We start from the raw sequence: 57,671 nt of genomic DNA, 5'->3' as shown, positions 1-57,671 counted from the left end.
GCAGACCAGCCTGCTGCGCCTGAACAATTCGGCGCTGGATCTGGCCGAGTTCGACATTACCGGGCCTGCCGCCCATCCGTTGCAGTTCTTTGTATTTGGCCCGCGTGACCTGTATCGGCCTGGCGAAACCGTGCTGCTCAATGGCCTGCTGCGTGATGCCGATGGCCGTGCGGTTAACGCGCAGCCGGTGAATGTTGAAGTGCGCCGCCCGGATGAACAGGTCAGCCGCAAGTTTGTTTGGCAGGCTGACGATGCCGGCCTTTATCAGTACCAGCTGCAACTCGCCGATGAAGCGCCAACCGGGCGCTGGCAGTTGTTGTTCGACCTGGGTGACGGCCGCCAGCAGTTGTATGAGTTTTCCGTTGAGGACTTCCTGCCCGAGCGTATGGCGCTGGAAATCAAGGGCAGTGAAGAGCCTTACCGCCCAGACGAAAACGCTCAGTTCGAGGTGACCGGGCGCTACCTGTATGGCGCGCCAGCCGCCGGCAATCGCCTCAGCGGCCAGCTTTATGTGCGGCCACTGCGTGAGGCGGTGGCCAGCCTGCCGGGTTACCAGTTCGGCTCGGTTACCGAAGAGGAACTGAGCGAAGACATCGAGCTGGATGAAACCAAGCTCGACGAACAGGGTAAGGCCAGCCTGGACATTGAAAGCCGCTGGAGCGATGCCAAGTCGCCGTTGCGTTTGATTCTTCAGGCCAGCCTGCAGGAGTCTGGCGGCCGGGCGATTACCCGGCGAGTAATTCAGCCTGTCTGGCCGGCAGAGCGCTTGCCGGGTGTGCGTGGGCTGTTTGACGGCGAAGAGGTGGATGCCGACAGCATGGCTGAGTTTGAAGTGCTGGTGGCGGATGCCGCGGGCAACAAACTAGAGGCCGACCAGCTCAGCGTACGGCTGATTCGTGAGCGCCGTGACTACTTCTGGAACTTCTCCGAGAGTGATGGCTGGAGCAACAACTACACCGAAAAATTCCTCACCCTCAACGAAGAACCTCTCAAGGTCGCTGCTGGCGGCACCGCCAAGATCAGCTTCCCGGTGGAGTGGGGCCCGTACCGCGTTGAAGTCATTGATGGGCAAACCGGCCTGCTCAGCAGCATGCGCTTCTGGGCTGGCTATCGCTGGCAGGACAACGCCGACGGCGGCGCGGTCCGCCCGGATCAAGTCAAGCTGGCGCTGGATAAACCCGCCTATACCGATGGCGAGACCGCGCAGATCACCGTTACCCCGCCAGCCGCAGGCAAGGGCTACCTGATGGTGGAATCCAGCGACGGGCCGTTGTGGTGGCAGGAAGTTGAAGTGCCGGCCGAGGGCAAGACCTTTGACATTCCGATTGCCAAGGATTGGGCGCGGCATGATCTGTACGTCAGCGCGCTGGTGATTCGCCCCGGCGAGCGCAAGAGCAATGCCACACCAAAACGTGCGGTCGGCTTGCTCCATCTGCCGTTGGATCGCGCGCCGCGCAAACTGGCGCTGAGCCTGACTAACGCCGAGAAAATGCGCCCCAACCAGCCGCTCAAGGTCAAGGTGCAGGCGCGCAATGCCGATGGCAGCATCCCGAAACAGGCGCAGGTGCTGGTGGCGGCGGTGGATGTTGGCATCCTCAATATCACCGAGTACGCCACGCCTGATCCGTTTGCCAGCTTCTTTGGCCGTAAGGCGTATGGTGCCGATCAGCTGGATATCTACGGGCAACTGATAGAGGCCGGGCAAGGTCGGGTCGCCAAGTTGGCCTTCGGCGGTGATGCCGCGCTGGCCGCTGGCGGTAAGCGGCCGGATACCAGTGTGCTGATCGTCGCCCTGCAGAGCCAACCGTTGCAGCTGAATGAGCAAGGTGAAGGCGAAGTTAGTCTGGATATTCCGGACTTCAACGGCGAGCTGCGGCTGATGGCGCAAGTCTGGACCGATGACGCTTACGGTATGAGCGAAGGCAAAACAGTGGTCGCTGCGCCGCTGATCGCCGAATTGTCGGCCCCGCGCTTCCTCGCCGGAGGTGATGAAACCACCCTGGCGCTGGACCTGAGTAACCTGTCTGGACGCGAGCAGAAGCTGGATGTGCAGCTGAGTGCCGATGGCCAGTTGCGTCTGGCGCAAACCCCGGCGGCGACTGCCCCGATCACCTTGGCCGATGGCCAGCGCACCATCTTGCGCATCCCGGTGACCGCCCTTGGTGGCTATGGCCAGGGCCGCTTTACGGTCAAGGTGAATGGCTTGAGCCTGCCCGGTGAAGAGCTGCCGCCGTTCAGCCGTGAGTGGACCCTGGGCATTCGCCCGGCCTACCCAGCGCAGCTGCAGCACTTCCGCGCCGTGCTCAAGGGTGACAGCTGGCTGTTGCCGGCCGATGCCCTGAGCCGCTTCGAAACTGCCGGCCTGGAAGCGCGTTTGGAGATTTCCAGCCGTCCGCCGCTGAACCTTGGCGAGCAGATTCGCGCGCTCAAGGCGTATCCATACGGCTGCCTGGAGCAGACCACCAGCGGCCTGTATCCATCGCTGTATGCCGATGCGGCCACGCTGAAGCGCCTGGGCGTGGAAGCCGAGCCGGATGAGCAGCGCAAACGCTCCATCGAACTGGGCATCGAGCGCTTGCTGAGCATGCAGCGTTACAACGGCAGCTTCGGCCTGTGGGGCGCGGACAGCGATGAGGAATACTGGCTGACCGCCTACGTCAGCGACTTCCTCCTGCGCGCTCGCGAGCAAGGCTTCGGCGTGCCGGAAGAGGCGCTGAAAAAGGCCAACGAACGCCTGTTGCGTTACCTGCAAGAGCGCCAACTGATCGAGGTCAACTACAGCGACAACGCCAACCACACCCGTTTCGCGGTGCAGGCGTATGCCGGTTACGTGCTGGCGCGCAGTCAGCAGGCTCCGCTGGGTGCTTTGCGCAGCCTGTACGAGCGGCGCAGTGATGCGGCGTCCGGTTTGCCACTGGTGCAGTTGGCCATCGCCCTGCAGAAAATGGGCGATCAACCACGTGCGGATGAGCTGCTGACTGCCGGCCTGGCCCGTGGTCGGCAGAGCAATAGCTGGTTGGGTGACTATGGCAGCCCGCTGCGCGATCAGGCGCTGATTCTGGCGCTGCTGGAAGAGCATGACCTGGCGAAAAATCGCCGTGAAGAACGCTTGTTCAACCTTGCCGATGAAGTGGCTGGGCAGCGCTGGCTATCGACTCAGGAGCGCAACTCGCTGTACTTGGCCGGGCGCAATCTGCTGAGCAAGCCCGAGCCGAACTGGAGCGCCGCCCTGCAAAGCGGCAGCCTGGCGTTTCAACTGAGCAATACTCAGTCGGGCCTCAAGCTCGATGGCAGTGATTTGACCGCACCGCTGAGCATCAGCAATTCGACCAGCAACCCGGCGGATACGCCGTTGTATCAGCAACTGACGCTCTCCGGTTACCCAAGCCAGGCTCCGGCGGCGGGTGGCGAGAACCTGTCCATCTACCGCGAGTATTTGGGCATGGATGGCCGGGCGTTGGATCTGAACAACCTGCAGAGCGGCGAGCTGGTGCTGGTGCACTTAGCTGTAGAGGCCCAGCAGCGCGTACCGGATGCTCTGGTGGTGGATCTGCTACCGGCTGGCCTGGAGTTGGAGAACCAGAACCTGGCGCAAAGCTCAGCCAGCCTGGAGGACGCCAGCAGCGCGGTGAAAGAGTGGCGTGAGGCGATGCAAAACGCCGCGATCAAGCACCAGGAGTTTCGCGGTGATCGCTACGTGGCAGCCGTGGATATAAACAGCTACGGCACCACCCACCTGCTGTACCTAGCCCGCGCCGTTACCCCCGGCAGCTACCGCGTGCCACCACCGCAAGTGGAGTCGATGTACCGGCCCAACTGGCAGGCACTGGGCAGAACGCCGGGGCGTTTGGTGGTTAAGGAGCGTTAGGCAGACCCTAGGCCCGCCAAACTGGCGGGCTTTTTTTTGGGTAGGCGTTGATGCGCCTGAGGCTGTGCTGGCAAGGTCGGCTTGTTCAGTTGAATACGGTGTAATACATTGCATTCAATTGTATGGAGGGCAACCCTATGAGCGTTACCACCGTTCGGCTACAACCTGAGTTGGAAGAAAGTCTTGGCGCTATGGCTGAGAAGCTTCATCGCAGCAAGAGCTGGCTGATTAATCAGGCCCTTAGAGAGTTTTTTGCGAGACAGGAACTGGAGCAGGGGCGTTGGCAGGAAACCCTGCAGGCCATGGAGGCCGTTGCCCAGGGCAAAGTTGTTTCTGCAGAAGCCGTCAATACCTGGCTGCAAAGCTGGGGTAGCGACAATGAGCTGTCGCCGCCGAAGCTGGGTCAATGAAGCTGGTCTACTCGGAGCAAGCGGTGGCAGATTTGGTTCGCCTGCGCGCATTTATTGCTGAGCAAGATCCTCTTGCTGCTGCACGTGTAGCAGCAGAGCTTATGGCGCGTATCGAGAATCTTCGTTTATTCCCCGCAATGGGGCGGGCAGTTGACTTAGCGCCGGAGCCGAAGGCGATTCGTGATGCCATTTTTGGCAGATACGTAATCCGTTATACGACTCATACCGAAACTGTTGTCATTCTTCGTCTTTGGCACCACTTCGAAGACCGAGAGCAAAATACCTGACTCGTCCTACCGTTCACGTATCAGCCAAGCATTAACGACTCGTTAGCCAATCAAGCCGCTCAACAACCACAACCCCAGCACCAGCCAGATCGTCCCGGCGATAATCGCGCGGCGGATAAAGGCGCGTACCGCCAGGTACAGCAGCCATAAGCCGACCACCAGCACCAGGATGCTGAGCAAGGACGGTGTAACCCCCAAGGCTTTCGACATGCCCGCGATAAAACTGCTGACGGCACCACCGAGCATGCCGAAGAAGCCGCCCAGGCCTTCGACGATAAAGCGGATTACTGATCCGACGGCTTCGCCAAGGGATTCAAAAAAACCTTCTACACCCATAGTTCTCGTTCCAATTGACTCTGCTTTGATGGCTGCTGCGCGCCAGTGTGCCAGTGATTGGGCACAATGGCAGCGCTGTCGGTTGCTCGCGTCGCTAATTGGCACCCACGCGAAGTAAGGAATGGACCCGCGCATGACTCGCGTTAAACAGCTCTATCTGTTGGCTCAGCCGGTTTGGCGTAACCGCGTGTGGCCGCAATTACGCCGCCCCTGGTTGGCGCTGCCACTTTGCCTGCTGGTGATGTTGGCGCTGGCTGATCGACTGTTCCCGCTGCCCTTGCCGGCGGATGACTTGGCGCGGGTGGTGTTGGCCGAGGATGGTACGCCGCTGTGGCGCTTTGCTGACCATGACGGCGTGTGGCGTTATCCGGTTCGCCCCGATCAGGTGTCGCCGTATTACCTGCAAGCCCTGCTGACCTACGAGGACCGCTGGTTCTATCAGCACCCCGGGGTTAACCCGTTGGCCTTGGCTCGCGCTGCTTGGCAAAACTTCAGCGGTGGGCGGGTGCTCTCGGGTGGCAGTACCTTGTCGATGCAAGTGGCGCGTCTGCTTGATCCGCACGCGCGCAGCTACCCCGGCAAGCTCAAGCAACTGTGGCGCACGTTGCAGTTGGAGTGGCATCTGTCCAAGGATGAAATTCTTACCCTGTACCTGAACCGCGCGCCCTTTGGCGGCACCTTGCAAGGTGTGGCAGCGGCCAGTTGGGCGTACTTGGGCAAGTCGCCGAGCCAACTGACCCGCGCCGAAGCCGCGTTGCTCGCGGTATTGCCGCAAGCGCCCAGCCGGCTACGGCCAGACCGACACCCCGAGCGTGCGCAGGCGGCGCGGGACAAAGTGTTGCAGCGCCTGGCGGATTTCGCCGTGTGGCCGCAAACCGCGATCAACGATGCGCTGCAAGAGCCGGTGCTGCTCGCCCCGCGCCAGGAGCCGCGCCTGGCCCCGTTGCTGGCGCGGCGGCTGAACACGGCGGGAAGTCCGCCGTTGATTCGCACCACCCTCGACGCCGCCTTGCAACGTCGACTGGAGGACTTACTGCTGGGCTGGCGCGCGCGTTTGCCGGAGCGCACCTCGGCGGCAATCATAGTGGTCGAGCAGCCGAGCATGGCCGTGCGCGCTTATCTGGGCTCGGTGGATATCGGCGATGCCAAGCGCTTTGGCCATGTCGACATGATCAGCGCGGTGCGCTCACCGGGGTCTACGCTCAAGCCGTTTCTCTATGGCATGGCACTGGATGATGGGCTGATTCATTCGGAATCGCTGTTGCAGGATGTACCGCGCCGTTACGGCGATTACCGCCCGGGCAATTTCTCCTCCGGTTTCAGCGGCGCTGTGTCCGCCAGCGAGGCCTTGGCCACCTCGCTCAACTTGCCGGCCGTGCAGTTGTTGGAAGCCTATGGGCCGAAGCGCTTTGCCGGCGAGCTGCGTAGCGCAGGCGTACCGCTGCTGCTGCCGCCGTTGGCCGAACCTAACCTGGCGCTGATTCTCGGTGGTGCCGGCAGCCGCTTGGAGGATTTGGTCAGCGGCTACAGCGCCTTTGCCCGTGGCGGTAAGGCGGCGCGGCTGCGCTATCAGCCACAAGATGCGCTGCATGAGCGGCGTTTGCTGTCGCCTGGCGCGGCGTGGATCGTGCGGCGCATCCTCAGTGGCCAAGCACGGCCGGACCGCGACCCGCGCGCGCAGCTGGTACAACGGCCCAGCCTGGCCTGGAAGACCGGCACCAGCTATGGCTTTCGCGATGCCTGGGCGATTGGCGTTGCGCCGCGCTACCTGATCGGCATCTGGATCGGTCGGCCGGATGGCACGCCGGTGCCGGGACAGTTCGGTTTAGCCTCGGCTGCGCCATTGCTGCTGCAGGTGCATGACCTGCTGGTCAATCGCGACAGCCAGCGTGGGATTGCCTTACCGATTGATCCACAGCCCGCCAGCGTGGGCGTGGCCGCGATCTGCTGGCCTTTAGGCCAGCCGTTGGATAACCGTGACCCTAACTGCCGCCGCCAGCGCTTTGCCTGGACCCTGGACGGCACCACGCCGCCGACCTTGCAAGCAGCGGATCAACCACTGGGTTTGGGCTTGCAGGAAACCATCTGGGTTAACGCCGCTGGGCTGCGCGTCGATGCCAGTTGTCCCGGTGCCAGCGCACAACGCCTGGCCCTGTGGCCCGCACCGCTGGAGCCCTGGTTGCCGCGCCGCGAAAGGCGTAGCTCGCGTATCCCGGAGGTTGATCCGCAGTGTCCGCCACAACATCTGGCAGCGGTGGCACCGCTGTCGATTGTCGGGGTGCGTGAGGGCGACCGCCTGCGTCGTCCGCTGGGGCATGCCGAGCCGCTGCGTTTGCGCCTGTCTGCGTTGGGCGGCAGTGGCCGGCGCTGGTGGTTTATCGACGGTCAGCCGGTTGCGGAAACCGCTAGTGACGCGCCGTTCAGCCAGAGTTTTACCCGCATCGGGGGTTACCAGCTCAGCGTGCTCGACGAAAGCGGGCAGACCGCCACGCTGAGCTTCAGCCTGCTGGATTGAGTGCACACCGGCACAAGACATATAGTTATCCATGGTCAATGCCGTTCGGGCGTTTTTTTGGGTTCGGCCCCGTAGGGGGCATTTAATCGTCCTGCGTCCGTGACCTACGGTCCGTTGCTGCGCGCTGCGGGCTTTTTCCGTCCTGTTGGCACTGCTCAGGCTGGTTGGCTCAGGTGCTGGCGTAGCGAGCGACAGGGCCGATGCATAGGTGGGGTAATTATGGTTTGTTGGGCCCGGCGCCTGTTGTGCATCTTGCTGCTTGGCTGCCCCCTGGCCATGGCTGCTGAGTTGCAGCTGTACACCGAAGAAAATCCACCGCTCAACTTTAGCCGCGACGGCCAGGTCGATGGGCTTGCCAGTGCGGTGGTGCGCGAGCTGTTACGGCGTACTGGCGACACCGCAAGTATTCGCGTGGTGCCCTGGGCGCGGGGTTACCGGAAGGCACTGGGTAAGGCCAATGTCGGCTTGTTTGTGGCTGTGCGCACCCCCGAACGTGAGCCGTTGTTTCACTGGGTCGGCCCGCTGCTCTCGACCACTACAAGTTTTTATGCCCGCCGTGGCAGCGGCCTGCGCATCGCCAATCTGGAAGATGCCAAGCGGGCTGCCGGCATTGCCGTGCCACGGGACTGGTATTCGCACCAGTTTCTGCGCAAGGAGGGGTTCACCAACCTGATTCTGCAGCCTAAGCCCCATCAGGTGCTGCGCATGACCTTGTATGGGCGGGTGCCTGTGATGGTTTATGAAGACCAGCTGCTGCCGAGCCTGGTAACCGAGCTGGGGGCCTCCATGGACGATCTCAAACACCTCTACACTTTTATGCAGACCAGCAGCTATATCGTGTTTTCCAAGGCCACCGACGTGCAGTTGGTGCGGCGCTGGCAGCAGGCTCTGAAACAGATGGCTGACGATGGCAGCCTAGCCCGCATTCAGCAGCAGTGGCTGCCGCAACCGGCTCTCGCTTCACCATAAGGACGGCGTGCACCGGCCAGAGAGTGACTAAGCTGTTAGGTGACGGTCGGCGCAGTCGTCCGCCGGCCCACAACGCAGGTATACGCCATGTCTAGGTACCGCAAGGTTGCTGCATTCTGGCTATGCGGGCTGTTATTCAGCACCTGGCTCGCGGCCAGCCAGTGGCTGGGGCCGCGCGAAGGTCCGCCGGCGCGCAGCGGGATGCAGGTTAGCTTTCTTGCTGCAGATTTTCGTAACGGTGGTGTTGTTGGTGTGTATCGCAGTTTTGAGCGGGCGGCAAAAATGCTTGGCTGGCAGGTGCATGCCGTGGACGGTCGGGGTGACCCGGTGGAAATCCAGCGGTTAGCGGCGCAGATACTGAAGGGCAATCCCGATGGTGTTGTGCTGGGCGGTTTCGATCCTCAGGTCTTGGGTGGGCTCGTCGACAACTTCAAAGCGCGCAAGATCGCCCTAGTCGGTTGGCATGCTGGGGATAATCCAGGGCCGTCCGATAAGCTGTTCAGTAATATCACCAGTGATCCGTTGCAGGTGGCTGACCTGGCGGTGGAGTACGCAATGCGTGACGGGCCGATTGGTGTGGTGATCTTTACCGACAGCCAGTTCGCCATTGCCACGAGCAAGACCGAGCGCATGGCTAAGCGCTTGCAGCAATGCACGCAGTGCCGCCTGCTGAGCATTGAGGATGTGCCGATATCGGCCGCCGGCAAGAACATGGACGAGCGTGTGCGTTCGTTGCAGCGACGCTTTGGCAGCGAGTGGACGCATACCTTGGCGATCAATGATGTGTACTTCGATCACATCAATGTGCCGCTCAATGCATTGGGGCGTAAGGATGTACGCAATATCTCCGCCGGTGATGGTTCGGCCAAAGCGCTCGGGCGCATTCTCTCCGGGTTGTCCCAACAGGTGGCCACGGTCGCCGAGCCGCTGGGGGTGCAGGGTTGGCAGCTGGTTGATGAGCTGAATCGGGCGTTTGCCGGTGCGCCAGCTAGCCAGTTTGTCTCGGCTCCGCTGCTGATTACCCCGGCGGTGCTGCAGGAGAGTGAGGACCTGAGCATCGAGTTGGACTTCAACCACGAGGATGCCTACCTGCGGTTATGGCGGCAGGCGGAGTGAGGCGTGTGGTTGGGCTGACTAAGCTGTCTGCCGTTAGGCTGGCTCGACGCTGCGCAGCGGTGAAAACCGTCGCTAGTGGCCCTACATTATCGGCCGTGAGTATTGCCGTAGTAGCCGTTTACCGGCTGCTACGGTCAATCCTCAGCGCAAAATCAGCAGCGCGCTATTGCTGGTGCGCAGCAGGGTGCTGGTAGTGCTGCCGACCAGAAACTGGCGAATCCGCGAGTGGCCGTAGGCGCCCATGGCCAGCAGATCGATGCCTTGTTCGAGCTGATAGTTGTGCAGTGTCGGCTCCACTTCACCGGCACGGATCGCCAGGTGCACTTCACTGGCCGAGTCTTGCACGACGCGAGCAGCCGCTTTGAGTTGTTCCTGAGCGTCACTGGTGTCTGCGCCGATCATCACCAAGTGGCAGGGCAGGCCTTTAAGCAGCGGGCTGGCGGCGATCATCTCCAGGCTTTTACGGGCGGTGGCGCTGCCGTCATAAGCGAGCATGTAGCTTTGCGGGGCTTTGAACTCACCGCAGCTGACCAGTATCGGCCGGTGCTGGGTGCGGATGACGTTTTCCAGGTGGCTGCCGAGCAGTTGGCTGAGGCTGTCGCTGGTTTTGCCCTGGCGGCCGATTACCAGCAGGCGAATATCGCTTTCCAGCTCGTGCAGGCATTCGACCAAGTCACCATGACGCTGGCGCAGTTGCGCCGGTTCGACACCATCGGCCTGCACTCGCTCACGTGCGGCTTCAAGCATCAGGCGGCCTTGCTCCATGGCCAGCGCGTGGCGTTGTTGATCAAGGTTGGCCAGTTCTTCAAGCAAGTGCTCGCGACTGCCCAGGCCAATAGCGCCGGACAGGTCCCCGTGGACGGGGTACTGAACCTCATCCAGTACGTGCAGCAGGGTCAGCGGTGTACTCAGGCGTTGGCTGGCCCAGGCCGCGTAGTCGCACACCGCGCGGGTCGATTGTGAACCATCAATGCATGCCATTACGTGAGTCATGGAGCGCTCCTCTTAGTGGCCCGACATCAGGTCGGTGGCGTTGTCCTTATCATGCACACCGAAGCGGTCGACGATAGTGGCGCTGGCTTCGTTAAGGCCCAGCACCTCGACTTCAGTGCCTTCGCGACGCAGTTTAATCACCACTTTGTCCAGCGCGGCCACGGCAGTGATGTCCCAGAAGTGCGCGCGGGACAGGTCGATGGTGACCTTGCGTACAGCCTCTTTGAAATCAACGGCGGCGATGAACTTGTTGGCCGAGCTGAAGAACACCTGACCGACCACCGTGTAGGTGCGATGGCTGCCATCGCTGCTGGCGTCGGAGTTGATATAGAGGAAGTGGCCGATTTTGTTGGCAAAGAACATCGCCGCCAGCAGCACACCGACGAACACGCCGTACGCCAGGTTGTGGGTATAGACGGTCACTGCGACGGTGGCGAGCATCACCAGGTTGGTCGATAGCGGGTAGTTTTTCAGGTTACGAATCGAATCCCAGCTGAAGGTGCCGATCGACACCATGATCATCACTGCCACCAGCGCAGCCATGGGGATCTGGCTGACCCAGTCACTGAGGAACACCACCATCAGCAGCAATACGCTACCGGCGACCAGGCAGGACAGGCGGCCACGCCCACCGGATTTCACGTTGATCACCGACTGACCGATCATCGCGCAACCGGCCATGCCACCGAGCAGGCCGGAGGCGATATTGGCCACGCCCTGGCCCTTGCATTCGCGGTTTTTGTCGCTGCTGGTGTCGGTCAGGTCATCGATGATGGTGGCGGTCATCATCGATTCCAGTAAGCCGACCACAGCTAATGCGGCGGCGTAGGGGAAGATAATGCCTAGGGTTTCCAGGTTCAACGGCACGTCCGGCCAGAGGAAGATTGGCAGGGTGTCTGGCAGCTCGCCCATATCGCCGACGGTGCGGATATCCAGGCCGAAGTAAATGGCCACGGCGGTCATCGACAGGATGCACACCAGCGGCGAGGGGATCAGTTGGCCGAGCTTTGGTACATAGGGGAACAGGTAAATGATGGCCAGGCCAGCGGCGCACATGGCGTAGACATGCCAGGTGACGTTGGTCAGCTCGGGCAGCTGCGCCATAAAAATCAGAATCGCCAGGGCGTTGACGAAGCCGGTGACCACCGAGCGCGAGACGAAGCGCATCAGGCTGCCGAGCTTGAGGTAACCAGCCGCTATTTGCAGCACGCCGGTCAGCAGCGTGGCAGCCAGCAGGTATTGCAGGCCATGCTCTTTAACCAGCGTCACCATCACCAGCGCCATGGCCCCGGTGGCCGCGCTGATCATGCCCGGGCGGCCTCCAACGAAGGCGATCACCACAGCGATACAGAAGGAGGCATACAGGCCGACTTTGGGGTCGACGCCAGCGATGATCGAGAAGGCGATGGCTTCTGGGATCAGCGCCAGCGCCACCACCAGGCCTGCGAGTACATCACCGCGAATGTTGAAGAACCAGGTGTTTTTCAGGCGTTGTAGCATGTTGGGTTCCAAAGGCTGGAGTCCGCGGACGCACGCAAGGGCAGCGCGGAAGAACTAATGAAAATGCAATGCTTCGAGCGTAGCGCAGCCTTGCCGGGCAGCGCACGTGGGCAATGGCGCGGTCGAGCCGGCCGGTGCAGAAGGGAGCGAAACGCTAAGGCGGCGTAGGCTGCCAGCGTGATGGTTGGGCCAGTGTCATTGCGACCTGTCTCTATCCATTCGGTGAAAAGGGCGGCAACCTTAACATAGCGAGCCCTGACCGGCACCCTTGTCAGCCGCAGGTTCTAGCCGCGCCGGATCAGCCAGATGCCGGCAATGATCAACAGCAGGCCGCCGACTTTGCCGATGGTAATGGGAGCTTCGCGAAAGCCAGCCCAGGCGAAGTGATCCAGGGTCAGCGCCATGCTTAGTTGTCCGGCGATTACCAGTGCCATAAATAACAGCGCGCCAACCTTTGGCCCGGCAAAGGCGGCGGTGGCGATAAACATCACCCCCAGTAGGCCGCCACTCCAGTGCCACCAGGTCAGGCCTTTTAACGCGCCGAGGCTGGGGAACTCGCGTTGAGCGAGTACCAGAAGCAGGAGTGCTAGGGTGCCGACGACAAAGGAGATCAGCGAGGCGGCCAGTACGCTGGACACCTGTTTCGCCAATTGACCGTTAATCCCTGCCTGCAGCGGCAGGCAGGCACCGGCAACAAATGGCAGGGCCAGTAACCACCAGATTGGTGCAGGCATGGGGCATCTCCGGTAGACGGGGCGGGCGATTATGCCGCAAAACCTGCCATAGCCGTCAGCCTTACCAGGGTAGCGTCTGGCCTTGGTAGTCGAGAAAGGTACAGCGATTACGGCCCATTTGGCTGCTGATAACTTGCAGCAGGCCGGCTGCGCTATCGGCAACTTCTAGCGGTGCGTCGGCACCGCCCATGGCTGTCCGCACCCAGCCCGGATGCAGGGCCAGCAAGCTCCAGGGCAGTTCGCGGTATTGGCTGCGCCAACTCAGCAGCAGGCTGTTCAGCGCCGTTTTGCTGGCCCCGTACAGCGGCATATCAAGGGCACGGTTGAGCTGCAGGCTGGCCATCTGTGAACTCATAAACGCGATCACTCCGCCGCTCTCAATACGCCCGGCCAACTGCTGGGCCAGGCTTATCGGGGCTATGGCGTTGGCGAAAAACAACTGGCCGATCTCGGCGACGTTGGCCTGGCGTGGGTCCTGGTGCTGTGGGCCGTAGACGCCGGCATTGAACAGCGCGCAGGTCAGCGTTTGCTGGCCTAAAGCCTGGTCGAGCAACTGGCCGGCCTCGCGTTGCTCCAGGTCGCACTCAATCAGTTGTAAGCGTTCGCCCTGTTGCTGCGCCAGCGCTTGCAGTTCGCTGCTGGCGGCGAGGTTGCGGCTTACGGCATAGACGCGCCAACCCGCTTGCACAAAGGCCTGGGTTAAACCCAGGCCGATGCCGCGTGATGCGCCGGTGATCAGGATATTGCGGCTTACGGCCACTGCATTTCCCCTTTGAGTACTTTGGCGCTCAGTTCAAGGCTGCTGTCATCGAGCAGAGCCGGGTATTTGGCTTTCATCGCTGCGATCAGTGCTTGGCTGTCCTTGGCTTTGTCTAGTTCGACTTCCAGGTCATTAAGATAGTTGCGGGTAAAGCGCAGGTCATCTAGGTTCAGCTTGGGCTGGCCCATAAAGTGCCCCGGTACCAGGGTTTTCGGCTGCAGCGCTTCCAGCTCATCTAGCGATTTCAGCCAGGTCTGACGGGCCTCTGGTGTTTGCGAGTCGGCAATCCAAGGGTGAATGTTCGCGTAGGTCAGTACACCACCGACTACTGCCTTGATGCTCGGGATCCACAGGCTGGTGTGCTCTGGGTCATGCCCGACCAACTCAATGTGCTGCCCTTCAAGCATCAGATGGTCGCCTTGCAGGGCCTGCGGCACCATGGTGCGGGCTGGCGCGCTGTCCTTGAGGATCGGCCCCCAGTAGGCCAGTTTGGGTTCGCGAGTTTTTTCGATGTGAGCGATGGTTTCTGGCGTGGCCAGGACCTTGGCCTTGGGGAAGGCGCGGGTCAGGGTATCCAGGCCGAAGTAGTAGTCTGGGTCGCCATGGCTGATAAAGATGGTGGTGAGGTTCTTGCCGCTGGCCTGGATGCGTTCAACCAGTTCCTGGGCTTCGCGGGTGGAGAACTGCGCATCGACCAGGATCACATCGTGCTCACCGCTGATCAGCGTCGAGGTCACTGGAAAAACAGCCTTCTCGCCTGGGTTGTAAACATCCAACGTAAGGGGTTGGGCGATGGCAGTTGTCGCGAGGGTGAGCAGGCTGGCGCTGGCAATCAGGCTGCGCAGGTGGCGGGTAATCGACATGACGATCTCCTGTTGAGTGAATACGGTGATCTTAGTTGCTTTAAATCGAGCAAAAAGCCCCTTAATCTGCACGTATTCGTTGCATTAAATGGGCTAATCATGGACCGGCTGACGGCAACACGGGTGTTTGTCGAAGTGGTGGAACGCGGTAGCCAGACCGCTGCCGCTGAGGCGTTGGAGATGTCGCGGGCGATGGTCTCGCGCTACCTAAGCGAGCTGGAGGCCTGGGTTGGCGCGCGCCTGTTGCATCGCACCACGCGCAAGCTGAGCCTGACCGGGGCCGGTGAACAGTTGTTGGGGCAATGCCGCGAGATGCTGGCGATGGCTGAGGCTATGCAGAGCGTCAGCCGCCACGAGGATGCCGCGCCGCGTGGCACCCTACGCATCGCCTGCAGCCAGTCTCTGGCCCAGGCCTGGCTGGTGCATGCGCTGGATGAATTTATCCGCCTGTACCCGCAGGTCAGTGTCGATCTGCTGGTCGGCAGCCAGGCGGTCAACCTGGTGGAGGCGCGCATCGACCTGGCCCTGCGCATCACCAATCAGCTCGACCCTAACCTGATTGCGCGTCAGCTGGCGGTGTGCCGCTCGGTGGTGTGCGCCACCCCGGCGTATCTGGCGCAGCACGGCACACCGCAGCGGCCCGAGGATTTAGCCCAACACAATTGCCTGAGTTACGCTTATTTCGGTCGCAGCATCTGGGAGTTCAGCCGCGCTGGCGAACCGTATGCCGTCGCGGTAAGCGGCAACCTCAGCGCTAATGAAACGATGGTGCTGTTGGAAGCCGCGCTGGCGGATACCGGCATTAGCCTGCAACCGCGCTATTCGGTCAGCGCGCAATTGCGCTCCGGGGCGCTGGTGCAGCTGTTGCCTGACTATGAACCGCAACAACTGGGTGTCCATGCCCTGTATGGCACGCGGCGGCAGATGCCGCCGGCGCTGCGGGCGTTGCTGGACTTTCTGATCGAGCGCCTGGCGGATAAGCCTGATTGGGATATGTAGCTGGGAATCAGAGTGCCTTGCTGAACTGAATCAGTGCGACCCGCTGGTCCTTTGGGTCACGCCTTTCGACCACGCCAGTTAGCGCATAGCCTAGTTTTGGGTAGAGCAGCAGGCCTGCACTGTTCGCGTTGAAACACGACACCTGCATGCGCTTGGCGTGGTAATGCTCGCGGGCCAGTTGTTCCATCACCGCCACTAGATAATGCGCTACGCCATGGCCGCGCGCCCACGGTGCAACCATCAGATTGCCGAGGGCGCAATAGTCGTCGTAGTGCCATTGGTAGAAGTTGGCAAAGCCGGCGACTCGGCCATCGAGCAGTACCACAGTGCTGTCGCGCCGCTCGGCCATGGCTGCGGCCAGTTGGCCGACGCTCAGTGGCCAGTCAGCCTTGGGGTAACAGAAAAACAGCTCGTCGGCGTTCTGTGGGAAACCGACAATTTCGGCCAGATCAGCTGCCGCAGCAGGGCGGTGGCTGAGACGTGGGGCAGGGTTCATGCAACATCCTTGTTAGGCCGTCGTGCACTTAGGCATGGCAGATTAATGTGGCGGGTATTGGCTTAGGACTTTGGCCACGGTGCTGCGGATTGACGCTTCGCGCTCGCTCGGGCTGGGTTGAGGATTGCGTAGCACCTGTTCGGCGCTGCCGCGCCAGACCAGTTTGCCATCCTTGCCGTCGAGCAGGTCGATCTGCAGGGTGCCAACCTGGTAGTCCAGGTTGCGCGTTTCAATGTAGCTCGGGCCGCCCCAGAAACCGCCGCCCCATTGATTGCCCCAGCCACCGCCAACCTGGGTGCTGATCTGTTGCTGGCGGTTGTCGACGATCATCCAGACTTGCACCTTGAGGTCGCCCGGGGTGTTCGCTGCGGCGGCGCGCAGGCCGCGTTGTTCAAGTTGCTCGCTGACGGCGCTGCGGATGCGCTGGCCGGTCAGGTCGCTGTTGAGGCGTGGGTCATCAGGTTTGTATTGCACGGCGGGTTCCTGCCAGCTCCAGCTACGGTAAGCCGCAAAATCCCGGCTGGGATCGAAGTCACGCTGCAGTTGTGTCGTCTGGCAGGCGCTTAACAGCAGTAGCAGGGGCAATAACAACAGTGATGCACGCATGGGGCTCTCCTCGAATTACGCAATCATTTCGGCGGATAGGCCGCCAAGGCCTGTTGTACGGCGTTGCGCAGCGCGCTCGCGCGTTCACTTTGGTTGCCGCTGCTGAGGGTTTCGGCGCTGGCGCTCCAGATCGGCTGACCGTTCTTGCCGTCGAACAGCTCAATGTGTACCACCATGACCTCTTCGGTATAGCTGCGCACCAGCGGCGCGCTGCCCCACATGCCGTACTCATCGCCATAACGGCTATGCCCGTACTGGCTGCCATAGGATTCGGTGACCTGGCGGATACGTTGTTCCAAGCGTAGTTCGGCGCTGACGCGCAGATCAGCCGCCGCGCCGGCGCGATAGGGGCGCAGGCCGCGTTGGTCGAGGGCGTTACTCAGGGCTTTCTGCACTTGCTCGGAGCTGGCCCAGGCCGTACCGGCAGGCAGGCGTTGCCAGCTCCAGGTGCGGTAGCTGGCGTAGTCGCGTGGTGCGGCCGGGTAGGCGCTGCGATCCAGTTGTTGCGCCGCTTGCGCAGGGGCGGGCGGCAGCGGGGTGCTGTCGGCGACATAAGGGTTGTGGCTCTGGCAGGCCGTGAGGGTCGCCAGTAGCAGTAGAACCCAGAGCTGTTTCATGCACGTCTCCTGCTACTCGAATAGGGGCATGGCAGGCCGTTGAGAAACGTAGGCGAGGCCGGCAAGACAAGGCAAAAACAGGCGAGAAACGCAGCGCAGCGAAGTAACAGCCAACGGCTGACCCGAAGGGTGAGCGCAGCGAATCAAGCGGAAGTTATTGTTGAGCATTACTCGTTTCACTCGCCCTCCGGGTCGCGCTGAAGCGCGTTAGCCACAAGTGGCTTTCTGAGCCTGTTTTTAACGCAGTATTGCCAACGCAGGTAGTTTTTCAACGCACCGTCAGCGTGGCCGGCAGATCCAGTGTAAATAGCGCCCCAGGCCGGCAAAGCTGGGGTGGCGGCGGTAGGACAGTTCCATCTCTAGCAGGTCGAGCAGTTCAGCCTTGGCCTGAAACGGCTGCGGCATGTAATCGTGAAATACCCGCACGCCACTCTGGCTTTCGACCTGCCAATGAGGCTCAAGTTGCGCCGCCAGTTCGCGCGGATCAAGCGGCATTTGCGGCGTCAGGCTCTGTTTCTCGCCGGCGAACTCGGCTTTACGCAGTTTGCGGAAGTGGCCCTTGAGCAGGTTGCGGTAGATCAGCGCGTCTTTGTTGTAGAACGCCAGCGATAGCCAGCCGCTAGGCGCGCAGAGCTGGTGCAGCACCGGCAGGATGCTATGCGGCTCGGCCAGCCATTCCAGCACCGCGTGGCAGATCACCAGGTCGTAGGGCTGTTCCAACTGGCCAGGCAGCTCCTGCCAGGGCGCTTGAATAAACGTGGCGTGTTGCCCGGCAGCCGCAAAGCGCTCGCGGGCGCCGGCCAGCATCGGCGCGGCGGGTTCCGTCAGCGTCACCTGATGGCCGTGCTCGGCCAGCCACAGTGACATATGGCCAAGGCCCGCGCCGATATCCAGCACGCGCAAGGGTCGCTCGGGCAAGGCTTCGGTCAAATCGGCCTGGAGTACGGCGAGGCGAATCGCGCCTTTGGCACCGCCATAGATCTTTTCGGCAAAGCGCGTGGCCAACTCATCAAAGTGTCGATCAGACATTGCCCTTGCTCCCTGGCAGAAAGCGTTTTTCGTTGTCCGCCAGTTTGGCGCGCACCACCTGCTCCATGTCCAGGCCCAGCTCGCCGCACAGCAGCACCAGATAAAGCACGACATCGCCGATTTCCTGGCCGGCGTGAGCGAGTTGCTCTGCAGGCAGTTGGCGCGACTGCGCCTCCGTCAGCCACTGAAAGATTTCCACCAGTTCGGCCATCTCTACGCTGGCGGCCATGGCCAGGTTCTTCGGGCTGTGGAATTGCCGCCAATCGTTGTGATCACGAATGGCATGCATGCGGGTGGTGATTTCGGCGAGGTTCATCAGGCGCTCCGGTAAACAGGCGCATAGCTTCAGCGCTTCACCGGCTCTGTGCAAGCGGCTGCCGGGCAGATAGCGGCAGCCGCTGAGGCTATTTCAAGCCAGGGACGTCCAACTACCGCTCATATGTACCCGCTCATCTTGGCCGAGTAAGGTGAACTGACCACTGCCGGCTGGCTCGCTGGCTAGCAGGTGAACCTCGGCGGGCAGCAGCACCGGTTTCTGAAAGCGCACGCTCACGCTATAGCCGGCTGTAGGCAGGCGCGTGCTCAATTCGGCCAAAGCGCGGCCCTTGTTCCACAGACCGTGGGCAATGGCGCGGGGGAAGCCGAACAGCTTGGCCGTGGCGGCAAACATATGGATCGGGTTGTAGTCGCCGGCGATGCGCGCATAGCGGCGGCCAATATCCGCCGGGGCACGCCAGTGCGCCAGGGTGGCTTGGGTCAGTTCAGCATCTGCCTCGCGTTCGGCGGGTTTGCCGTCCAGGCGCAGGGCGCGGCAGAGGATGCGGCTATCGCCTTCCCAGAGCAGGCCGAGTTGATCATGCAGTTGGGTGATCAGGCTGAATGTCGCGCCTTTGTCATGGGCGTGCAGGTTTTGCACCTGCACGCTGACGGTAAATGGCCCCAGGCCGCCGAGCGGGCGCAGCACGCGGATATGGTTCTCCAGGTGTACCAAGCCGAGTAATGGGAACGGAAAGCGCTTATCCGTGAGCAGCTGCATCTGCAGGGCAAACGCCAGAATATGCGGGTAGGTCGCCGGCAGTAGATGGTCATCGACAAAGCCGCAAATCTGCCGATAGCGCGCCAGGTGCTGAGGGTCGACCGTAACCTGGCAGCGCACGCCCAGCTCGGGCAGGCTGCGGCCGGTGACGCGGCGACGCATGGCTGCGCGCATAAACAGCGCGGGTAAGGCGGGTGGTGCGGGCAGTTCGAGCCAGTCGATGGCCATGGACAAACTCCTCAGAATGGGTGGCAGCAGCTTAGTCGCTCCGTAGTGCTGTGCATTGGCCGCAATGCCTGGCTGTGCAGCGGGTTAGTCAATTGTGTTACGCACGCCTTGAGCGCGGGGCCTAAAGCTGCCTAAGATGACCGCGCCTTGCGGATAACAAGAAACCAAACTCTATGCGTGATCTAACCGACGACGTGGCGCTGATGCGCCCGGTGATCGACGCCTTGCGTGCCAGCGGTACCGATCCTGATCGAGTACTGGCACGCGTCGGCTTACCGCCCGGCGGCTTGCCTGCCGGGCGCTTCCCCCACGCGGCCCAGGCGCTGTTCTGGAAAGCAGCTATTGAAGAATGCGGCGAAGAGCATGTTGGCCTCTATCTGGCCCAGCACCTGCCGGCATTCCACGGCTTGCTGCTGGAGTACCTGTTCCTCTCCAGTGAAACCTTCGGCGAAGGCCTGCGCCATGCCCTGCGGTATTTGCGCCTGCTCTCTGACACCTTGAATGCCAAGCTGGACGTGCAGGGTGAGCGCGCGGTGATGGTGCTTGGCCTTATTCCCGGTACGCCGAGGCATTTTCCGGAAATGCTCGCCGGTGCGGTCATTCGTTTGTTTGATGCCCTGACCGAGGGTGACTTCACACCCTATGAAGTGCAGTTTATGCATTCCGAGGGTGCGCCAGCCGAGCTGTATCAGCAGGTGTATGGCTGTCCGGCGTACCTGGGCGGCGAGCGTTATGCGCTGATCTTCAATGCTGCCGTGCTGAACAAAACCTCGCGGCACGCCGCCCCGGAACTGCTGCGCATGCACGAGTCGCTGGCGCGCCGGCAGTTGGCCGAGGTCGAGCGTCTGGACTTGGTACGCCAGGTGCGTGAGTTAATTGGTGAGTTGCTGGTCGACAGCGGCGCGACCCTGGAGCAGGTCGCCGCGCGTCTGAATATGCCAGCGCGGCGTTTGCGTGAACGTCTGGCCATGGCTGGGGTGCGATTCAATGATTTGGTCACCGACTACCGTTGCCGGTTAGCCAAGGACCTGCTGCTTAACACTGACGAGCGCATTGAAGTGATTGTCGAGCGTACTGGCTTCTCCGAGCCCAGCACCTTCTACCGCGCCTTTAAACGCTGGGTTGGCGAAACCCCGGTTGAGTTTCGCAAGCGCGGTAAAAACTGAGAACCTATTCAAAGCCTGCTGCGCGTCGGCCCTGCTGCGTTGAAAGCCGACTCGGATGCGAGCTCGGTCCGCTTGATTCGCTGCGCTCACCCTTCGGGTCAGCCCTTGGCTGTTGCCTCGCTGCGTTGCGTTTCTCGCCTGCTTGACCAGCCAAAGGCTGTTACTAACGTTGCGCCTTGCATGGCTCTAGCTCGTGAGCCTTTGCACAGGTTCTAGGAGGGTTACCGAGCGAAGTAAGTGGCCCAGAAGTAATAGATAGTCATGCCGCTACCCACCGCAATCACCAATGTGCGCAGGAGTTTGGCCGGCAGGCGCTGGCCCAGTGCACCGCCGACATAGCCGCCGAGGGTGGCACCCACCAGTAGAATCACCAGCTCATACCAACTGACGCGGCCGGCGATGATAAAGGTCGCGGTGGCAACGCTGTAGATTACGGCAGAGATCAGGTTTTTCAGGGCATTGGCGCGGGCCAGTGGGTGGCCTTCGATGGAGAACGCCGCCAATTGCAGGATGCCCATGCCAGCACCGAAATAACCGCCATAGATCGATACGCCGATATGCGCGGCCAGCGACAGCGGGCTGTGTGGTGGCTGCGCGGCTTCGGCGCGGCGGGCGGCCAGCCAGCGACTGAGCCAAGGGCTGGCGGCGAATAGCGCGGTGGCGGCCAGCAGCAGCCAGGGAATCAGCTTGGCAAATACTGCATCGCCGCCGACCAACAGCAGCAGGCCACCGAGCAGGCCTCCGGCCAGTCCTGCGGCGAGTAAAGGCCGCAGATAACGGCCCAACGGCCTTAGTGAATCGCGGGCGGCCCACGCTCCGGCCAGGCTGGCAGGCCACAACGCCACCGCATTGGTGGCGTTAGCGGTTACCGGTGGCAGACCCGCCGCGAGTAGCGCCGGGAAGGAGAAGAATGTGCCACCACCGGCCAGGGCGTTCATGCCACCGGCAGCAAAACCGGCAGCGATTAGCAGCAGAATTTCGGACACAGGCATGCTTATAGCTCGCACAAAAAGAGTGCAGCATACGCACTCGTGAGGTGCTCGCCTATGCCGATCAAGGTCGTAGATGATGCCTGTGCAGGGTTGTGTTCAGGCGTTTTTGCGCAGCACGTAGAGGCGCAGCATGGCCAGACCGGGAATAAAATCGCGGTGGCCGGTGAGGCTGAATCCGGCCTGGACGAACTCTTCCTCGATCTGCGCGCGGTTATGTAGGTGACCGTTGCGCTGAGGGGCCGCGAGGCTGCTAGTGGCTCCGAGTGAAACAATCACACTGTCGCGGGTGACCCGGTTGAATTCTTTCAGCAGCGCCATGCGTTGCTGCGGATCATTGAGCTGCTGCAGGTAATGCATGGAGAAAATGCAGTCCACGGCATTTTCTCCCAGATCAATCCTGACAGCCGATGTTTGCAGGGCGTGAACCCGTTTGGCGAAGTCTGCAGGCAGGCCTGTAAGCGCCTCTTGCAGGCGCTCGGCAGAGGTTTCGGCGGCAATCACCACGCGGTTTTCACTGGCGCTGAGCAACGGCCGTAAACCTTCGGCCGCGCAGGGCAGGTTGAGCACCAGGCTAGGTTCATCGGCGAGTTCCAGGGCGCGGCCAATCAGTTGCCGGGTGCGCCATTGCGCTGCGCGCAGGGCGAAGGCGCTCAGCATGTGGCCGGCGGGCTGTTTGGCAGCCCCGGCGTCTGCCGGGTGCTGCGTGCTGTGCGGTGAACTCGGCATGGTGATGTCCGGGTGGTAGCGCTCACATCAACCGTCAGGGGCTGCTTTGCGAGGCGGTCTGGGGCGCGCTGGGCTTGCTGTCGCCCACGCCCGCCGTGTTGTCCAGCAAGCTCTGGGTAGCAACCTGCAGGAAGGCTTGCAGGCGCGGCAGTAGCTGTTGCTGCAAGGCTGCGTCATTGAGTGGGTGCACGCCGGCGTTCTCATGCAGCTTGTAGCCATACAGACGTGGTTCAGCACCGCGTGGTTGAATCAACAGGTTTTCTCCGGTAACCAAGGCGACGGTCTGGTCGCTGCCGGATGGCTTTATCACGCCAATACCCGGGTCGGACGGGTTCAGCGCCAGCAGGTCACGGCCCCAGCATTGCTGCTGCACCGGGCCACCAAGGCGGCCCATGATGGTCGGGACGATGTCCAGTTGGGTGCCGGCAATATCGTTGCGTGTACCGAATTGCTGCTGAATGCCCGGTGCAATCAACAGTAACGGGACATGGAAGCGGTATAGGTCGATGTCGCTGAGCTGTTCCGGGCTGCCAAATCCGTGGTCGCCGACGATCACGAACAGGGTGTCTTTGAAGTAGGGTGCCGTGCGGGCTTTCTCGAAGAACTGACCCAAGGCCCAATCCGAATAACGCATGGCGGTGAGGTGTTCGTCGTTGGAGCCAAAACCGCTGACTGGTGCTGTTGGTAGCGGATCAGGCAGGGCATACGGAGTGTGGTTGGACAGGGTTTGCAGCAAGGCATAGAACGGCCGTTGGCGATCGAGTTTGCGCAGCTCTTTGTCGGCACGGTCAAACATATCCTGGTCGGAAACGCCCCAGGTGGGGTCGGAAAATACTGGGTCGACATAGTCATTGCGGCCAATAAAGTGGCTCATGCCCTGGTTGCCGAAGAAGCCTTTCTGGTTGTCCCAGCCAAAGTCGCCGTTGTACACGTACAGGTTGTCATAGCCTCGATCTCCCAGCAGCTGCGGCAGCCCAGAGAAGTCATGGGCGCCTTCAGGGGTTTGCATCAGGTACTCGAAGCCCGGCAGGTTTGGGAAGCAGGCCATGGTGGCGAACATGCCTTGGTGGGTGTGTGTGCCGTTGGAGAAATAGCGCGTGAACAGCAGGCCCTCCTTACTTAGTTTGTCGAAGTAAGGCGTCACCTCGCCGCGCCCGCCCAGGGCACCGACATAATGACCGGCAAAGCTTTCCATCAGGATCACCACCACATTGCGCACGGGCAATTGCAGTTGTGGATCAGGATTGGTTATCCGGCGGATTGCCGCGGCGTCGCCGTCGACCAGTTGGTCGTGTGGGGTTAGCAGCATCTGCCGTACCAGCGCCTGCGCGTCAGCAGCGGGCATGCTGGCTTTCCATTGGTTGCTGCGGTGATCGGACCAGCGCGCCCTGGCGGCGCTGATCAAGGTCAGGCTGCCGTTGAGGCCCAGCTGGTTGGCAAATACCGATTCGGTGGTGCTGGCGTCGCCCCAGCGCAGCGGCGGGCCTTGGCGCAGCGTGCCGCGCACGGCCAGTACGCTGAGGAACAGGCACAGAACTAAGACGCTAATGCGCCAGTACCAACGCTCGCCGGTAGCCGCCGCGAGGCGTGGGTCTGACGGCGGCACCAGGCGATGTATGGCCTGTAGAGCCTTGAACAACAGCCAGCTGACCAGCGCCCAGGCGATCAGATAACGGCCGACCGGGAAGCCATGCCAGAGCATGCTCATGACCGTGGCAGGGTCTTCGCTCATGTACTGAAAAACCAGGGCATTCAGGCGCTGGTGAAATTCGCGGTAGAAGTCCAGTTCCAGTACGCCGAGGAACAGGGTGAGGCTGGCCACGGCAAACAGCCAGGTCCGTTGCCAGGTGCGCGCGGCCATTAAACGTCGGCTGCCGATCACCAATATCAGCGGTGCCAGGGCAAAGGTCATCAGGCGCAGGTCAAAGCGCAGGCCATTGCCGAAGGCTTCGAGCAGGTCGTTGGCGCTGGTTTGGCCAATCAGCTCATGGTTGTAAATCAGCAATGCCAGACGCAGCAGGCTGTACAGCAACAGCAACAGGAGTCCGCTAAGCGCGGTGAACAGCAGGTGTTGGCGCAAGCCGTTGTGGCGTGCGGTGGTGCGGTCAGGCGTGGCGTGCATCAATCAGTTTCCTGTCGGGGTGCGCTGCAGGCTCAATACGCGGTTACGGCCTTGCTCGGCGAGAAGGTAGTGACCCGGGTGAGTTTCAATCAAGGTTTGTGCCGAGCGCAGGTGCGACAGCACGGTGTGCAATTTGCCGTCCGAGGCTAGCAGCAATAGGCGCGCCATGTGCGTGGCATCTTCGGTAATCCACAGACCCTCGCTGTTGCACAGCAGATAACCGGGTTGGTTGAGCCCCGTTAGCACCACGCTGTCATGCCCCTCCGCCCCCATCAAGGACACCGTGCCGCTGGCCTTCTCGCTGTAAAACAGGCGGCCATCGGGGCAGGCGGTGATGGTTTCGGCTTGGTCCAGGCCGGTGCGCAATACCACGGTGGTGTTATTAGCCGGGTCGTAGCGCAGTAGGCGACCATTACCGTGGCGGTCTTCGATGGCGTAAAGGTAGCGGCCGTCATTGGCCAGCCCTTCAACGTTGCTGCCGGCGAACAGCTCTACGGTGCGTTGCGGTGTACGCCAGAGCACGGCTTCATCGCCTTGCTCCTGGCTGAACACCACGCCGCCACGGAAGCTGACCATGCCATCGGGTTTTGACAGGCCGGCTTCGACTGGCTCCAGGCTGCCGTCAGCGGTGTAACGCAGAATGCGCCCTTCGCCGCTCTGCAGTTCTTCGCTGAGCAACAGGCCACCTTCGGCGTCTTGGGCGAGTGCGCTGACCTTCTCGAGGTTGTCGAGAAAGACCTCATAGCGCCAGCCCGTTTCGCTTACCGCCGGATACAGGTGACGCCAGCCCATATAGGCGAAGGTGGCGAGCACCACCACCATCAGTAGCTGTGCCAGCAACAACCAGCGGCGTTTACCACTCAGTTTTGCCGTGCTGAGCCGGCCGGGGAGAGCGGGTAACGGCTTGTCGAGTAAGGACGTGAGTGACATGGGCAATATCCAGCGATAAACAGTGCCTGCATCCTAGAGGCCGGGCATTCAATTCCACGTCAAAAGAATGTGAAAAATTCGTGAGTTGCCAGCCATTCAGCGAGGGCCGTGGCATGCGCGTTAATGGGCGGCGCGCAATCGGCAAAACAGCGGCCAATACGCAACGATTTTTTCACATCTTCCCGACAGGGGTTTCACACGGGCCTGAGTAGATTCACGGCAGTCTTGTCATCCTCTCAGGTGCCCCGTGAGTGAATCTATTCTTAAACGTGTAGCCGGCTCTGTTCGGCTGAGCCGCAACGTGCTGACCATGTTGGTCGCTTTCTGGCTGATGCTGAGCGTCAACCTGCCGTTCTGGCATACCGTGTGGCAGGGCGTGGGCGGTATGAGTAATGACAGCCCCTTGTTCCTGCTCAGCCTGCCGCTCTTCGTGTGGATCTGGCTGTATGTGCTGCTCAGCCTGCTGGCCTGGGGGCGTCTGACCAAGCCGGTGCTGTGCCTGCTGGTGCTGGTGTCGGCGGGTGCCAGTTATTTTATGAACAGCTACGGCATCGTTATTGACTCCAACATGCTCACTAACGTGATGCAGACCGACAGCGCTGAAGCCACCGAGCTGCTCAATGGCCGGCTGTTTTTGTGGCTGCTGCTGTTGGGCGTGGTGCCCGCCTTACTGATCAGCCGTGCGCCGATTCGTCAGCTGAAATGGCGGCGTGAGCTGGTCGGTAAATTGGGCAGCATGGCGGCGTTGTTGGGCGTGTTTGCGGTACTGGTCATGAGTCAGTATCAGCCCTACGCCTCGCTGATCCGCAACCACCGTGAGGTGCGCCTGATGTTGGTGCCCTCCAATGTGGTGTCGGCTGTGCAGGGCTATGTCAAACGTGAACTGGCTTCACCAACCACGCTGGAAGTGGTGGGTGCCGATGCCTACCGCATTATGCCAGTGAGTACTAATCACCGGCCGCGAGTCACCGTGGTAGTGGTGGGGGAAACCGCCCGCGCGGCGAACTCCTCGCTCAACGGTTATGCGCGCCAAACCAACCCGGAACTGGCGCAGCGTGATGTCATCAACTTCCCGCATGCATCTTCCTGCGGCACGGCCACTGCGGTATCGGTGCCCTGCATGTTTCAGGATGTCGGCCGGGCGGATTACAAAGACTCAATGGCGAGCAATCGCGAAGGCTTGCTTGATGTGCTGCAGCGCGCCGGGGTCGGCGTGCTTTGGCGCGATAACAACTCGGGCTGCAAGGGCGCTTGTGACCGTGTACCCACCGAGGATGTTTCGCACCTGCACCTGAGCGACATCTGCGACGGTGGCGAATGCCACGACGAGGCGCTGCTGAACAATTTGCAGGCCCATCTGGACAGCATTGAGCGTGACACCGTGGTGGTGCTGCACATGAAGGGCAGCCACGGGCCGGCCTATTTCAAGCGCTACCCGGCGGCTTATGAGCATTTCACCCCGGTGTGTAAAGAGGTGGAGCTTGACCGCTGTGACACCGCCAGCATCGTCAATGCCTACGACAACAGCCTGCTCTACACCGACCACGTGCTGGCCAGCACCATCGACCTGCTGCGTAAAAACGCTGCGCGCCTGGACACTGCCATGCTCTATATGTCGGACCACGGTGAGTCTCTGGGTGAGCACGGCATGTACCTGCATGGCGTGCCCTACGCCATGGCCCCGAGTGAGCAGACCCATGTACCGATGGTGTTGTGGTTCTCCGAAGGCATGCAGCGCAGCAGCGGGATTTCCGCCAACTGCCTGCGCCAACAGGCGGGCCAGGACGTCTCGCAAGACAACCTGTTCCACTCGGTCCTTGGCCTAATGGGCGTGGGCACCTCGGTGTATCAGCCGCAGTTGGACATTTTCCGCAGTTGCATGCCGGCCACGGTTGCCCAGCATGTCGAGAACAGCGAACAGCGTGTCGACTAGTTCTGCGCGGGCAGGCTGAGGTGGGCGATGTCAAGGATGCTGCGCTGATGCTGATGCTGATGCTGATGCTGATGCTGATGCTCGGGCTCTGAAGCTAAAAAGCGGGCGGAGTAGGCTTGTCGCGCTTGAGCAGTGCTTGCAGTTCTTCAGGTACTGGCATGGGCATAAACGCACTGACCCGTGCGCGCCCGGTATTGCCGTGTGGTACCCATATTCTGGAGAACAGGAGGGCCGCGATAATACGCGGGAGCTGGCCGGTCACCTCGCGATAGTCGTTGCTCTGCCAGCCAAGCGTAAGCATCAGCCAGTGGCTTTTGGCATGCTGCAGTGGTTGGCGCTGGGTAAGGATGTGCGCCCGCTCCAACCAGGCGAAAGCCACCGCGCTGTTGTGCTCGCACCTGGCCTGCTCGGCCTGCTGAAACGCCTCGGCAATCGCCTGTTGCAAGGTTGTGTGCATGTTCATGCAGTCCTATTTCTTCAGCAAACGCAGGCCGTTGAATACCACCAGCAGGCTGACGCCCATATCCGCAAAGACGGCCATCCACATGGTGGCTTCGCCGGTCAGGGTGATGATGAGAAACAGCGCCTTGATCCCCAACGCCAGGATGATGTTCTGCTTGAGGATGGCCGAGGTTTGCTGCGATAGGCGAATAAACGCCGGGATCTTGCGCAAGTCGTCATCCATCAGCGCCACATCGGCGGTCTCGATGGCGGTATCGGTGCCAGCGGCGGCCATGGCAAAGCCGATTTCCGCCTTGGCCAGCGCCGGGGCATCGTTGATGCCGTCGCCGACCATGCCTACGACAAAACCGCGCGCCTGCAAGGCTTCGATGGCCTGCAGTTTATCCACCGGCAGCAGATTGCCGCGCGCTTCGTCGATACCGACTTGCTGAGCGATGGCGGCAGCGGTGTGCGGGTTGTCGCCGGTCAGCATGCTGGTTTTAACTCCCAGCGCATGGAGCTGCTCGATGGCTTCGCTGCTGGACGCTTTGACGGTGTCCGCCACGGCGAACAAGGTCAGCGGCCGCTCGGCATCGCACAGCACCACCACGCTTTTACCCTGCCGTTCGAGGCCCTCCAGACGGCTTTCCAGTTCGTCGGAACACAGGCCCAGCTCTTCCACCAGGCGGTGGTTACCCAAATAGAACGTCGCGCCATCGATGGTGCCCTGTACGCCACGGCCGGGCAGGGCGCTAAAACCTTCAACAGCTTGTGTGGGCAAGCCTTGTTCGGCTGCCTGCTTGGCTATCGCCTGGGACACCGGGTGATCAGAGCGGCCAGCCAGACTCGCCGCCTGGCTGTGATGAGCGGCGGCATTCTGCTCAACCAGTGGCAGGTAATCGGTTTGTACCGGCTTGCCGTGGGTGATGGTCCCCGTCTTGTCGAGGGCCAGAAAACCCAGCTTGCTGCCGCTTTCCAGGTAGACCCCACCTTTGATCAAAATACCTTTGCGTGCGGCTGCAGCCAGGCCGCTGACAATGGTGACCGGCGTGGAGATCACCAGAGCGCACGGGCACGCCACCACCAGCAGCACCAAGGCCCGGTAGATCCAGTCATACCAAGGTTCGGCCAGCAGCAGCGGCGGCAGAATGGCGACGGCCAGGGACAGCAGAAACACCGCCGGGGTGTAGATCTTGGCGAATTGATCGACAAAGCGTTGGGTGGGGGCGCGTGAGCCTTGCGCCTCCTCAACCGCGTGAATGATGCGCGCCAGCGTGGTGTTGCCGGCCACCGCCATTACCCGGTACTGCAACGAGCCGGCTTGATTGATGGTGCCGGCAAACACCGGGTCGCCGATGGTCTTTTCGACCGGCAGACTCTCCCCGGTGATTGGCGCTTGGTTAATGGTCGAATCGCCGGCGGTCACCTCGCCATCCAGGCCGATGCGCTCGCCGGGGCGAACCCTGACATTGGCACCAATGGCGATACTCGTGATCTCCACCTCAAGCCAGGAACCGTCGGCCTGTTGCACGGTGGCGCGCTCTGGGGTCAGGTCCATCAAGCCGCGAATGGCATTGCGGGCGCGATCCAGCGATTTGGCTTCGATCAGCTCGGCCACGGTAAACAGGAACATAACCATGGCCGCTTCCGGCCATTGGCCAATCAGCGCGGCCCCGGTCACCGCGATACTCATCAACGCATTGATATTCAGGTTGCGATTCTTCAGGGCAATCCAGCCCTTTTTGTACGTGCCCAGCCCGCACAGCAAGATCGCCAACAGCGCCACAGCGGCAACAACCCAGTCGGGAGCCAGTGCAGCAAAGTGCAAAACCTCGGCGCCCAGCGCCGCTATCCCTGACAGCGCCAGCGGCCACCAGGGCTTTTTGTGCGTTTTTTGCGGCGGCATTTTTGCGTTGGTCATTGGCTCGGCCTGCATACCCAGCGCCGTAATGGCCGCCTCAATGGGTGTGGTCGAAGGCAAGCGGTGCCACACCCCGAGCACCCGGTTGATCAGGTTGAATTCGAGACTGTCGACGCCTTCGAGTTTGCCCAGCCGATCCTCGATCAGCGTCTGCTCGGTCGGGCAGTCCATTTGCTCAATCCGAAATTGGCTGAGCCGTGAGTCCGGATGCTTCTCGGTCTTGGCTTGGTTACTAGAGGCTGAGTTCGTTTTAGTGTGCTGGTGGGCACCGCAGCAGTCAGTCATCGGGGCATCCTCATTGCGTGATGCGGTAGAGTGAACACCCTGAAGCCACTACAGGGTCAAGCACTTGAATGGGAGGTCTTATGAAGATTGGCGCACTGGCCAAGCTGGCCGATTGTCCGGTAGAGACGGTTCGTTATTACGAGCGTGAGGGGTTGCTACCGGCTCCGGCGCGCAGTGAAGGCAACTACCGCCTGTACCGTAGCGAGCATCTTGAGCGACTGACCTTTATCCGTAACTGCCGCACGCTGGACATGGCCTTGGATGAAATCAGAAGTCTGTTGGCCTTGATGGACCGGCCTGAGGAAAACTGCGAAGGCGTGAACAACCTGGTGGATGAACACATCCGCCATGTGCAAGCGCGGTTGATCAGCCTGCAGGCATTGCAGCAGCAATTACTCGACCTGCGCCACCGCTGCGGCTCGGAGCAAGGCGTGGAAGCCTGTGGCATCCTGCAGCAGCTAAACAGCAGTGGCGGCGTCAGCGCGCTACCGGATGATGGCCACTCGCATGTTGGAAAAAGCCATCGTCACTGAGGGGCATCGAATTGTCGACGGTACGCATGCATGAGCAATTCATGCTTATTGATACCGGAACCTTGCTTGTGTGGTCATTTGAATGGCCAGGTTGGGTCTGTTGCGTCTGCGTGCAGGGCCGCTATAAGTGATATTGGCTCCTGTAATGTCTAGCGGTGCTGGTAGCCGATTTTGCCCCGCATTACGCGGGAGTATCCAAAGCCATTCATGGTTTTGCCTGATGGTGAGTCTCACTTTCTGGCGGCCTTTCGCAGAGCTGCTGCGCTTGACGGTATTTCAGAAGTTAGGACGGTTACCGGTAGGGCGGTTTTAAAGACGGAAGATGGAAATCGTCGAGTTGCTGGCGGTGGTATTGCTCAGCGTTTCATTCTTTACTCTTTTGGCCGTAAACCGCTGCAGTTGTAGTTTTAGCTGCTCTGTAATTGGACGAGCTGTATGGGCCTGATGTGTAAATGCGGGTGTCAGCTGCGGACTGTTGTGGCTATCAAACTGGATCAGTGGGTAAGGTTAATTAGTCTATCTACGCCATTAATATGGGAAATGGGGATTATTAGGCCCGCAGCTTGACCGCGGCAGGGCGAGGGGCTTGCGTATAGCTTTATCAGGCCGCTGTCGCTAAAGTAGCGCCCTGATTTTTCCGGTCCAGAGGTGCCTTTGCACCCACACTGATCACGACTTTATTCGGACTTGCCTCTGTGCCGGTCTCAGGTAATCGAACCCATGACCGTGCATGTAAAAACCGAGTTGGAAGACGCCCTCGCCGTGTGCAAGGGCAGCTTTTTGTCAGTCGGCTTCTTCAGTTTCTTCGTTAACCTGTTGATGCTAGTGCCTTCTTTTTACATGTTGCAGGTCTACGACCGCGCCGTGGGAAGCAGTAGTCAATCTACTCTACTAATGCTGACGCTGATCATGTTGTTGCTGATGATCACGCTCGGCGGTCTCGAGTGGGTGCGCTCTCGCATAATGGTGCGTGTCAGTACCCGCCTGGAAACCCTACTGGCCTCGCGCTTGTATGAGGCCAGCTTCAAACAGGCGCTGAACACCGGCGGCATGAACGCCTCTGCCCAACCGCTTAGTGACCTCAGTGGCCTGCGCCAATTTTTGACGGGTAATGGGTTGTTTGCCTTCTTCGATACGCCATGGATACCAATCTATATGGCGGTTATGTTTATGTTCCATCCTTGGTTCGGCTGTATGGCGTTGATTAGCGCTTTGCTGCTATCTGCGTTGGCCTATGTCAACGAAAAACTCACCCATACGCCGCTACAAGCCGCCAACCGCCAGCAAATGGCAGCCACAGCTTTTACCAACAAGAGCTTGCGCAATGCCGAGGTGGTTGAGTCTATGGGGATGCTACCACGCCTACAAAAACTATGGCTGGCCCGCACGCATCAGGTGCTGAGCCTTCAAAGCGTCGCAAGTGATCGCGCCGGGGCGATTGCGGCGATCTCCAAGACCTTCCGTCAGATCGTGCAATCACTGGTGCTAGGTCTCGGCGCATACCTGGCAATCAAGCAGGAAATTTCACCGGGGCTGATGATCGCCGGCTCGATTTTGCTCGGCAGGGCGTTAGCGCCGATTGATCAGTTGATTGGCGCGTGGAAGGGGTTTGTCAGCGCCCGCTCGCAGTACTCCCGGCTGCATGAGCTGCTGGCCAAGGTCGCCGCCGAGCCTCAGCGTATGTCACTGCCGGCACCGCACGGGGTGGTCAACGTGGAAAATCTGATTGTGACGCCACCTGAAAGCCGCAAGCCGATTCTCCGCGGCCTGAACTTTCGTGTGGAGGCTGGTGATGCTGTGGGTATCATCGGCCCCAGCGGCTCGGGGAAATCGAGCCTGGCGCGTGCGCTGTTGGGCATCTGGCCAACCCTGGGCGGCACCGTGCGCTTAGACGGCGCCGACATCGCGCAATGGCGTCGCGACGAGCTGGGCCAACATATTGGCTACTTACCTCAAGATATCGAGTTGTTTGAGGGCAGTATCAGCGAAAATATCTCGCGCTTTGGCGATTTGGATGCCGAGGCAGTGGTCGCCGCCGCGCGCATGGCCGGTGTGCACGAGCTCGTTCTGCAACTGCCTGAAGGCTACGATACGGTGATCGGCGCCAATGGCGGCGGGCTCTCCGGCGGGCAGCGTCAGCGCATTGGCCTGGCCCGTGCACTGTACCGCGAGCCGCGGCTAGTGATCCTCGATGAGCCTAACTCCAATCTCGACGATAGCGGTGAGAAAATGCTCGCCGAGGCCCTTAAGAAGCTCAAAGTCAGCGGCGCCACGGTTTTCGTCATTACCCATCGACCGAATGTGTTGGCACACATCGACAAGCTGCTGGTGCTTAATAATGGCGAACTGTCTATGTTCGGCCCGCGTGACAAGGTTTGGGCGCAGCTACAAGGCGTCCAGCCGAAGGCGCCGAGCAAGCAGCCCGTAGCAGCGAAACAATAAGGTGCAGATGAATAAGCTTATGCATACGCCTATGTCCGTCGCGACCGAAGACGCTACCCTGCCAATCGACGACAAGCCTGCGCGGCGCGCCGGCTTGGCCATTCTGCTGCTGACCTTTGGTCTTTTTGGTTGTTGGGCCGCGCTGGCACCTCTCAGCAGCGCAGCACTGGCTCCCGGCGTGGTCACGGTTAAGAGCTACCGCAAAACTGTACAGCATCTCGAGGGAGGCATTGTCCGCGAGCTCCGTGTGCGTGACGGTGATCAGGTTAAAGCCGGTGATGTGCTGCTGGTACTAGACAACACTCAGGCGCGCGCTGAGATGGAGATGATACGCAGTCAGTTGATTGCTGCCTTGGCGCTAGAGGCTCGCCTGCTAGCCGAGCGAGACGATTTGCCCGCACCGATTGCTGTGGAGGAGCTAAGCGCCAATGACTCGCGTGTGCGCGAGGCCCAAGACAGCGAAGCACGTATCTTCCAGACCCGCCGCAACTCGCTGCTGGGCGAGATAGGCCTGCTCGAGAAAACTGTCGTACAGATTGAGCAACAGATTCGCGGGATTAAGGCCATGATCGCCAGCAAGCAAACACTGGCGGCCTCCTACCAGGAGGAAATCGACGATCTGCGCGCACTGCTGGCTGATGGTTACGTGGACAAGCAGCGATTACGTGAACAGGAGCGTAGCCTGGCCCGCCTGCAAGCTGAGGTGGCGGAGCATCAGTCCGAGAGCGCCCGCGCGCGGCTGCAAATTGGCGAGGCCCAGCTGAAGATACTGCAACTAAAGAAAACCTTCGCCACCGAGGTGGCCGGGTTGCTCGGCGAAGTGCACACCACTGTCTATGACTTGCGCGAGCGTCTCTCCGCCGTTCAGGATCGTGCCCATCGGACCGAAATTACCGCGCCAGAGTCTGGCATGGTAATGGGCATGACCCTGCACACCCTCGGCGGTGTGGTGAGTCCCGGTACGCCATTGCTGGATATTGTGCCGGGCAGCGAAGAGCTAATTGTCGAGGCCCAAATATCACCTATGGATATTGACCGTATCGCGGTTGGCAAGTTGGCGGATATCCGCTTCAGCGCCTTCAAGAGCAGTACCACACCGGTTATCGAAGGGCGCTTGGTGCAAGTCTCGGCCGACCGACTGGTCAACAAGGACACCGGTGCGCCGTATTATTTAGGCCGCTTGGAGCTGACAGATAAGGGGCGCAAGTCACTGGGCGTTCTAGAATTGGTTCCTGGTATGCCCGCCGAAGTCCTGATTAACACTGGCGCCCGCACGCTTCTGCAGTACGTGATGCAACCTGCGAGCAACGCATTTGCCCGCTCGTTGATCGAGGACTGAGCCATGAAGCCCTTAGCTATTATTAGTCTCGCCAGCTTGGCCCTCTCCTGTGTCGTTCAGGCCAGCACTGCCGCCACGCCCGCTGAAAACTACTTGGATCTTTGGCAATTGCAGCAGGAGGCTCGCCAGGCTGACCCGCGCATCCTGATGGCGTACGCCCGTACCCAGGGCGGGGCAGGACGCAAGCGCGAGGCTTACGGCCAGTTTTTACCACAGCTCAATGCCTCCACTAGCCACAATCGCAGTCTTCGTGAGGATGGCCTTAACAGGATCGAGTACAACGGCAAGCGCTATGCCATGAGTCTGAGTCAGGTCATCTACGCCCCGCAGGTGTGGCGCAGCTATCAGAAGTTTTCGGCGCTGGCCGAGCAAACCGAGTTCGAGTACGAAGACGCCCAGATACAAGCCAGCATCGATTTGGTCGAGCGCTACTTCAGTGTACTCGCCGCCGAAGACGAGCTGTCTCTGGCGCAGAGCGAGCTACAGTCGACCGAGCGCAACCAGCAGCGGGTCAATGCTCTGTTCCAGCGCAAGATGGCAATGATCACTGACGTGCTCGAACTAGCTGCGCGTGTGGATACCCTTAAAGCTGACGTGATTGAGGCGAGTAACCGCGTTGCGATCAGTCGTGAGACCATTTCAGAGCTGGTTGGTCGCGAGGTCCAAGAACCGCTGAAACGCATCAGTGTAGCCCCGGCCTTCATCCTCCCTGTGCAGCCGCAGGAATACTGGGTAACCACCGCGCTGGCCAGCAACCCTGCGTTGCAGGCGCGCGAGCAAGGCGTGCGCGCCGCTGACTCGGCTCTTGGTGAGGCCAGGGCGGCGCACCTGCCAAAGCTCGGGCTCAGCCTGACAGCACAGCGCAGCGATATCGGCTACGAGGGCAACCTGACCCCTCGCGCGGATCATTATGTGGCCTCGCTCGATCTGCAAGTGCCGCTTTACAGTGGTGGCTCGACCAGTGCCCGAGTAGTCGCCCTGCAGGGCGATAAAAGTGCGGCCGAGCAAGAGTTGGAGGCCTTACGTCGCCAGATAATCAGGGAAACTCGCACCGCTTATGTAAGTATGGCCGCAGGTCTCAGTCGTATCAAGGCCACACGCCAAGCCCTGGAGTCCGCCGAAAAATCGCGAATAGCAACAGAGAAAGCCCTAGCGTTCGGCGTAAAAAACGCGGTTGATGTGCTCGATAGTATCAAGGAGGAATTCCGCGCCCGCCGCGACCTGTACCAGGCCCAGTACAAATTCATCACTAGCCTGCTGGTGCTGCATCGCTGGAGCGGCCGGCTAGGTGATGCGGACATTCGCAGGGCAAACGACTGGTTGGTTATACCGTAACAAGGGGGCTGTAAGATTGACAGCACCGCCCCCGGGATTACAGCTGTAATCCCCTCGCTGCGCCCCTCAAGCTCGAAACCTGCCATCACCCTTAAGCGCTGCTCCGTTATGTTCGCAAACTCCCGCACTACGCGTCTTACGCTCTCATGCTGGCCTAGATGGTGTTTCCTGCTCGTTTCAATGTTGGTAAGGCGGCGTCAGTCAGTGTCGAAGGCGGGGGCTGCTGGTCGTGATCAGGGCCAGTTGTGCCTGGGTATTGGCGACCGTGATGATGTAGGCGTTGCTCCCCGTGTGCGCTCTCCGATTTGCTCCGCAGTGCCGATGATGTTCGTGCTTACGGCACCGCTGGTGGCGGCGTTGATGGCATTGAACATCGCGCCCTCTCCATTCCTGCACTCTAGCTGCTGATGCCTGAAGTATCCTTGCTTAGGATGATCAGTGTGCATGGATGCTTCTGGTCGAGCAGGTCAGTAATGTCAGGTTGCTGGTGTCGATCAGGCCCTGCTTTGGGCATTGAGTGCAATCATAAGTGTGGCTAGTGCATTCGCTGCTAGGTTGGTGTCGGTGAGCAATGCCTCGATGTTGATCCGGTCGCTGAGCTTGTCTTCAGCACCTTGAGCGTGCGGCTGAGGTCGACGCTAACGTTTTCTAGGTTCTCCACCAACTTTGCAGGCAATCAGTTTCTTTAAGTGTTTGGCGGCAAGCTGTGGGCCCTGCTCCAGTGTCGTGGGGTAGCAGCGCCGGCAATGCCCTTGGGTTTGAGAGTGATGGTAGGTCGGTCAGTGAGCGGGGTGGGTGGCCTAATGCCGTCAAGTCGATGATGCCGGAGGTGCCCTCGCCTAGCGCCTGCAACCCGCTGCTGTCGGGCGGCCACAGGAGCCATAACCATGATTGTTAATCTCCCTGCATGCGGGCTCTGCCGTGAAAGCCTTGCGATTCCGTAGTCTCTCATCTCGTCGATAAGTAGGGTGTTGACTTTAGCTCTGCTAGTGAGTGATAACATTAAATTGCCATTAAATTAATGGCATACTAGTAGCGATATTGAAAGTTGGTCGTCGCCCATTTGTGTCGCGGGGGCAGCTCCCAATAGTGTTACGCGACATAGGTGAGCAGGCCAAACGAGCTGGTTACCGCCCAAATTGAGCTTCCCCGCGCGCGAGTCGCGGGGATTTATTATTGCGAATGGAGAAACAACAGATGGCTACAGTAAGTATCGCAGACTTGGCCCAGCTAGCTGGCAGCAAACATACCGTCACTGGTTCGCTGGCCGATATATCAGCTGATTTGGGTAGCTCCGACTCGTTACTGCTTGAGAATGCCAACAAATTTACTACCTTGACCGTGACTGACTCCGGCGAGGCATCTGCAGTTGAAATCAGCGAGATCTACGAAGCTGTCACCGCGCGGGTGAAAATTTCCGGCATAACCACCGTTACCGGCAACACTCAAGACGTGGCCGCCCTCTATGCGGCTCAAAAAGCTAAGCAAGTGACTGGGCTCGGCAATGAGGCGGTAACTCTGGACGGCGGCCTTATTGATGCCGCTACGCTGATCTCTATTGATAAAGCGACCACCGGCACTATCACTGTGCTTGGTGAAGTTGGGCTCAGCGGTTCGCTGAAGGACGTGTCCAGCGTACTGAAGGCGAAAGCGAAGGCCATCACCCTAGAGCCCGGCGCTCAAGTCTTGCTCACCGACACCAGCATCAGTGGCGCGTCTGCATTAAAAATGCTCAAGGCACTCAGCTCACTGACCTCCGGTAGCATCGACGCCAGCTCACTGACCACGCTGCAAGGTAGCGCTGCTGATATCGCAGCGTTGTACGCCGCTGGCATTTCCAATTTGGACGACACTGCCATCACGCTGACCGGCGGTACGGTTGCAGCGGCGGACCTGTTGAGTGTTGACCTAGGCACTGACATCGATGTCAATGCCGCTAGCGTGAAGACCATCAAGGGCAGTGCCGCCGAAGTCGCCGATGTGTTTGACGCCGTTGTCGACGGTACGATCAGCGGCCTGCGTGCAAACGCCACGGTGACTCTGGTGGGCACAGAAGCAAGCGCGCAAGATCTGCTAGCCATAGACGCAGGCACAACCGCCAAACTCAGCGTCGCCAAGCTCAAGACCGTCACCGGCAGTGCAGCAGATGTTGCCGCCGTTTACGAAGCGCAGAGTGCCAAGACCATTTCCGGCCTAGGCAACGAAAAAGTCATTCTGGAAGGTGAAGCCTCTGCCTCCGATGTGGCTGCTATCAACGCGGCCACTACAGGGCAAGTCGACGCCAGCAGCATCACTGTGCTGAGCGGCTCGCTGAGCCAAATCAACACGCTGTTAAGTACCCCGTCCGCGCAAGTTTCGGGTCTCGGTACTCAGGGCGTCGTCCTGAACGACAGCGTACTGACCACTGCCCAACTGGAAGCGCTAGGGCTGCTCACCACTGGCGTAGTCAGCGCACCGGCGCTCACTACACTCACTGGCACACTGGCCAGCCTAGAGGCGCTGATTGATGTCGTCGGGGAAAATACCGTTCTCACGCTGACTGACACTCGTGTATCTGCTGCCGACCTGCTGGACCTGCGCGAAAGTACCAGCAACTCTATCAATGCTGACTCGGTCACTTCCATTACCGGCACTATGGAAGATATTCTGGCCATTCAAGATGCGGATGGTCTCAGCTTGGCCAACCTAACCGTCAGCCTGTCTGGCGAGACCGCTGCTTCCGACCTACTGACCTTTATCGACGGCGTAGACGGCCCCATCGACGTAAGTGCTGTAACGGCACTAACCGGCTCGCTGCAAGACATCAAGGCCGTGTTGCAATCAGGCGAAGAAGAGATCACAGGGCTGTCCGCGGATATTGACTTCAAAGTCGAAGATTCCGTAGCTAACCTGCTGAACCCTGATAACTATGGCATCCTTAATCACGCCTCTGTTGTTACTCTCACTGACAATGCCGCCGGCACACTGTCCATCGCTCAGCAAGCTCAACTCGTCTATTGGACGACCAATGACACCTGGTCCTACAGCATCCAAGACAGCGTCGACAACCTGCTGACCAATGGCGCCACCGCACCGATCGTCGGTGCGGACGCTGTGACTGTCGAAGGTAATGACGCTGGCGCGCTGTCAATCGCCAACCATGGCCTTCTTGCCGCTCTGACCACAGACGACACTTGGTCTTACAGCATCCAAGACACTGCCGCCAATTTGCTGGCAAACGGGAATGTTGCTCCTCTCACTGATGCGGACTCCGTCATCGTCATTGGCGAGTCCGGAGAGTCCCTGACCGTTGCAGAAGTAACTCTCCTAGACGACCTGATTACGGAAGGCAGCTGGACTTACAGCCTTGCCGACAGCCAGGCCAACTTGTGGAATGGTAACCAAGTCAACGCGTTCGTCGCTGATGGCATCACTGTTACCGTGCTTGGGGTTGCAAGTCTTCAAGGCCTGACAGCCATCGACACCGCCAACGGCGCGGCCAACGTTACGTATGGCACCCTGACTGGGTCCCCTGCTGAACTGACCGCCGATGCACAACTCAATGACGGTCGCGGCCACTATGTGAGCGGTAGCCATCCCGTCATCGTCAATGGTGAGCCGACTGTTTATCAACTGAACACCATCAATACAGCGGCTGGTGGTATTGTTACCGCCAGTATCAGCGGTACAGCTGAAGACTTGGCTCAACTGATCCCGGGTGATAACAGCTACACCGTCACTGTTACCGACACTGCAACGCTGTCGCAGCTGGCGGCTATCGATGCAGCAACCACCCTCGCGCTTAACTACGGCACCGTTTCCGGCACCGCTAGTGCGCTCGCCGCAGATTCGCAGTTGAATAGTGGTAGCGGTAAGTACGTGAGCGGTTCGCACGCCATTACCGTCACCGATGAGCCTACTGTGCTGCAGTTGAACATCATCAACGCCGCCACCGTCGGCGTCGTGAGCGCTAGCATCAGCGGTACTGCAACCGTACTGTCTGCACTGGTAGAGGGTAATAATGCCTACACCATTACTGTGTCTGCAGGCCCCGCAACAGCTGCCCAACTGAATACCATCAACGCGGCAACCAGCGTGCAGGTAAACGCGACGGCGATTACTGTCATCACGGGTACTGCTGAACAGTTCACCGGCTTACTGGCTGAAGCCAGCGCGATGCCGGCGACCATTGATTTGGCCGATAACTTCGCCGCAACAGTGAGCGGCACCGCTACTGTTGAGCTGTTGAACACTCTAAACGCGGCAACTGAAGGTGTTGTAACAGCCGTCATTAGCGGTACAGCTGGAACGCTGTCGGCACTGACCGCCGGCGACAACGCCTACACCATCACCGTCAACGGCGCAGCAACTGCTGCAGAGCTGACCAGCATCAACGCTGCGACCACCGTTGCTGTGAACGCAGCCAGCGTCACCCAGATCACCGGCACCTTTGCGGACGTGAGCGCCGTGATCGATGCCGCTCAGGCCGAGCCAGCAACCATCACTCTGGCCGGAAACGTTAACGTCCTGATCACTGATGCCTCCATCAGCGTCGTCCAAGCCAACATTGTGGACGGTTTCACCAGCGGCACCGTGATTGCGATCATCAGCACCACCGATGCTAGCGAACTGGCAACCCTGACCGGCACCAACAACGCCTACACCATTACTGTGGCAGGCCCAGCGACTGCTGAACAGCTGCTTGCCATCGACACCGCCACCACCGCAGCGGTAGACGCTAGCGAAGTAGGCGCGATCTCCGGCTCCAGTGCCGCTTTTGCCAGCCTGCTGTTGGGTGCCAATGCAGAGCCGGCGACCATTGCCTTGGCCGCGGACTTCACCGCTACAGTAACCGACGGCTTGTCGGTAGCGACTGCAAACAGCATCGACGCCGCTACCACCGGCCTTATCAGCGCAACCATCACCGAAACTGACGCTGTAACCTTGGCGACGCTGACCGGTGAGAACACCTACACCATCACTGTTGAGGGCCCGGCTACTGCCGCCCAGTTGGCCTTGATCAATGCCGCCACCTCGGTAGCCGTCAACGCCGAAGGCGTGACTACTATCACCGGCAGCGCAGTAGAGTTTGATGCTCTGCTGCTCGCAGTAACCGGCAACGAAATCACGCTCGGTGACTTTGATGCCGAGGTAACCGGCGCAGTGACCGTCGATCAGCTCAATACACTGAATACGGCCACTCAAGGCGAGATCACCGCAACCATCAGCGGCACTGCTGATGAATTGGATGGCCTGAGTGCCGGCGATAACGCCTACACCATCACCGTGACTGACACCGCCACCTTGGCGCAGTTGGCCATCATCGATGCGGCCACAACCCTCGACGTTACCTACGCTGGCATTGTCGGTGGGCTCGGTGACTTCTTCGATGAAGGAGACCTGACCACCAACGCCGATACCTACGTCACCGGCGCCCATGCAGTCACAGTGACTAACGCCAATTTGACCGTGGGTCAGGCCAATGAGCTGGACGCACGGACAACTGGCATCGTCACTGCCAGCCTGATTGGCACCGCCGCCGAGCTGGATGCACTGGCAGAAAGCAACAATGCCTACACCATCCAAGTCTTAGACACCGCCAGCTTGGCGCAGTTGGCCAGCATCGACGCTGCCACCAGCATCGAGCTGACCTACGCCGGCATCACGGGCGTCAGCGCTGACTTCTTCGTAAACGGCGCGGATCTGACCAGCAACGCATCGACGTACGTTAGCAATGGTCATGCCGTTACCCTGACTGACGCCCTGAGCGTGGCCCAGGCAAACGTCCTGGACGGCCTCACTGACCAGCTGGTAACGGCCACCATCAGCAACAGCGATGCAACCGAACTGGCCGGCCTGACCGGCACCAACAACGCCTACACCATCAGCGTCAGCGGTGAAGCAACCGCTGCACAGCTGACTAGCATTGATGCCGCAACAACCGTTGTTGTGGACGCGACCGACGTCACCGGCATCAGCGGTTCCTTCGACCAGATGGCCGCGCTGATTGACGCCGCACAGGAAACTATCTCGTTGGCCGACGATTTCAACGTCGACATCACTGGCGACATCAATGTTAACCAAGCCAACGTTGTTGATGCTGCTACCAGCGGCGTAGTGACCGCGACCATTAGCGAAACCGATGCCGCAGCACTGGTGAGCCTGACCGGCACCAACAATGCCTACAGCATCACAGTGACCGGCAGCTCGAGTGCCGAAGACCTGAACACCATCAACGCCGCGACCACCGTAGCGGTCGACGCTACTGCGGTCACAACTATCGAAGGTAGTTCTGAGGCCTTCGACATCCTGCTGGCGGCAACCCAAGTAGAGCCGGCTACCCTGTCGCTGTCTGGTGCCTACAACGTTGTCGTAAACGATGTTGTTTCCGTAGAGGCAGCCAACATCCTCGCCGCAGCAACCACCGGTAGCGTTACCGCCGATATCACCGAAACCGACGCCGCAATCTTGGCGCTGTTGACCGTTGAGGGTAACAACGCCTACGGCATCACAGTGACCGGCCAAGCAACAGCTGAGCAGTTGGCTACCATCAACTCCGCAACCACATCTGTTGTTAACGCGACTGGCGTGACCGCCATCACCGGCACCGCTGAAGAGTTCGCGGCTCTGCTGAGCGCAGTCGAGGACAGCGAAATCACACTCGGCAACTTCACGGCCGAGGTAACTGGTGCAGTGACCGTCGAGCTGCTGAACGCGCTGAATGCGGTCACCGAAGGCTTGATCACCGCCACCATCAGCGGCACCGCTGCTGAATTGGATGACCTGACCGCTGGTGACAACGCGCTCACCATCACCATTACTGATGCCGCCACTCTGGCACAACTGGCGACCATCGACGCGGCAACAACCGTGTCCTTGATCTACAGCGAAGTCAGCGACACCGCCGTAGCCTTGATCAATGATGCGAAAACTAACAATGGCACAGGCACCTATGTAACTGCTGCCATTGATGTGACCGTGACTGACGCGCCGACTGTCACCCAGTTGAATACCATCAACAACGCCACCACCGGCATTGTGACGGCCAGCATCAGCGGCACCGCTGCCGAGCTTGGTCAACTGATTCCGGGCCTCAACGAATACACCGTTACGGTGACCAACACAGCCACACTGGAGCAGCTGGATGTGATCGATTTCGCCACTGTCGGCGAAGTGATCTACCAAGACATCACCGGTGTTGAGCTGGACTTCTTCACCGTAGACAACGGCACCACGCTCACCGCCAAAGCCAACACCTACGTCGAGGGTCATGCTGTCACCGTAACGGGTTCAAGCCTGAGCGTGGCTCAAGCCAACACGCTTGACGCTAAGACCGATGCAGTCGTAACCGCTAGCATCAGCAACACCGACGCGAGCGAATTGGCCAATCTGACTGGCAGCAACGCTTACATCATCGAAGTCATCGGCGAGGCAACCGCGCAAGATCTGATCAAGATTGATACGGCGACCAATGTGGCTGTGGACGCGACCGGCGTTACCCAGATCACCGGCACGCTGGAACAAGCAATTGCCCTGCAGGTAGGCGCCACCGCAAGCCCGCAGACCATCATCTTGGCCAACGATTTCAACGCCGTAATCACAGATGACGCTGTCAGCGTGGATCAAGCCAACGGTTTTGATTACCTGACCAGCGGCATCGTGACGGCCACCATCAGCAACACCGATGCTGGCGAGCTGGCTGGCCTGACCGGCACCAACAACGCCTACACCATCACCGTGGCAGGCACTGCGACTGCGGCCCAGTTGAACACCATCAACACCGCCACCACCATCCCGGTAAATGCCCTTGGCGTGACCAGCATCACTGGTTTGGATGTGGACTTCACCACTCTGCTCGATTCGTTAGAGAGCGCGACCATCCAGCTTGCCGACAACTTCAGCGCAACAGTGGAGGGCACCGGCTCGGTTACCGTTACACTGCTGAACGCCCTAAACGCCGCCACAACCGGTGTGGTAACTGCCACCATCGCCGACACCGCAGATAATCTAGTGGCGCTGACCGCAGGCGACAACGCCTACACCATCACCGTGACCGGCGATGCCACTGTCGCTCAGTTGGCCTCGATCAATGCCGCCACCTCGGTAGCCGTCAACGCCGCAGGCGTGACCAGCATCACCGGCACCGCAGCAGAGTTCGATGCCCTGCTGCTCGCAGTAACCGACAACGAAATCACCCTCGGCAACTTTGATGCTGAGGTTACCGATGCGGTGACAGTCGAGCAGCTCAATACCCTGGACGCCATCACCACTGGCGAGATCACCGCCACCATCAGCGGCACTGCGGCTGAATTGGCTGGCCTGAGCCCAAGCGAGAATGCCTACACCGTCACCGTGACCGACACCGCCACCCTGGCGCAACTGACCAGCATCAATCAGGCCACTAACCTCGGAGCTACCTACGCCGGGATTACCGGTACGGCTGCTGACTTCTTCTATCCAGACAGCGCTACCCTGAATGTCAGCGCGCAGGCCTACGTCACGACTGATCATGCCGTCACCGTCACCGGTGGCAACATCAGCGCTGCCCAAGCCAACGCGCTGGATGACCGCACCAGCGGCGATGTGACTGCCAGCCTCAGCGGTACCGCTGCTGAGTTGGCTGAGCTGAACGCTGGTGATAACAGCTACACCATCACCGTGACCGGCACCGCCACCCTCGCGCAACTGGCGACCATCGACGCTGCCACCAGCATCGACCTGACCTACGCCGGTATTACCGGTGTGGTTGATGACTTCTTCGTAGAAGGCACTGACACGCTCACTGACAACGCCAGCACCTTCGTGAGTGGCCACGCAGTGACTGTTACCGGCGGCACCTTGACCGTAGGCCAAGCCAGCGCACTGGCTAGCTTCACCAGCGGGGTGGTTACAGCAGCCGTCAGCGGCATCGCTGTCGACCTAGCAGCCATGGCTGCTGGCAATGACGCCTTCGCCATCACCGTGACCGACACCGTGACCCTTGGCCAATTGACCAGCATCGATGCTGCCACCACTGGCACCATCACCTATGGCACTATCACGGGCACCGCTGCAGAGCTTTACGGCGACGCCCGCCAAGACGGCGGCAAAGGGCTTTACGTGAAGGGCGACCATGCGGTTACCGTGCTTAGCGAGCCAGCGCCTACTGTGCTGCAACTGAACACCATTGATGGGGCCGTTAGCGGTATCGTCACCGCGACCATCACTGGCTCAGCAGCGGAGCTTGCCGGGCTTCTGCCGGGCACCAATGCCTACACCATCCACATCACCGATACCGCTACAGTAGAGCAGTTGGCCATCATTCAGGCGTCGACCACTGTGCCAGTGGGCATGACCGTGGAAGGCACCGCCGGCAATGACACCATCGACTACTCCGCCTACAGCGCCGATCTGACGATTAACGGCAATGCCGGTGACGACGAAATCTATGGCGGCGCTGGTAATGACACCATCAATGGCGGCGAGGGCGATGACACCATGTTCGGTGGCCAAGGCGATGACACCTACATCGTGGACTCTGTACTTGACAGCGTTGGTGAATTCGCTAATGAAGGCACGGACACCGTTATAGCAAGCATCGACTACACGCTGGGTAATAACGTCGAAAACCTGACACTGACGGGTGCGTTAGACCTGAGCGGCGCCGGCAACTCGCTGGACAACATCATTATCGGCAACGACGGGAACAATGAGCTCGACGGCAACGGGGGTAATGACACCCTCTATGGCGGCGCTGGTGGTGACATTCTCAATGGTGGCGATGATGATGACATCCTCTATGGCGAAGAGGGCGATGACACCCTCTATGGCGGCTTAGGTGCTGACACCCTCAATGGCGGCGCTGGTGCTGACACCCTCTATGGCAACGATGGTGCTGACACCCTCAATGGCGGCGATGGTGCTGACATCCTCTATGGCGGCGATGGTGCTGACACCCTCAATGGCGGCTTAGGTATTGACCTCCTGCATGGCGGTTTTGGTGTAGATACCTTCGTCTTCACCTCTGGCGACGAGTCAAACACAGCTGCTGGCATAGACACGATCGATGATTTCGAGAATGGTGAGACGATCGATCTGTCAGGCTTGGCGTTGTTGAACGTTAATGTAGCTTTATCGCAAGATGATGCACCTACAGACCAGACCGTGAGTGATGCGTTTCTCTTCGGCTACTCGGTGTATGTTAACTATGACGACTCAGCGGTAAAGACGACCGTATATGTCGACTCCGATGCTGATGGCGCGTTCTCCAATTCTGATCTGGTAATCGAGTTGGTCGGTGTGGACGCCAGTGGCGATGGATCCATCAACTTCAACTTCGGCATTGTCTGACAGCGCTGGCTTTGATTGGGGTTAGTCCTTAATCCGCTCTGGTAGCCCACCGGCGAGCCACAGCCCATAAAAACCCGCCTCCCACAAGGAGGCGGGTTTTTTTTGCGCGTAATGTGCGCGGTATGGCCTATGCCGGCCGCTTTACCGTAAGCTCGCCAGCCGCAATGGCGGCCCGTTGGTGGGAAACGTGTGCGGTATCCAGTGCCCCGCCCAAACCATTAGCAATAATCAACTTGTTCGCGCCATGAGTATTCTTGGGCGAATGTGCATCTGCATGGGAAATGGCCAAAAGCCGGCTAGATAACGATTGTCTAGGTGGCGCTAGGTCAGCTTTATGCTATAAGCGAGCAACTCATGGTTACTGTGGCGGTTTTTCTCCACTAAGCCCTGTGTGCCAGGTGCTACTTCTCTCGCCATGCTCGCCGCTTACGTGTTTATTGCCCTATAGCGTCAAGTTGGTTTGCCTGGGGCTGAGCCGCTATGCGTTAGTGTGGAAATCGCTCGCCCAACAGTTCGATCAAAGGCCCTCAGCGAGGGCGTCTGACATGAAGAGTGCGGCAGCCTTTTTAGGGTTGGTTCTCCCGCGCCTTACCGCGACCCTGGCCTCTAGGTTGTGTATGCGCTTGTGCTCGGGAGTTATCGCCTTGCGGCGCGCAGATGTTGTGTTGTCACGCTCACTGCGCAGTCGCTCTAGCTGTCGACGTAACCTACGCCCATTGGCTGCAGGCGGCGGGAATTGAATCGCCTTGATGCAACACCAGGCCGGCTGCTTCGAGTTTGCAATCGGTACGGAATGATCTTTTGGTTACTTAAACGCCTTATTGCTGGGCGACGCTTAAGGCCCTAGCGGAGCATGCGGGTTCATTGAGCCACAACAGCAGCGGCTCTTTACTCATATAGGTTGTCAGGCGCTAATTCGGGCGGGGGAGGGTTATTTTAGGCAATAAAAAAGCCGGCTTGTGGCCGGCTTTTAGGGGGTGGTCACTACTTATTTTTGGTAAGCAGCGACTGCCTTGAGAATCAGGCCGCGGGCTTCTTCAGCGCCGCCCCAGCCTTCAACCTTGACCCATTTGCCTTTCTCGAGATCTTTGTAGTTCTCGAAGAAGTGCTTGATCTGTTCGATCAGCAGGGGTGGCAGGTCGGTGTATTCCTGAACGTCTTTGTACAGCACGGTCAATTTGTCGTGCGGTACGGCAACCAGCTTGGCGTCGCCGCCAGCTTCGTCGCTCATGTGCAGTACGCCAACCGGGCGAGCACGGATGACCGAGCCTGGGGCAACTGGATATGGGGTCACAACCAGCACGTCGAGGGGGTCACCGTCGTCAGCCAGAGTGTGCGGGATAAAACCGTAGTTGGCCGGGTAGAACATCGGGGTGGCCATGAAACGGTCGACCATCAGGCAATCGATGTCGTGGTCGATCTCGTATTTGATCGGTGCGTGGTTAGCCGGGATTTCGATAGCGACGTAGATGTCGTTCGGCAGGTCTTTACCAGCTGGGATCTTGCTGTAGCTCATGGGGCGACTCCCGAGGGTGGGCCAAAAAAGTGGCGCGATTATAGGCATATTCCCTCGGTGTTGCTACGCCGGGATAGTTAGCCATTGGTCGCTAAAGGCCTGTCTTCTGTCTTGCGCGGATAGGCCAGGTTATTGGCCTGGAGCTGTTGCAGGCGGGCTAGTGGGTCCTGGCGGTAGAACAGCGATAGCTGCGCATAAACCGCTGGGAAGGCCTGCGCCAGCAGGTCGGGGGCGCTGAAAAAGTACTCGCTGGTGACGGCGAAGAACTCTGCCGGATTCTCTGCTGCATAAGCGTCGATGGCGGTTTTGGCCTGTGGGTTGGCGTCCAGCTCGGCGTTCATGTGGTCGAAGGCGTTCTGCATGGCCTTGGACCACTCCTCTACATGCATGTTGCCATGCAGGGGCGGCAGGCCGTTGGCGTCGCCGTTGAGCATATCCAGCTTGTGCGCCAGTTCGTGGATTACCAAGTTGTTGCCGTCCCACTGACCGCTGGCCTGTACCCCTGGCCAAGCGAGGATTACCGGGCCTTGTAGCCAGGCCTCGCCGCTGTGCGCGGCATCCCACTCATGCACCACGCCGCTGGCGTCGCGGTGACGTTGCGGGCTGACGAAGTCATCCGGGTAAAGGACGATTTCATGAAAGCCCTGATACCAGTTGAGGTCAGCCAGGTGCAGCAAGGGGAGTTCGGCCTGCACGGCCAGTAGCAGGCGGGTGTAGTCGGTGAGTTCGACCCCGGGCAGGGCGCTGAGGTGTTTGTGCTGCAGGAACAGCACGGCGCGCTCGCGCAGGCGCTGTTGTTCAACGTCATCCAACCCATCAAGGATCGGTAGCTGCTGCATGACGGCATGCCACTGCGCGCTGTCGACAGGATGGCGGGCGAGGATGCGTTTGCGACGCCAGGCGTGTAACGACCACATGGGGTTTGCTCGGGGGTTTGGGGTGTTTACCATAAAGCCGGGGTGCGGCCCTGGGCAAGTCGGCACAAAGGCTGCACAACATTGCTGTCCGCAACCCAGGGAGGGCAGCCAATGTCGATCGAGCACGTGCATCATCCCGCAGTCAAATTGCTCTGCGGCAATGGTCTTGACCTGGCAACTCAGGCGGCGCGTGCGCGTGCGACCTGGTTGCCGGGGCGTGAAGGGCGGCCGCCAGTGCTGTTGATCGCGCTGCTCTGGGCGCGCGAGTGCCCAGATGTGGTGCGTACGCTGGAGGCGTATCTGGATGGTCTACTGGCCGACTGCTGTTGTACGCCCGCTGGCTGGAGCGAAGCCCAGGCCGCGCGGCAGGTGCTGGCGGGGTTCAATCAGCAGCTGTTTCGTCAGCGCCAGGCAGGGCGCGGCCTGGCTCAGTTAAATGCCGGGTTATTACTGGTGCAGAACGGCGAAGCGCAGTTTCTCCAGGCCGGAGCCATTGGGCTGTGGCGCTCTCAGCATGGCCACGCACACAGCTTGCTGGGGCGCGAAGGTATGCAGCTTGGCGAGCAGGCCGAGCTGGCGCTGGTGCAGCACCGCCTGACGCTGAGCCCTGGCGAGTTGTTGTTGCTGGCACCTCAACCATTGCTGGACGTGGCGGATCTACAAGGCCTGCATGGTGCCAGCGCCGCGCTGAGTGGCGATGCGTTGTCTGAGCTGCTAGCGCCGCTCTTGCAGGCTCCTGGCGCGGCGGTGCTGCTGCTACCGGATGTCGCTGAGGAGGTGCCTGTGCTGGCACCGCGTGCGCCTTGGCTGGCGGTGGTCAAGGCACAACCCGGTTTACAGCTGGATGGCTGGACACTGCTGTCAGCGTGCTCTTATGGCCCGCCGGGGCGGGTATTTCATGCCGTCGATCCACGCGGCCGCGAGGCGATGTTGTGGTTGTCTGAGCACGATGCGGATGAAGCCTTCTGGCTGCGCGAATGGACGCTACGCAGCAGCCCAGTGGTCAGCTTGCCGCAAGTCGTGTCTTCGCATCAGCCGCGCGAGCATGCGTTCTGGTTGTTTGAATTGCCGCCCAAGGGCATGCGCAGTCTGTTCGACTGGCTTGCGGCGCGTGGCCCGGTGGATGGCGTAACGGTGCTGGTTTTGCTTGAGCAGTTGATTGCGGCTGTGCGTGGTTTGCAGCGGCGCGGCATGCAGGGGTTGTGGTTGGACCCGCGAAATATCCTGGTGGATGACGGCGGCCGGGTGTTGCTGCTGCCTGAGCATGCCGCGCTGTTGCCCGGTGTGGCGCAACTGCCATTGCCTGAACAGGCGGTGCCGCTGGCTCCTGAGGCGCGTGGTGGCGCGGCGCTGGATGGTCGCGCAGACCAGTTTGCCTTGGCCGCACTGGCGTATTGGCTGATTTGTGGGCGCTGGCCCGAGGTGGCGCAGGTGGATGCCGGTAAAAACTGCCGCTATGTGCCGCTGGCGCAGTTCAATCTGCGTGTGCCGGTGGGCTGGGATGGCGTGCTGGCGCGGGCCTTGGCACCTAAGGCTGAGGCGCGTTTTGAGGCGTTGTCGGAGTTTCAGCATGCCTTGCGGCAACCGTTGCGGCAGCAATCCGCGTCTGCGTTACGTGGGCGGCGTTATCGCCAGCATTGGCAGCTCTCGGCAATTGGTGTGCTGGTGGTGCTGGGGATGGGGTTGTGGCTCAGCCTGTAAGCCGAGCGTTCGCCTCGGCTTGAGTTGGTCAATGAGATCAAGCCGCTTAAGCCAGCTGCGCATTGCGCGCCGCTGGCTGCGGGTTGCCTTAGGGCGCGGTGAAGTCTTCGGTAATCGGCAGGACAAAGCTCTTGAACTCGGTATCTTCGGTGAAACCGATGGATTCGTAGAGCTTGTGTGCGACGGCATTGTCGACGCTGGAGGCGACGCGCATACGCACGGCGTTGGTGTCTTTGGCCATCTGCTTGGCGGTTTGGATCAGGCGGTCGGCTACCAGTTGGCGGCGTGCGTCCTGGCAAACGTAAATATCGTTGAGAATCCACACGCGCTTGAGCGATAGCGAGGAAAAGCTCGAATAGAGCTGGCAGAAGCCGAGGATTTTATCTTCGTCATCGGGCATCGCCAGGTAGATCACCGACTCTTTGCGGCTGATGCGTTTTTCCAGAAATTTGCGCGAGGAGTCAGGGTAGGGCAGTTGGCCGAAGTGTTCGCGGTAATCGACGAACAGTGGCGTGAGTTGATCCAGATGCTCCAGGGTCGCTTGGACAATGCGCATGGTGAGCCTCTACTTCAGTCGTGTGGATGGCTTTGGCAACACGGCAGCGCTGCCTGTGAACGTTCCCGATGCTGCCTAAAGCATTTGGAAAGCGCAATCCAAACAAGCGTTTGGATGTTTTCGCTGAGCGTATCTGCTTGCTTTCGAGCGTTCCCCTGAGCCGCCAATCGCATGCGCGGCCTAGCCCAGTAGAAAGTTCTCGCGCTGCACGCCGCCTGTCAGCAGCGGCACTTCGGCTTCATCCTTCAGGTTGACTCCCGACAACTGGCGGCGGCAGCCTTCGCGCATCAGGTACAGCAGGCGATGGCTGGCCATGCCGTAGCTCAGGCCTTCTAAACGTACGTTGGAGATGCAGTTGCGGTAGGCGTCGGTCAGGCCAACCTTGGGCGCGTAGGTGAAATACAGACCGAGGCTGTCCGGCGAGCTAAGGCCCGGGCGCTCGCCGATCAGGATCACCACCATGCGCGCGCCGAGCAGTTCGGCAACTTCATCTGCCACCGCCACGCGGCCCTGGCTGACCAGCGCGACGGGCGACAGGCTCCAGCCCTCGGCCAGGGCTTGCTCCTCAATGCGCTCCAGCATGGGCAAGGCATGGCGATGGACGGCCAGGGCTGAAAGGCCATCCGCGACCACGATGGCCAGGTCATAACCTGCTGGATTGGCAGCGCGATGCTGGCGCAGCAGTTCGGCGGACTCGTCGCTCAGGCGTCGGCCCAGATCTGGGCGTTGCAGGTAGGTGTCGCGGTCCTTGGCGGCGCTGTGCAGCAGCAGGCTTGGCCGCTCCCGGCTGGCCAGGCTGGCGGTCAGGGCGGCGTGGTCGAATGGCAGGTGCACGGCATCGCGGGCCTGGGCGTGAGCGAATTGGAAATCCAGCTGGGCACGGGTTGGCATGCTGGTGCCAGCGCGGCCGAGGGCGATACGCGCTGGCGTTAGATTACGCAGTTGCTGCCAGGGGTTTTCGTTGGCACTGCTAAGTGGGCTGTCGTCGTACATAAGCTGCTCCTGTGCCTAGCTCAGCTGTGCCAGTGCCTGGCGAAACGCCGGCGGCAGGCTGTTGCTCAGGTGCGGGCGACCGTCTGCCTGAGTCATGATGCCCATGCGCTGTAACCAGTCGGCGAACTCGGGGGCTGGCTTCAGTCCGAGGCTCTGCCGGGCATACAAGGCGTCATGGAAGGAGGTGGTCTGGTAATTGAGCATTACATCGTCGGAGCCGGGGATGCCCATGATGAAGTTGATCCCGGCCACGCCGAGCAGGGTCAGCAGCACGTCCATGTCGTCCTGATCGGCTTCGGCGTGGTTGGTGTAGCAGATGTCGCAGCCCATCGGCAGGCCCAGGAGCTTGCCGCAGAAGTGGTCTTCCAGGCCGGCGCGGATGATCTGCTTGCCGTTGTACAGGTACTCCGGGCCGATAAAGCCGACCACGGTATTCACCAGAAACGGCTTGAAATGGCGGGCCACCGCATAGGCGCGGGCCTCGCAGGTTTGCTGGTCGAGGCCGTGGTGCGCGCCGGCAGACAGCGCGCTGCCCTGACCCGTTTCGAAATACATCAGGTTGTCGCCCAAGGTGCCGCGTTTGAGGCTCAGACCGGCGTCGTAGCCTTCCTGAAGAATCTTCAGGCTAACGCCGAAGCTGGCGTTAGCCGCCTCTGTGCCGGCAATTGACTGGAACACCAGATCCAGCGGCACGCCACGGTTGATCGCCTCAATCGAGGTGGTGACGTGGGTGAGCACGCAGGCCTGGGTGGGGATTTCATAGCGGCCAATGATGCCGTCGAGCATCTTCAGCATTTCGCAGATGCTGGCGATGCTGTCGGTGGCGGGGTTGATGCCGATCATGGCGTCGCCGTTGCCATACAGCAGGCCGTCGAGAATGCTTGCGGCAATACCGGCGGGCTCGTCGGTCGGGTGGTTGGGTTGCAAGCGAGTGGACATGCGCCCGCGCAGGCCGACGGTGTTACGGAAGCGGCTGACCACACGGATTTTCTGCGCCACCAGGACCAAGTCCTGCACGCGCATGATCTTCGACACGGCAGCGGCCATTTCGGGCGTCAGGCCGGGGGCGAGGGCGCGCAGGCTGGTTTCATCCGCCTCGTCACCGAGGAGCCAGTCACGGAAGCCACCAACGGTCAGGTGGCTGACCGGGGCAAAGGCCTGCAGATCGTGGGAATCGATGATCAGGCGGGTGACTTCATCGGCTTCGTAGGGGATTAGCGCTTCATCAAGAAACTGCTTGAGTGGAATGTCGGCCAGCGCCATTTGTGCGGCGACTCGTTCACCGGCGTTGCTGGCGGCCACGCCGGCGAGAAAATCGCCTGAACGTGCTGGGCTGGCTTTGGCCATGACCTCTTTGAGGTCGTCGAAACGGTAGGTTTCACCGCCGACGCTGTGGCTGTAACCGGGCATTGTGTTCCCCTTGGGGTCTGGGCCGCGCCAAATCGGTGCCATAAGTGCTGTGCGTGCACTGTGCTGAAGATAGATGCCGACGACAGGGCGCAGAAATGGTTAGCGGGTTGGCTGATAGTAGGCCTTGAGCAACCCTTGTGCCAGAACCCGGCGGCCCGGCTGGGCCTCTGCTGGGAGGCGGCGCTGTGCTAACCTGCGGGCATTATTTTTTAGGCATTTCAGCGGTTTTTTGAGGGCACTCATGCATATCCATATTCTCGGCATCTGCGGCACTTTTATGGGCTCGCTAGCGGTGCTGGCCAAGGAACTCGGCCACCGCGTAACGGGCTCCGATGCCAATGTTTACCCGCCGATGAGCACGCAGCTCGAAGCCCTGGGCATTGAGCTGACCCAAGGTTATGACGCCGCCCAGCTTGAACCGGCACCGGATCTGGTGGTAATCGGCAACGCTCTGTCGCGCGGCAACCCGGCGGTGGAGTATGTGCTGAACAAAGGCCTGCCCTATGTCAGCGGCCCGCAATGGTTGGCTGACCACGTGCTGCAAGGCCGTTGGGTTATGGCTGTAGCCGGCACCCATGGCAAAACCAGCAGTTCGAGCATGTTGGCCTGGGTGCTGGAACATGCCGGCATGAGTCCGGGCTTTTTGATTGGCGGCGTGCCGCAGAACTTCGGTATTTCCGCACGCTTGGGCGGTACGCCGTTCTTTGTGGTCGAGGCCGATGAGTACGACAGCGCCTTCTTCGACAAGCGCAGCAAGTTCGTCCACTACCGCCCGCGCACCGCGATTCTGAATAACCTGGAGTTCGATCACGCGGACATCTTCCCGGATTTAGCCGCCATCGAGCGGCAGTTCCACCATCTGGTGCGGACCATCCCGGGTGAAGGCCTGATCATTCATCCGACCACCGAACCGGCGCTTAAGCGAGTAATCGAGATGGGCTGCTGGACCCCGGTGCAAACCACCGGTGAAGGCGGCGAATGGCAGGCGAATCTGCTTAGCGCAGATGGTTCGCGCTTTGAGGTGAGTTTTGCGGGCAAAACCGCTGGCGTAGTGGACTGGCAGTTGACTGGCCAGCACAACGTCGCCAACGCCCTAGCGGTGCTGGCGGCCGCGCGGCATGTTGGCGTGGTGCCGGAGTTGGGCATCGCTGCGCTGTGCAGCTTTATCAACGCCAAGCGGCGCATGGAGAAGGTTGCCGAAGTAAATGGCGTGACCATCTTCGATGACTTTGCTCACCACCCAACGGCGATTGCCACCACCCTGGATGGCCTGCGCAAACGCATCGGCGACGCCAAGTTGATCGCCATCGTTGAGCCGCGCTCCAACTCGATGAAGCTCGGCGCGCACCGCGATGGCTTGCCTGAATCCGTGGTACAGGCTGACTCGGTGTACTGGTACGCGCCGCCGAACCTGGGCTGGGACTTGGCCGGTACTGTGGCCACCTCAACCGTGCCGACTCAGGTGTGCGACTCGCTGGACGCGATTATCGCCGGGGTAAAAGCTGAAGCCGCGCCCGGTACTCAGGTAGTAGTGATGAGCAACGGCGGCTTCGGCGGCCTGCATGGCAAATTGGCTGCGGCGTTGGCTGAGTAATCAGTGCGTAGCCCGGATGTAGTCCGGGACAAGTTTGTAGGATGGGTTGAGGAACGTAGTGACGATACCCATCGGATTGAAGTCGATGGGTATCGCTTCGCTCCACCCATCCTACGGTGCGGTCAGTAAGCGCGTAGCCCGAATGCAATCCGGGACACAAGGTTCACCCCGGATTGCATCCGGGCTACGTGGTCGCTGCGCGGCTAACCGCGTGGTGTTATCCACTTAGCAGGTCGTTGGAGGTTTTATGAGCGGACCCGAAAGAATCACCTTAGCCATGACGGGTGCCTCTGGCGCGCAGTACGGTTTACGTCTGCTCGACTGCCTGGTGCGGGAAGACCGCGAGGTGCATTTTCTGATTTCCAAGGCCGCGCAGTTGGTGATGGCCACGGAAACCGATGTCACGTTACCGGCCAAGCCGCAGGCCATGCAGGCGTTTTTGAATGAGTACACCGGCGCGTTGCCCGGGCAGATTCGCGTGTATGGCAAGGAAGACTGGATGGCCCCGGCGGCCTCCGGTTCCGGTGCGCCCGCGGCGATGGTGGTGGTGCCGTGTAGCACGGGCACACTGTCCGCAATTGCCTGCGGTGCCTGCAATAACTTGATCGAGCGTGCGGCGGATGTGGTGTTGAAAGAGCGTCGGCAGTTGATTCTGGTGCCGCGCGAGGCGCCGTTTTCCAGCATTCATCTGGAGAACATGCTCAAACTGTCGAACATGGGCGCAACCATCCTGCCGGCTGCGCCGGGCTTCTACCACCAGCCGCAGACCATCGATGACCTGATCGACTTTGTCGTGGCGCGCATCCTCAATTGTCTAGGCGTACCGCAGGACATGCTGCCGCGCTGGGGTGAACACCATCAGATTACTGCCGATGAATAAGCCGCTGGCGCGTGCCACGGTCGCTGTGCTGTTGAGCCTGACCCTCAGCAGTTGTGCCAGCGTGCGCACCCTGAATGCAGCCAAACCGGGCGCGCCGGTGGTGTATGCCGGTACGCGTCTGGATTGGTATGCGCTGCAAGGTGGCTGCTGCGCCACTGAGCGTTTTGGCGCTGAAGCGCCGGCGTATCCGGCGGTCGATCTGCCGGTTAGTGCCTTGCTGGACACCCTGTTGCTGCCACTGTCCCTGGCGACAGCTATTGGCCTCAATCTAGGCGTCAGCGGCGGCTTGTGAGGTTTGTAGCCCGGATTAAATCCGGGGAAGACGGCAGCGGCGAATGATGGGGGGGGCTCGACTCGCTGGATCAGCAGGACTCGGTTTCCACTTCCTGGCAGACATCGATCCACTCAGCGTCGACCAATTCGGCCAAGCGTTGCGGGGCGATGCGCACGGCGCTGTGAGTTGCGCCGGCTGCTGGCAGCACTTCAGTGAAGGCCAGCAGCGAACGGTCGCAGTAAACGCTGAGCGGTGTTGCCAGGCCGAATGGGCAAACGCCGCCGACCGGATGACTGGTCAGATCGACCACAGTCTGCGCATCGAGCATGCGTGCCTTGGCACCAAAGCATTCCTTCATTTTGCGGTTATCGATGCGTGCATCGCCGCGGGCGACGATCAGCACATCGCGCTCGGCGATGCGAAAGGCCAGGGTCTTGGCAATCTGTCCGGGTGACACTCCATGCGCCTCGGCAGCCAGGGCGACGGTAGCCGTACTGGTTTCTAGCTCGATGATGACGATGTCAGGCGCCTTGGCAGCAAGGAAAGCGCGAGCAGAAGCCAAACTCATGAGACGGTTCCCCTGATCTGTTGAGATGGAAGCGCCATGTGGCGCTGAGTCCTGCCAGTCTCTGCTGGCATAGCATGCCACCCTTTCCCGGGGGCTGGCGCGGGCCGCATGAATGGTCGCGCGCAAAACGGCCATGCTGGCGCTGCAGTGCCAGCACGTCAAGGCTTGATGGTGTCAAGTCGCCAGTAGATGTGCTGCTTTTGCCGCTTCTTCAAGTCCGTAGCGGCCTTTTTCGTCGCGTTTCACCCGGCCCAGGGCGGTATCCGGGTCGTGGGTGAACACCAAGCGTCCGCCGCGTGTATGCAGGTCGGCCAGCAGGGCTTCTTTCTCTTCAATCAGGCCTTCGGGGAAGCGGTCATAGCCCATGGTGATCGGCAGGTGTACCCAGGGTGCGCCAGGGATCAGGTCGGCGGGAAACACCACCGGGCCATCGGGCATGGCAACTTCGGGGATCAGCTGGCCAGGGGTGTGGCCGTCGCTCCAGTGCAAGCGCCAGTCCGCGCCCAGTAGCTCGCAGTGCTCGGTTTCATCGACCAAGTGCAGGCGGCCGCTGGCTTCGAGTAGCTCCAGCAATTCCGGGACATAGGACGCGCGGTCGCGGGCGTGGGGCTGGCAGGCGCGCTGCCATTGGCGACGACCGGTGATGAACTGGGCGTTGGGGAATAGCAAACGTGCTGGCTGGCCGTCTTCCCAAGCGGCGAGTAGGCCGCCGGCATGGTCGAAGTGCAGGTGGGTGAGCACTACGATATCGATGTCGGCATCGCTCAGACCGGTTGCCGTCAGGCTGTCGAGCAGCACGTGGCGCTCTTCCTGGACACCGAAGCGTTGCTTCATCTCGGGGCTGAAGAACGCGCCGATGCCGGTTTCAATCAGGATATTGCGCGTATCTTCTTGCACCAGCAGGGCGCGGCAGCCGAGGTCGATGCGGTTCAGCTCGTCCGGTTGCATCCAGCGTTGCCACAGGGCTTTTGGCGCATTGCCAAACATGGCACCGCCATCAAGTTTCTGGCTGTTGCCGGTTAGGGTGGTCAGGGTTCGCATAGGCATCTCTTATTGTTGTGAGCAGCGTCGCAGGGTGGAGGACTAATCGCCTGTTAAGCCATTACACCTTAGGGTTATAGGCCGTGCTGAGGTTTCGCCTGGCGGACTGCTCAGGCGTGAGCCTCGTTATTGACTGGCTACCTGGGCAGCCAATGGCTTGAATAAAAAAGCGCGACGTCCAGAGTGGACGCCACGCAAACGCTCAACCGTTGTTCGCAGTTCCCGCCACTTGGGTGTGGTGGGTTGCGTCAGAATTGCTCGGCACGCAAGCCGTACAGCGCGTCGCTACCGGCGCGGATGCTGGCCTCCAGGCCGAGGGTGCGCGGCAGCAAGCGCGCGAAGAAGAACTCGGCTGTGGCCAGTTTGGCGCTGTAAAACGCTTCGTC

The 57,671-nt window shown here is 60.4% G+C and carries 44 protein-coding genes (2 of these 44 running past the window's edge); 18 read left to right on the top strand and 26 right to left on the bottom strand.

The annotated features are described in order from the left end of the window. The 3 genes from VCA57_RS15005 to VCA57_RS14995 form a co-directional block, all read left to right on the top strand. A protein-coding gene (locus VCA57_RS15005) for an alpha-2-macroglobulin family protein (protein WP_411185859.1) crosses the window boundary here: on the top strand, positions 1–3,868 show its 3' portion. It extends 1,052 nt beyond the left edge of the window; 3,868 of the gene's 4,920 nt are visible here — the last part of the coding sequence; the start codon falls outside the window, past its left edge; the stop codon is at positions 3,866–3,868. Positions 3,869–4,005: 137 nt separating this feature from the next. Beyond that, positions 4,006–4,278, top strand: coding sequence for a CopG family ribbon-helix-helix protein (locus VCA57_RS15000; protein WP_411185858.1), 273 nt, complete (start codon positions 4,006–4,008; stop codon positions 4,276–4,278). After that, a complete protein-coding gene (locus VCA57_RS14995; RefSeq protein ID WP_411185857.1) occupies positions 4,275–4,565 on the top strand; it encodes a type II toxin-antitoxin system RelE/ParE family toxin in 291 nt (96 codons plus the stop codon). Before VCA57_RS15000 ends, VCA57_RS14995 begins: the two co-directional genes overlap by 4 nt. A 42-nt stretch (positions 4,566–4,607) precedes the next feature. Here VCA57_RS14995 and VCA57_RS14990 read toward each other — a convergent pair whose 3' ends face one another. Next, complete coding sequence (locus VCA57_RS14990) at positions 4,608–4,901, bottom strand: hypothetical protein (protein ID WP_411185856.1); 294 nt, start codon at positions 4,899–4,901, stop codon at positions 4,608–4,610. 133 nt (positions 4,902–5,034) lie between these two features. Here VCA57_RS14990 and pbpC point away from each other — a divergent pair, with 133 nt between their 5' ends. From pbpC to VCA57_RS14975, 3 genes are all read left to right on the top strand, one after another. Then, a complete protein-coding gene (pbpC, locus tag VCA57_RS14985; RefSeq protein WP_411185855.1) occupies positions 5,035–7,416 on the top strand; it encodes a peptidoglycan glycosyltransferase PbpC in 2,382 nt (793 codons plus the stop codon). A 219-nt stretch (positions 7,417–7,635) separates the two neighbouring features. Next, entirely contained in the window at positions 7,636–8,385 is a 750-nt protein-coding gene (locus tag VCA57_RS14980; RefSeq protein ID WP_411185854.1) for a substrate-binding periplasmic protein, read from the top strand. A gap of 87 nt (positions 8,386–8,472) precedes the next feature. Then, on the top strand, positions 8,473–9,501 hold the full coding sequence (locus VCA57_RS14975; protein WP_411185853.1) for a substrate-binding domain-containing protein: 1,029 nt from the start codon (positions 8,473–8,475) through the stop codon (positions 9,499–9,501). 141 nt (positions 9,502–9,642) lie between these two features. On the opposite strand, the gene VCA57_RS14970 is transcribed toward VCA57_RS14975, so the two are convergent. From VCA57_RS14970 to VCA57_RS14950, 5 genes are all read right to left on the bottom strand, one after another. Next, positions 9,643–10,494 (bottom strand): universal stress protein, encoded by an 852-nt coding sequence (locus VCA57_RS14970; RefSeq protein ID WP_411185852.1) that lies wholly within the window; start codon positions 10,492–10,494, stop codon positions 9,643–9,645. Between the two features lie 12 nt (positions 10,495–10,506). Continuing rightward, positions 10,507–11,994 carry a SulP family inorganic anion transporter gene (locus VCA57_RS14965; protein ID WP_411185851.1) on the bottom strand — a complete coding sequence of 496 codons (1,488 nt, stop codon included), beginning with the start codon at positions 11,992–11,994 and terminating at the stop codon, positions 10,507–10,509. Between the two features lie 284 nt (positions 11,995–12,278). Continuing rightward, the gene (locus tag VCA57_RS14960) at positions 12,279–12,728 is read right to left on the bottom strand and encodes a DMT family transporter (RefSeq protein WP_411185850.1); all 450 of its coding nucleotides are present in this window, start codon (positions 12,726–12,728) and stop codon (positions 12,279–12,281) included. Positions 12,729–12,789: 61 nt separating this feature from the next. Next, positions 12,790–13,488, bottom strand: a complete 699-nt coding sequence (locus VCA57_RS14955; RefSeq protein WP_411185849.1) for an SDR family oxidoreductase — start codon at positions 13,486–13,488, stop codon at positions 12,790–12,792. Next, positions 13,479–14,351 carry an MBL fold metallo-hydrolase gene (locus VCA57_RS14950; RefSeq protein ID WP_411185848.1) on the bottom strand — a complete coding sequence of 291 codons (873 nt, stop codon included), beginning with the start codon at positions 14,349–14,351 and terminating at the stop codon, positions 13,479–13,481. Before VCA57_RS14950 ends, VCA57_RS14955 begins: the two co-directional genes overlap by 10 nt. 99 nt (positions 14,352–14,450) lie before the next feature. Here VCA57_RS14950 and VCA57_RS14945 point away from each other — a divergent pair, with 99 nt between their 5' ends. Then, a complete protein-coding gene (locus VCA57_RS14945; RefSeq protein ID WP_411185847.1) occupies positions 14,451–15,350 on the top strand; it encodes a LysR family transcriptional regulator in 900 nt (299 codons plus the stop codon). A 7-nt stretch (positions 15,351–15,357) separates the two neighbouring features. On the opposite strand, the gene VCA57_RS14940 is transcribed toward VCA57_RS14945, so the two are convergent. The 6 genes from VCA57_RS14940 to VCA57_RS14915 form a co-directional block, all read right to left on the bottom strand. Beyond that, a complete protein-coding gene (locus tag VCA57_RS14940) occupies positions 15,358–15,846 on the bottom strand; it encodes a GNAT family N-acetyltransferase (RefSeq protein WP_411185846.1) in 489 nt (162 codons plus the stop codon). Positions 15,847–15,888: 42 nt separating this feature from the next. After that, on the bottom strand, positions 15,889–16,452 hold the full coding sequence (locus VCA57_RS14935; protein ID WP_411185845.1) for a DUF4136 domain-containing protein: 564 nt from the start codon (positions 16,450–16,452) through the stop codon (positions 15,889–15,891). A gap of 23 nt (positions 16,453–16,475) precedes the next feature. Continuing rightward, a complete protein-coding gene (locus VCA57_RS14930) occupies positions 16,476–17,069 on the bottom strand; it encodes a DUF4136 domain-containing protein (protein WP_411185844.1) in 594 nt (197 codons plus the stop codon). A gap of 279 nt (positions 17,070–17,348) precedes the next feature. Continuing rightward, positions 17,349–18,098 carry a methyltransferase gene (locus VCA57_RS14925; protein WP_411185843.1) on the bottom strand — a complete coding sequence of 250 codons (750 nt, stop codon included), beginning with the start codon at positions 18,096–18,098 and terminating at the stop codon, positions 17,349–17,351. Then, entirely contained in the window at positions 18,091–18,414 is a 324-nt protein-coding gene (locus VCA57_RS14920) for a nucleotide pyrophosphohydrolase (protein ID WP_411185842.1), read from the bottom strand. The genes VCA57_RS14925 and VCA57_RS14920 overlap by 8 nt, the downstream gene beginning before the upstream one ends. 93 nt (positions 18,415–18,507) lie before the next feature. Further along, positions 18,508–19,362: a MaoC family dehydratase gene (locus VCA57_RS14915; protein WP_411185841.1), complete on the bottom strand. Its 855-nt coding sequence runs from the start codon at positions 19,360–19,362 to the stop codon at positions 18,508–18,510. Between the two features lie 173 nt (positions 19,363–19,535). Here VCA57_RS14915 and VCA57_RS14910 point away from each other — a divergent pair, with 173 nt between their 5' ends. Then, complete coding sequence (locus VCA57_RS14910) at positions 19,536–20,528, top strand: AraC family transcriptional regulator (protein WP_411185840.1); 993 nt, start codon at positions 19,536–19,538, stop codon at positions 20,526–20,528. A 221-nt stretch (positions 20,529–20,749) separates the two neighbouring features. Here VCA57_RS14910 and VCA57_RS14905 read toward each other — a convergent pair whose 3' ends face one another. The 4 genes from VCA57_RS14905 to VCA57_RS14890 all read right to left on the bottom strand — a co-directional run bounded on the left by VCA57_RS14905 (position 20,750) and on the right by VCA57_RS14890 (position 25,298). Continuing rightward, entirely contained in the window at positions 20,750–21,520 is a 771-nt protein-coding gene (locus VCA57_RS14905) for a sulfite exporter TauE/SafE family protein (protein WP_411185839.1), read from the bottom strand. Positions 21,521–21,616: 96 nt separating this feature from the next. Next, on the bottom strand, positions 21,617–22,246 hold the full coding sequence (locus tag VCA57_RS14900; RefSeq protein WP_411185838.1) for a methyltransferase domain-containing protein: 630 nt from the start codon (positions 22,244–22,246) through the stop codon (positions 21,617–21,619). Between the two features lie 34 nt (positions 22,247–22,280). Further along, a complete protein-coding gene (locus VCA57_RS14895) occupies positions 22,281–24,368 on the bottom strand; it encodes an LTA synthase family protein (protein ID WP_411185837.1) in 2,088 nt (695 codons plus the stop codon). 3 nt (positions 24,369–24,371) lie between these two features. After that, entirely contained in the window at positions 24,372–25,298 is a 927-nt protein-coding gene (locus tag VCA57_RS14890; RefSeq protein WP_411185836.1) for a hypothetical protein, read from the bottom strand. A 247-nt stretch (positions 25,299–25,545) separates the two neighbouring features. Between VCA57_RS14890 and VCA57_RS14885 the strand changes: the two genes are divergently transcribed. Then, the gene (locus tag VCA57_RS14885; RefSeq protein WP_411185835.1) at positions 25,546–27,231 is read left to right on the top strand and encodes a phosphoethanolamine transferase; all 1,686 of its coding nucleotides are present in this window, start codon (positions 25,546–25,548) and stop codon (positions 27,229–27,231) included. Between the two features lie 94 nt (positions 27,232–27,325). Here the strand turns inward: VCA57_RS14885 and VCA57_RS14880 are convergent, their stop codons facing one another. Further along, on the bottom strand, positions 27,326–27,688 hold the full coding sequence (locus VCA57_RS14880) for a DUF3703 domain-containing protein (RefSeq protein ID WP_411185834.1): 363 nt from the start codon (positions 27,686–27,688) through the stop codon (positions 27,326–27,328). 12 nt (positions 27,689–27,700) lie between these two features. Beyond that, the gene (locus VCA57_RS14875; RefSeq protein ID WP_411185833.1) at positions 27,701–29,878 is read right to left on the bottom strand and encodes a heavy metal translocating P-type ATPase; all 2,178 of its coding nucleotides are present in this window, start codon (positions 29,876–29,878) and stop codon (positions 27,701–27,703) included. Between the two features lie 80 nt (positions 29,879–29,958). On the opposite strand from VCA57_RS14875, the gene cadR reads away from it, so the two are divergent. The 5 genes from cadR (at position 29,959) to VCA57_RS14850 (ending at position 45,835) form a co-directional block, all read left to right on the top strand. Further along, positions 29,959–30,411: a Cd(II)/Pb(II)-responsive transcriptional regulator gene (gene cadR, locus VCA57_RS14870; protein ID WP_411185832.1), complete on the top strand. Its 453-nt coding sequence runs from the start codon at positions 29,959–29,961 to the stop codon at positions 30,409–30,411. A gap of 720 nt (positions 30,412–31,131) precedes the next feature. Then, positions 31,132–32,853, top strand: coding sequence for a type I secretion system permease/ATPase (locus VCA57_RS14865; RefSeq protein ID WP_411185831.1), 1,722 nt, complete (start codon positions 31,132–31,134; stop codon positions 32,851–32,853). A 7-nt stretch (positions 32,854–32,860) separates the two neighbouring features. Then, positions 32,861–34,192, top strand: coding sequence for an HlyD family type I secretion periplasmic adaptor subunit (locus VCA57_RS14860; protein WP_411185830.1), 1,332 nt, complete (start codon positions 32,861–32,863; stop codon positions 34,190–34,192). Between the two features lie 3 nt (positions 34,193–34,195). Next, a complete protein-coding gene (locus VCA57_RS14855) occupies positions 34,196–35,527 on the top strand; it encodes a TolC family protein (protein ID WP_411185829.1) in 1,332 nt (443 codons plus the stop codon). A 1,197-nt stretch (positions 35,528–36,724) separates the two neighbouring features. Further along, positions 36,725–45,835, top strand: a complete 9,111-nt coding sequence (locus VCA57_RS14850) for a hypothetical protein (protein WP_411185828.1) — start codon at positions 36,725–36,727, stop codon at positions 45,833–45,835. A gap of 988 nt (positions 45,836–46,823) precedes the next feature. Here VCA57_RS14850 and ppa read toward each other — a convergent pair. Together ppa and VCA57_RS14840 are read right to left on the bottom strand one after the other, a co-directional pair. Further along, a complete protein-coding gene (gene ppa / locus VCA57_RS14845) occupies positions 46,824–47,351 on the bottom strand; it encodes an inorganic diphosphatase (protein ID WP_341438136.1) in 528 nt (175 codons plus the stop codon). 77 nt (positions 47,352–47,428) lie between these two features. Next, positions 47,429–48,268 (bottom strand): zinc-dependent peptidase, encoded by an 840-nt coding sequence (locus tag VCA57_RS14840; protein WP_411185827.1) that lies wholly within the window; start codon positions 48,266–48,268, stop codon positions 47,429–47,431. A 111-nt stretch (positions 48,269–48,379) separates the two neighbouring features. Between VCA57_RS14840 and VCA57_RS14835 the strand changes: the two genes are divergently transcribed. After that, positions 48,380–49,969: a protein kinase gene (locus VCA57_RS14835; RefSeq protein WP_411185826.1), complete on the top strand. Its 1,590-nt coding sequence runs from the start codon at positions 48,380–48,382 to the stop codon at positions 49,967–49,969. An 88-nt stretch (positions 49,970–50,057) separates the two neighbouring features. Here the strand turns inward: VCA57_RS14835 and VCA57_RS14830 are convergent, their stop codons facing one another. The 3 genes from VCA57_RS14830 to VCA57_RS14820 form a co-directional block, all read right to left on the bottom strand. After that, positions 50,058–50,525 carry a GNAT family N-acetyltransferase gene (locus VCA57_RS14830; RefSeq protein WP_411185825.1) on the bottom strand — a complete coding sequence of 156 codons (468 nt, stop codon included), beginning with the start codon at positions 50,523–50,525 and terminating at the stop codon, positions 50,058–50,060. A 180-nt stretch (positions 50,526–50,705) separates the two neighbouring features. Beyond that, complete coding sequence (gene eutC, locus VCA57_RS14825) at positions 50,706–51,518, bottom strand: ethanolamine ammonia-lyase subunit EutC (RefSeq protein WP_411185824.1); 813 nt, start codon at positions 51,516–51,518, stop codon at positions 50,706–50,708. Between the two features lie 15 nt (positions 51,519–51,533). After that, positions 51,534–52,928: an ethanolamine ammonia-lyase subunit EutB gene (locus tag VCA57_RS14820; RefSeq protein WP_411185823.1), complete on the bottom strand. Its 1,395-nt coding sequence runs from the start codon at positions 52,926–52,928 to the stop codon at positions 51,534–51,536. Between the two features lie 241 nt (positions 52,929–53,169). On the opposite strand from VCA57_RS14820, the gene mpl reads away from it, so the two are divergent. The 3 genes from mpl (at position 53,170) to VCA57_RS14805 (ending at position 55,694) form a co-directional block, all read left to right on the top strand. Continuing rightward, entirely contained in the window at positions 53,170–54,522 is a 1,353-nt protein-coding gene (gene mpl, locus VCA57_RS14815; protein ID WP_411185822.1) for a UDP-N-acetylmuramate:L-alanyl-gamma-D-glutamyl-meso-diaminopimelate ligase, read from the top strand. A 247-nt stretch (positions 54,523–54,769) separates the two neighbouring features. Then, positions 54,770–55,402, top strand: coding sequence for a flavin prenyltransferase UbiX (gene ubiX / locus VCA57_RS14810; RefSeq protein ID WP_411185821.1), 633 nt, complete (start codon positions 54,770–54,772; stop codon positions 55,400–55,402). Continuing rightward, the gene (locus VCA57_RS14805; protein ID WP_411185820.1) at positions 55,395–55,694 is read left to right on the top strand and encodes a YceK/YidQ family lipoprotein; all 300 of its coding nucleotides are present in this window, start codon (positions 55,395–55,397) and stop codon (positions 55,692–55,694) included. Before ubiX ends, VCA57_RS14805 begins: the two co-directional genes overlap by 8 nt. Positions 55,695–55,764: 70 nt before the next feature. Here the strand turns inward: VCA57_RS14805 and VCA57_RS14800 are convergent, their stop codons facing one another. From VCA57_RS14800 to VCA57_RS14790, 3 genes are all read right to left on the bottom strand, one after another. Beyond that, entirely contained in the window at positions 55,765–56,244 is a 480-nt protein-coding gene (locus tag VCA57_RS14800) for a YbaK/EbsC family protein (RefSeq protein WP_411185819.1), read from the bottom strand. Positions 56,245–56,418: 174 nt separating this feature from the next. After that, positions 56,419–57,285: an MBL fold metallo-hydrolase gene (locus VCA57_RS14795; protein WP_411185818.1), complete on the bottom strand. Its 867-nt coding sequence runs from the start codon at positions 57,283–57,285 to the stop codon at positions 56,419–56,421. A gap of 248 nt (positions 57,286–57,533) precedes the next feature. Further along, a protein-coding gene (locus tag VCA57_RS14790; RefSeq protein WP_411185817.1) for an acyl-CoA dehydrogenase C-terminal domain-containing protein crosses the window boundary here: on the bottom strand, positions 57,534–57,671 show its final stretch. 1,635 nt of this gene lie beyond the right edge of the window; 138 of the gene's 1,773 nt are visible here — the last part of the coding sequence; its start codon lies beyond the right edge, outside the window; it ends in the stop codon at positions 57,534–57,536.

It is taken from the genome of Pseudomonas sp., from assembly GCF_046581935.1.
Taxonomy (GTDB): Bacteria; Pseudomonadota; Gammaproteobacteria; order Pseudomonadales; family Pseudomonadaceae; genus Aquipseudomonas.
The sequence above is the reverse complement of the archived record's forward strand: the minus strand, read 5'-3'. Positions and strand labels throughout refer to the sequence as shown.

Bases quoted from the DNA above. Each gene is read 5' to 3' on its own strand.
- VCA57_RS15000 (WP_411185858.1), top strand. From the start codon at position 4,006: ATGAGCGTTACCACCGTTCGGCTACAACCTGAGTTGGAAGAAAGTCTT.
- VCA57_RS14995 (WP_411185857.1), top strand. From the start codon at position 4,275: ATGAAGCTGGTCTACTCGGAGCAAGCGGTGGCAGATTTGGTTCGCCTG.
- VCA57_RS14990 (WP_411185856.1), bottom strand. From the start codon at position 4,901: ATGGGTGTAGAAGGTTTTTTTGAATCCCTTGGCGAAGCCGTCGGATCA.
- pbpC (WP_411185855.1), top strand. From the start codon at position 5,035: ATGACTCGCGTTAAACAGCTCTATCTGTTGGCTCAGCCGGTTTGGCGT.
- VCA57_RS14980 (WP_411185854.1), top strand. From the start codon at position 7,636: ATGGTTTGTTGGGCCCGGCGCCTGTTGTGCATCTTGCTGCTTGGCTGC.
- VCA57_RS14975 (WP_411185853.1), top strand. From the start codon at position 8,473: ATGTCTAGGTACCGCAAGGTTGCTGCATTCTGGCTATGCGGGCTGTTA.
- VCA57_RS14970 (WP_411185852.1), bottom strand. From the start codon at position 10,494: ATGACTCACGTAATGGCATGCATTGATGGTTCACAATCGACCCGCGCG.
- VCA57_RS14965 (WP_411185851.1), bottom strand. From the start codon at position 11,994: ATGCTACAACGCCTGAAAAACACCTGGTTCTTCAACATTCGCGGTGAT.
- VCA57_RS14960 (WP_411185850.1), bottom strand. From the start codon at position 12,728: ATGCCTGCACCAATCTGGTGGTTACTGGCCCTGCCATTTGTTGCCGGT.
- VCA57_RS14950 (WP_411185848.1), bottom strand. From the start codon at position 14,351: ATGTCGATTACCCGCCACCTGCGCAGCCTGATTGCCAGCGCCAGCCTG.
- VCA57_RS14945 (WP_411185847.1), top strand. From the start codon at position 14,451: ATGGACCGGCTGACGGCAACACGGGTGTTTGTCGAAGTGGTGGAACGC.
- VCA57_RS14940 (WP_411185846.1), bottom strand. From the start codon at position 15,846: ATGAACCCTGCCCCACGTCTCAGCCACCGCCCTGCTGCGGCAGCTGAT.
- VCA57_RS14935 (WP_411185845.1), bottom strand. From the start codon at position 16,452: ATGCGTGCATCACTGTTGTTATTGCCCCTGCTACTGCTGTTAAGCGCC.
- VCA57_RS14930 (WP_411185844.1), bottom strand. From the start codon at position 17,069: ATGAAACAGCTCTGGGTTCTACTGCTACTGGCGACCCTCACGGCCTGC.
- VCA57_RS14925 (WP_411185843.1), bottom strand. From the start codon at position 18,098: ATGTCTGATCGACACTTTGATGAGTTGGCCACGCGCTTTGCCGAAAAG.
- VCA57_RS14920 (WP_411185842.1), bottom strand. From the start codon at position 18,414: ATGAACCTCGCCGAAATCACCACCCGCATGCATGCCATTCGTGATCAC.
- VCA57_RS14915 (WP_411185841.1), bottom strand. From the start codon at position 19,362: ATGGCCATCGACTGGCTCGAACTGCCCGCACCACCCGCCTTACCCGCG.
- VCA57_RS14910 (WP_411185840.1), top strand. From the start codon at position 19,536: ATGCGTGATCTAACCGACGACGTGGCGCTGATGCGCCCGGTGATCGAC.
- VCA57_RS14905 (WP_411185839.1), bottom strand. From the start codon at position 21,520: ATGCCTGTGTCCGAAATTCTGCTGCTAATCGCTGCCGGTTTTGCTGCC.
- VCA57_RS14900 (WP_411185838.1), bottom strand. From the start codon at position 22,246: ATGCCGAGTTCACCGCACAGCACGCAGCACCCGGCAGACGCCGGGGCT.
- VCA57_RS14895 (WP_411185837.1), bottom strand. From the start codon at position 24,368: ATGCACGCCACGCCTGACCGCACCACCGCACGCCACAACGGCTTGCGC.
- VCA57_RS14890 (WP_411185836.1), bottom strand. From the start codon at position 25,298: ATGTCACTCACGTCCTTACTCGACAAGCCGTTACCCGCTCTCCCCGGC.
- VCA57_RS14880 (WP_411185834.1), bottom strand. From the start codon at position 27,688: ATGCACACAACCTTGCAACAGGCGATTGCCGAGGCGTTTCAGCAGGCC.
- VCA57_RS14875 (WP_411185833.1), bottom strand. From the start codon at position 29,878: ATGACTGACTGCTGCGGTGCCCACCAGCACACTAAAACGAACTCAGCC.
- cadR (WP_411185832.1), top strand. From the start codon at position 29,959: ATGAAGATTGGCGCACTGGCCAAGCTGGCCGATTGTCCGGTAGAGACG.
- VCA57_RS14865 (WP_411185831.1), top strand. From the start codon at position 31,132: ATGACCGTGCATGTAAAAACCGAGTTGGAAGACGCCCTCGCCGTGTGC.
- VCA57_RS14860 (WP_411185830.1), top strand. From the start codon at position 32,861: ATGAATAAGCTTATGCATACGCCTATGTCCGTCGCGACCGAAGACGCT.
- VCA57_RS14855 (WP_411185829.1), top strand. From the start codon at position 34,196: ATGAAGCCCTTAGCTATTATTAGTCTCGCCAGCTTGGCCCTCTCCTGT.
- VCA57_RS14850 (WP_411185828.1), top strand. From the start codon at position 36,725: ATGGCTACAGTAAGTATCGCAGACTTGGCCCAGCTAGCTGGCAGCAAA.
- ppa (WP_341438136.1), bottom strand. From the start codon at position 47,351: ATGAGCTACAGCAAGATCCCAGCTGGTAAAGACCTGCCGAACGACATC.
- VCA57_RS14840 (WP_411185827.1), bottom strand. From the start codon at position 48,268: ATGTGGTCGTTACACGCCTGGCGTCGCAAACGCATCCTCGCCCGCCAT.
- VCA57_RS14835 (WP_411185826.1), top strand. From the start codon at position 48,380: ATGTCGATCGAGCACGTGCATCATCCCGCAGTCAAATTGCTCTGCGGC.
- VCA57_RS14830 (WP_411185825.1), bottom strand. From the start codon at position 50,525: ATGCGCATTGTCCAAGCGACCCTGGAGCATCTGGATCAACTCACGCCA.
- eutC (WP_411185824.1), bottom strand. From the start codon at position 51,518: ATGTACGACGACAGCCCACTTAGCAGTGCCAACGAAAACCCCTGGCAG.
- VCA57_RS14820 (WP_411185823.1), bottom strand. From the start codon at position 52,928: ATGCCCGGTTACAGCCACAGCGTCGGCGGTGAAACCTACCGTTTCGAC.
- mpl (WP_411185822.1), top strand. From the start codon at position 53,170: ATGCATATCCATATTCTCGGCATCTGCGGCACTTTTATGGGCTCGCTA.
- ubiX (WP_411185821.1), top strand. From the start codon at position 54,770: ATGAGCGGACCCGAAAGAATCACCTTAGCCATGACGGGTGCCTCTGGC.
- VCA57_RS14805 (WP_411185820.1), top strand. From the start codon at position 55,395: ATGAATAAGCCGCTGGCGCGTGCCACGGTCGCTGTGCTGTTGAGCCTG.
- VCA57_RS14800 (WP_411185819.1), bottom strand. From the start codon at position 56,244: ATGAGTTTGGCTTCTGCTCGCGCTTTCCTTGCTGCCAAGGCGCCTGAC.
- VCA57_RS14795 (WP_411185818.1), bottom strand. From the start codon at position 57,285: ATGCGAACCCTGACCACCCTAACCGGCAACAGCCAGAAACTTGATGGC.